Origin of the sequence: Paenibacillus dokdonensis (assembly GCF_004916975.1) — a bacterium.
Classification (GTDB): Bacteria; Bacillota; Bacilli; order Paenibacillales; family Paenibacillaceae; genus Paenibacillus_AQ; species Paenibacillus_AQ dokdonensis.
In genome coordinates this window covers 2,446,296-2,503,966 of record NZ_STGQ01000001.1, presented here as the reverse complement: position 1 = coordinate 2,503,966, position 57,671 = coordinate 2,446,296, and the positions used below count along the sequence as shown (strand labels likewise).

The 57,671-nt window shown below is 44.0% G+C and carries 51 protein-coding genes and 4 pseudogenes (1 of these 55 only partly in view); 10 read left to right on the top strand and 45 right to left on the bottom strand.

All coding sequences use genetic code 11. The features are described 5' to 3' along the window. From E6W40_RS11575 to E6W40_RS11540, 6 genes are all read right to left on the bottom strand, one after another. Window positions 1–1,756 carry the 5' portion of a winged helix-turn-helix domain-containing protein gene (locus E6W40_RS11575; RefSeq protein WP_136605603.1) on the bottom strand. It extends 839 nt beyond the left edge of the window, so 1,756 of the gene's 2,595 nt are visible here — the first part of the coding sequence; its start codon is at window positions 1,754–1,756; its stop codon lies off the left edge, out of view. Window positions 1,757–2,322: 566 nt separating this feature from the next. Next, entirely contained in the window at window positions 2,323–2,754 is a 432-nt protein-coding gene (locus E6W40_RS11565) for a universal stress protein (protein WP_136605601.1), read from the bottom strand. Window positions 2,755–2,759: 5 nt separating this feature from the next. Then, window positions 2,760–4,055: a CynX/NimT family MFS transporter gene (locus E6W40_RS11560; RefSeq protein ID WP_246072966.1), complete on the bottom strand. Its 1,296-nt coding sequence runs from the start codon at window positions 4,053–4,055 to the stop codon at window positions 2,760–2,762. Window positions 4,056–4,199: 144 nt separating this feature from the next. Then, window positions 4,200–4,766, bottom strand: a complete 567-nt coding sequence (locus E6W40_RS11555; protein WP_136605599.1) for a helix-turn-helix domain-containing protein — start codon at window positions 4,764–4,766, stop codon at window positions 4,200–4,202. 405 nt (window positions 4,767–5,171) lie between these two features. Continuing rightward, window positions 5,172–5,357, bottom strand: a complete 186-nt coding sequence (locus E6W40_RS30020) for a nucleotidyltransferase domain-containing protein (RefSeq protein ID WP_246072965.1) — start codon at window positions 5,355–5,357, stop codon at window positions 5,172–5,174. A 735-nt stretch (window positions 5,358–6,092) separates the two neighbouring features. Continuing rightward, window positions 6,093–7,187: a BUD32 family EKC/KEOPS complex subunit gene (locus E6W40_RS11540; RefSeq protein ID WP_136605598.1), complete on the bottom strand. Its 1,095-nt coding sequence runs from the start codon at window positions 7,185–7,187 to the stop codon at window positions 6,093–6,095. An 824-nt stretch (window positions 7,188–8,011) separates the two neighbouring features. Between E6W40_RS11540 and E6W40_RS11535 the strand changes: the two genes are divergently transcribed. Both E6W40_RS11535 and E6W40_RS11530 read left to right on the top strand, forming a co-directional pair. Beyond that, window positions 8,012–8,521: a tetratricopeptide repeat protein gene (locus tag E6W40_RS11535; RefSeq protein WP_136605597.1), complete on the top strand. Its 510-nt coding sequence runs from the start codon at window positions 8,012–8,014 to the stop codon at window positions 8,519–8,521. Window positions 8,522–9,123: 602 nt separating this feature from the next. Then, on the top strand, window positions 9,124–9,777 hold the full coding sequence (locus tag E6W40_RS11530) for a cell wall hydrolase (protein ID WP_136605596.1): 654 nt from the start codon (window positions 9,124–9,126) through the stop codon (window positions 9,775–9,777). Window positions 9,778–10,164: 387 nt separating this feature from the next. On the opposite strand, the pseudogene E6W40_RS30015 reads toward E6W40_RS11530, so the two are convergent. The 13 genes and pseudogenes from E6W40_RS30015 to E6W40_RS11460 all read right to left on the bottom strand — a co-directional run. Beyond that, window positions 10,165–10,359: pseudogene (locus tag E6W40_RS30015) on the bottom strand (double zinc ribbon domain-containing protein); the annotation flags it as partial. 243 nt (window positions 10,360–10,602) lie between these two features. Then, a complete protein-coding gene (locus tag E6W40_RS11520; RefSeq protein ID WP_136605594.1) occupies window positions 10,603–11,103 on the bottom strand; it encodes a nitroreductase family protein in 501 nt (166 codons plus the stop codon). 68 nt (window positions 11,104–11,171) lie between these two features. After that, window positions 11,172–11,744: a nitroreductase family protein gene (locus tag E6W40_RS11515; RefSeq protein ID WP_136605593.1), complete on the bottom strand. Its 573-nt coding sequence runs from the start codon at window positions 11,742–11,744 to the stop codon at window positions 11,172–11,174. A 156-nt stretch (window positions 11,745–11,900) separates the two neighbouring features. Continuing rightward, a complete protein-coding gene (locus tag E6W40_RS11510; RefSeq protein WP_136605592.1) occupies window positions 11,901–12,779 on the bottom strand; it encodes an AraC family transcriptional regulator in 879 nt (292 codons plus the stop codon). A 76-nt stretch (window positions 12,780–12,855) separates the two neighbouring features. Then, on the bottom strand, window positions 12,856–13,341 hold the full coding sequence (locus tag E6W40_RS11505) for a MarR family transcriptional regulator (protein ID WP_136605591.1): 486 nt from the start codon (window positions 13,339–13,341) through the stop codon (window positions 12,856–12,858). A 539-nt stretch (window positions 13,342–13,880) separates the two neighbouring features. After that, on the bottom strand, window positions 13,881–15,380 hold the full coding sequence (locus tag E6W40_RS11500) for a monooxygenase (protein ID WP_136605590.1): 1,500 nt from the start codon (window positions 15,378–15,380) through the stop codon (window positions 13,881–13,883). Between the two features lie 590 nt (window positions 15,381–15,970). After that, entirely contained in the window at window positions 15,971–17,041 is a 1,071-nt protein-coding gene (locus tag E6W40_RS11490; RefSeq protein ID WP_136605589.1) for a hypothetical protein, read from the bottom strand. Beyond that, window positions 17,031–17,603 carry a sigma-70 family RNA polymerase sigma factor gene (locus tag E6W40_RS11485; protein WP_136605588.1) on the bottom strand — a complete coding sequence of 191 codons (573 nt, stop codon included), beginning with the start codon at window positions 17,601–17,603 and terminating at the stop codon, window positions 17,031–17,033. Before E6W40_RS11485 ends, E6W40_RS11490 begins: the two co-directional genes overlap by 11 nt. Window positions 17,604–18,205: 602 nt before the next feature. Next, window positions 18,206–18,307, bottom strand: coding sequence for a GNAT family N-acetyltransferase (locus E6W40_RS30465; protein ID WP_136605587.1), 102 nt, complete (start codon window positions 18,305–18,307; stop codon window positions 18,206–18,208). A gap of 14 nt (window positions 18,308–18,321) precedes the next feature. Next, entirely contained in the window at window positions 18,322–18,627 is a 306-nt protein-coding gene (locus E6W40_RS11475) for a GNAT family N-acetyltransferase (RefSeq protein ID WP_281281478.1), read from the bottom strand. A gap of 161 nt (window positions 18,628–18,788) precedes the next feature. After that, a pseudogene (locus E6W40_RS30005) lies at window positions 18,789–18,890 on the bottom strand (alpha/beta hydrolase); the annotation flags it as partial. A 105-nt stretch (window positions 18,891–18,995) separates the two neighbouring features. After that, complete coding sequence (locus E6W40_RS11465; RefSeq protein WP_168928892.1) at window positions 18,996–19,802, bottom strand: CPBP family intramembrane glutamic endopeptidase; 807 nt, start codon at window positions 19,800–19,802, stop codon at window positions 18,996–18,998. A gap of 234 nt (window positions 19,803–20,036) precedes the next feature. Continuing rightward, complete coding sequence (locus E6W40_RS11460) at window positions 20,037–20,615, bottom strand: TetR/AcrR family transcriptional regulator (RefSeq protein ID WP_136605584.1); 579 nt, start codon at window positions 20,613–20,615, stop codon at window positions 20,037–20,039. Between the two features lie 723 nt (window positions 20,616–21,338). On the opposite strand from E6W40_RS11460, the gene E6W40_RS11450 reads away from it, so the two are divergent. Continuing rightward, window positions 21,339–22,265, top strand: a complete 927-nt coding sequence (locus E6W40_RS11450) for a S66 peptidase family protein (protein ID WP_136605583.1) — start codon at window positions 21,339–21,341, stop codon at window positions 22,263–22,265. 539 nt (window positions 22,266–22,804) lie between these two features. Here the strand turns inward: E6W40_RS11450 and E6W40_RS11445 are convergent. Beyond that, window positions 22,805–23,326 carry a DinB family protein gene (locus E6W40_RS11445; protein ID WP_246072964.1) on the bottom strand — a complete coding sequence of 174 codons (522 nt, stop codon included), beginning with the start codon at window positions 23,324–23,326 and terminating at the stop codon, window positions 22,805–22,807. A 715-nt stretch (window positions 23,327–24,041) separates the two neighbouring features. Next, window positions 24,042–24,866, bottom strand: coding sequence for a phytanoyl-CoA dioxygenase family protein (locus tag E6W40_RS11440; protein ID WP_136605581.1), 825 nt, complete (start codon window positions 24,864–24,866; stop codon window positions 24,042–24,044). 130 nt (window positions 24,867–24,996) lie between these two features. Here E6W40_RS11440 and E6W40_RS11435 point away from each other — a divergent pair, with 130 nt between their 5' ends. Then, complete coding sequence (locus tag E6W40_RS11435) at window positions 24,997–25,896, top strand: AraC family transcriptional regulator (protein ID WP_136605580.1); 900 nt, start codon at window positions 24,997–24,999, stop codon at window positions 25,894–25,896. A gap of 188 nt (window positions 25,897–26,084) precedes the next feature. On the opposite strand, the gene E6W40_RS11430 is transcribed toward E6W40_RS11435, so the two are convergent. The 3 genes from E6W40_RS11430 to E6W40_RS11420 form a co-directional block, all read right to left on the bottom strand. Further along, entirely contained in the window at window positions 26,085–26,843 is a 759-nt protein-coding gene (locus E6W40_RS11430; RefSeq protein ID WP_136605579.1) for an SDR family oxidoreductase, read from the bottom strand. Window positions 26,844–26,847: 4 nt separating this feature from the next. Continuing rightward, window positions 26,848–27,246: a MerR family transcriptional regulator gene (locus E6W40_RS11425; RefSeq protein ID WP_211146997.1), complete on the bottom strand. Its 399-nt coding sequence runs from the start codon at window positions 27,244–27,246 to the stop codon at window positions 26,848–26,850. Window positions 27,247–27,895: 649 nt separating this feature from the next. Next, entirely contained in the window at window positions 27,896–29,284 is a 1,389-nt protein-coding gene (locus E6W40_RS11420) for an ABC transporter substrate-binding protein (protein WP_136605578.1), read from the bottom strand. Between the two features lie 505 nt (window positions 29,285–29,789). On the opposite strand from E6W40_RS11420, the gene E6W40_RS11415 reads away from it, so the two are divergent. Further along, window positions 29,790–30,392 (top strand): hypothetical protein, encoded by a 603-nt coding sequence (locus E6W40_RS11415; RefSeq protein WP_136605577.1) that lies wholly within the window; start codon window positions 29,790–29,792, stop codon window positions 30,390–30,392. A gap of 391 nt (window positions 30,393–30,783) precedes the next feature. Here the strand turns inward: E6W40_RS11415 and E6W40_RS29455 are convergent, their stop codons facing one another. The 14 genes and pseudogenes from E6W40_RS29455 to E6W40_RS11355 all read right to left on the bottom strand — a co-directional run bounded on the left by E6W40_RS29455 (window position 30,784) and on the right by E6W40_RS11355 (window position 42,003). Continuing rightward, window positions 30,784–30,954 carry a hypothetical protein gene (locus tag E6W40_RS29455; RefSeq protein ID WP_168928891.1) on the bottom strand — a complete coding sequence of 57 codons (171 nt, stop codon included), beginning with the start codon at window positions 30,952–30,954 and terminating at the stop codon, window positions 30,784–30,786. A 23-nt stretch (window positions 30,955–30,977) separates the two neighbouring features. Then, entirely contained in the window at window positions 30,978–31,169 is a 192-nt protein-coding gene (locus E6W40_RS11410) for an H-type small acid-soluble spore protein (protein ID WP_136605576.1), read from the bottom strand. Between the two features lie 250 nt (window positions 31,170–31,419). After that, a complete protein-coding gene (locus E6W40_RS11405) occupies window positions 31,420–31,983 on the bottom strand; it encodes a phosphoglycerate mutase family protein (protein WP_136605575.1) in 564 nt (187 codons plus the stop codon). Between the two features lie 507 nt (window positions 31,984–32,490). Continuing rightward, window positions 32,491–33,351 carry an alpha/beta hydrolase gene (locus E6W40_RS11400; RefSeq protein ID WP_136605574.1) on the bottom strand — a complete coding sequence of 287 codons (861 nt, stop codon included), beginning with the start codon at window positions 33,349–33,351 and terminating at the stop codon, window positions 32,491–32,493. Window positions 33,352–33,411: 60 nt separating this feature from the next. Continuing rightward, window positions 33,412–34,377, bottom strand: a complete 966-nt coding sequence (locus tag E6W40_RS11395) for an ABC transporter substrate-binding protein (protein WP_342774693.1) — start codon at window positions 34,375–34,377, stop codon at window positions 33,412–33,414. Between the two features lie 50 nt (window positions 34,378–34,427). After that, complete coding sequence (locus tag E6W40_RS30355; RefSeq protein ID WP_342774692.1) at window positions 34,428–34,718, bottom strand: substrate-binding domain-containing protein; 291 nt, start codon at window positions 34,716–34,718, stop codon at window positions 34,428–34,430. Window positions 34,719–34,733: 15 nt separating this feature from the next. After that, window positions 34,734–35,645, bottom strand: a complete 912-nt coding sequence (locus tag E6W40_RS11390; protein ID WP_342774691.1) for a helix-turn-helix domain-containing protein — start codon at window positions 35,643–35,645, stop codon at window positions 34,734–34,736. Between the two features lie 185 nt (window positions 35,646–35,830). Further along, complete coding sequence (locus E6W40_RS11385) at window positions 35,831–36,430, bottom strand: hypothetical protein (RefSeq protein WP_136605573.1); 600 nt, start codon at window positions 36,428–36,430, stop codon at window positions 35,831–35,833. Between the two features lie 415 nt (window positions 36,431–36,845). Further along, complete coding sequence (locus E6W40_RS29730; protein ID WP_246073074.1) at window positions 36,846–37,778, bottom strand: DUF4822 domain-containing protein; 933 nt, start codon at window positions 37,776–37,778, stop codon at window positions 36,846–36,848. A gap of 231 nt (window positions 37,779–38,009) precedes the next feature. After that, window positions 38,010–38,186, bottom strand: a pseudogene (locus E6W40_RS30280) (S-layer homology domain-containing protein); the annotation flags it as partial. A gap of 167 nt (window positions 38,187–38,353) precedes the next feature. Then, window positions 38,354–39,049 carry a response regulator transcription factor gene (locus tag E6W40_RS11370; protein ID WP_136605572.1) on the bottom strand — a complete coding sequence of 232 codons (696 nt, stop codon included), beginning with the start codon at window positions 39,047–39,049 and terminating at the stop codon, window positions 38,354–38,356. Window positions 39,050–39,065: 16 nt separating this feature from the next. After that, on the bottom strand, window positions 39,066–40,529 hold the full coding sequence (locus E6W40_RS11365) for a sensor histidine kinase (RefSeq protein ID WP_136605571.1): 1,464 nt from the start codon (window positions 40,527–40,529) through the stop codon (window positions 39,066–39,068). A gap of 456 nt (window positions 40,530–40,985) precedes the next feature. Next, a pseudogene (locus tag E6W40_RS11360) lies at window positions 40,986–41,228 on the bottom strand (HTH domain-containing protein); the annotation flags it as partial. Between the two features lie 385 nt (window positions 41,229–41,613). Further along, window positions 41,614–42,003, bottom strand: a complete 390-nt coding sequence (locus E6W40_RS11355) for a MarR family winged helix-turn-helix transcriptional regulator (protein ID WP_136605569.1) — start codon at window positions 42,001–42,003, stop codon at window positions 41,614–41,616. A 103-nt stretch (window positions 42,004–42,106) separates the two neighbouring features. On the opposite strand from E6W40_RS11355, the gene E6W40_RS11350 reads away from it, so the two are divergent. The 4 genes from E6W40_RS11350 (at window position 42,107) to E6W40_RS11335 (ending at window position 46,691) form a co-directional block, all read left to right on the top strand. Then, the gene (locus tag E6W40_RS11350) at window positions 42,107–42,325 is read left to right on the top strand and encodes a hypothetical protein (protein ID WP_136605568.1); all 219 of its coding nucleotides are present in this window, start codon (window positions 42,107–42,109) and stop codon (window positions 42,323–42,325) included. A 709-nt stretch (window positions 42,326–43,034) separates the two neighbouring features. Continuing rightward, on the top strand, window positions 43,035–44,207 hold the full coding sequence (locus tag E6W40_RS11345; protein ID WP_136605567.1) for an ROK family transcriptional regulator: 1,173 nt from the start codon (window positions 43,035–43,037) through the stop codon (window positions 44,205–44,207). A gap of 19 nt (window positions 44,208–44,226) precedes the next feature. Next, window positions 44,227–45,522, top strand: coding sequence for a hypothetical protein (locus tag E6W40_RS11340; protein WP_136605566.1), 1,296 nt, complete (start codon window positions 44,227–44,229; stop codon window positions 45,520–45,522). Then, window positions 45,510–46,691: an MFS transporter gene (locus E6W40_RS11335; RefSeq protein ID WP_136605565.1), complete on the top strand. Its 1,182-nt coding sequence runs from the start codon at window positions 45,510–45,512 to the stop codon at window positions 46,689–46,691. The genes E6W40_RS11340 and E6W40_RS11335 overlap by 13 nt, the downstream gene beginning before the upstream one ends. Before the next feature lie 832 nt (window positions 46,692–47,523). Here E6W40_RS11335 and E6W40_RS11330 read toward each other — a convergent pair. From E6W40_RS11330 to E6W40_RS11320, 3 genes are read right to left on the bottom strand one after another with little or no spacing between them, the layout of a single operon-like run. Then, a complete protein-coding gene (locus tag E6W40_RS11330; RefSeq protein ID WP_136605564.1) occupies window positions 47,524–48,543 on the bottom strand; it encodes an ABC transporter substrate-binding protein in 1,020 nt (339 codons plus the stop codon). A 17-nt stretch (window positions 48,544–48,560) separates the two neighbouring features. Continuing rightward, window positions 48,561–49,322, bottom strand: a complete 762-nt coding sequence (locus E6W40_RS11325) for an ABC transporter ATP-binding protein (RefSeq protein ID WP_136605563.1) — start codon at window positions 49,320–49,322, stop codon at window positions 48,561–48,563. A 3-nt stretch (window positions 49,323–49,325) separates the two neighbouring features. Further along, complete coding sequence (locus E6W40_RS11320; protein ID WP_136605562.1) at window positions 49,326–50,405, bottom strand: FecCD family ABC transporter permease; 1,080 nt, start codon at window positions 50,403–50,405, stop codon at window positions 49,326–49,328. 322 nt (window positions 50,406–50,727) lie between these two features. Here E6W40_RS11320 and E6W40_RS11315 point away from each other — a divergent pair, with 322 nt between their 5' ends. Next, a complete protein-coding gene (locus E6W40_RS11315) occupies window positions 50,728–51,021 on the top strand; it encodes a cupin domain-containing protein (protein WP_136605561.1) in 294 nt (97 codons plus the stop codon). 38 nt (window positions 51,022–51,059) lie between these two features. On the opposite strand, the gene E6W40_RS11310 is transcribed toward E6W40_RS11315, so the two are convergent. From E6W40_RS11310 to E6W40_RS30460, 4 genes are all read right to left on the bottom strand, one after another. After that, window positions 51,060–52,652, bottom strand: a complete 1,593-nt coding sequence (locus tag E6W40_RS11310) for a SagB family peptide dehydrogenase (protein ID WP_136605560.1) — start codon at window positions 52,650–52,652, stop codon at window positions 51,060–51,062. 44 nt (window positions 52,653–52,696) lie between these two features. Next, window positions 52,697–54,646, bottom strand: coding sequence for a TOMM precursor leader peptide-binding protein (locus E6W40_RS11305; RefSeq protein WP_136605559.1), 1,950 nt, complete (start codon window positions 54,644–54,646; stop codon window positions 52,697–52,699). Beyond that, window positions 54,643–56,601 (bottom strand): putative thiazole-containing bacteriocin maturation protein, encoded by a 1,959-nt coding sequence (locus tag E6W40_RS11300; RefSeq protein WP_136605558.1) that lies wholly within the window; start codon window positions 56,599–56,601, stop codon window positions 54,643–54,645. The genes E6W40_RS11305 and E6W40_RS11300 overlap by 4 nt, the downstream gene beginning before the upstream one ends. A gap of 191 nt (window positions 56,602–56,792) precedes the next feature. After that, window positions 56,793–57,044, bottom strand: a complete 252-nt coding sequence (locus E6W40_RS30460; RefSeq protein ID WP_136605557.1) for a heterocycloanthracin/sonorensin family bacteriocin — start codon at window positions 57,042–57,044, stop codon at window positions 56,793–56,795. Between the last annotated feature and the right edge of the window lie 627 nt (window positions 57,045–57,671).

Below are 57,671 nucleotides of genomic sequence, written 5' to 3'. Positions count from 1 at the left end.
AAACCTTCTCCGGCTGATAAGCGATCCGAATACGTTCAGGGAGTCCTACCTGCAAATATTGCACCGCTTTGTCCAATTCGTTGCGTTCGTACAGCAATTCACCGTAGCATACAGTAACAGGCTCCTCTAAATCCATCGTTGCCATAAAGTCGATCATGTTAAGGAAGAATGGTTCCGCCAGATCCCTGGGCAGATGCCTGCCGCGTTTGCCGTTATAGGATCGGTAAATGGACGGAAGTAACGGCATCTGCGTAGAAGCGAAGATAAGATCCGTACCGGATGGATTGTGTTGCAGCGAAAGACGGATATATTCCAAACCTTTCACCACATCCATATCATACTGGGTAGCCTTGAAATTCCTCACATAATACAGGTTACCTAAATAATGCTGTTTGTCTTCCGGCTCCCAGTCGGCGGAAGACGACGCATAATATTGTTCCGCAAGCTGTAAATGTTTTTCGGCCTGATCGGGTTTATGGTCCCACAGCAACGAGTAGATGTAGGTAAAGAATAGGTAATGATGTTCTTGGAGAAGCGATTTAGGGATCACCGACAGCCATACCCTCAGCGTGGAAAATTCCCTGCGAATCATCAGGGCCCTCATCTGATCGAGCAAGCGTAGTGCTTCCGTATAATGCTGCCCAGCTAAGTAATAATCGATCGCGTCTTCGGCAAAATCCTGCGTCTCGTACCACAAAGCCGCGGCACGATACAAATCCTTCGTTCGGCTTGGAACGTGGCGCTTCTGCTGCTTTTTCAAAAAATCTCCAAACAACGGGTGGAGCCGATACCAATCCCCCTGTTCATCCAGGGGAACAAGAAAAAGATTGGCGTCCGCCAACTCCGCCAATTTCCTCGCGCTGTCCGTTTCCCCTGATAACACTTCGCATAGCGGCCCATTCATTTTTTTTAGAATAGAGACATTCATCAGAAATTTCCGGGTGGCGTCGTCCAGAGCAGAAAAAACTTCCTCCAGCAAATATTGTTCGACCTTGCCGCTTTCTCCTGACAGTTTGGCGTAGAAATCCGGTTCCTTCTCGCGATACCGCATGGACAAAGCAGCAAGCCTTAATCCCGTTACCCATCCTTCCGTTTGATCCCAAATTCGTTCCACCTGGTCTCTGGGCATTTCGCGCTCCGTGCATATTTGAAAAAAATCCATCGTCTCAGAAAGATCGAAACGCAAGTGATCGATTTGGAATTCATTCGTCCAGTCCCGGCTGCTCCATCTCGCTTTGGCCCATTGTGGACGCGTCCGGCTTACAAAACAAATATGTACAAGCGGAGGCAAATACTCCAGAAAAAAAGAGACAGACGAGAGAATATGGTTGTCCAAAATCTCATGCCAATCGTCAAACACCAGTACGAGCTGCTTCTTTAGACCATTCAAATCATTAATCAAAGCAGCAAGAAATGTCTCGTAATGCCCAGGCCCCAGAGTCGCGGCTGCAGACTGGCTTGCAGCAGATAAGCCACCAAGAGCTTGTTCTATGGCTTTACTTACATAATGCCAAAATCGAACCGCATCGTTATCTTTCGCGTCGAGCGACAGCCACGCTACCGGTACCGTTAACAGTCTTGCCCAAGCAGTGGCCAGGGTTGTTTTGCCATATCCGGCTGGCGCCGTGATAAATGTCGCCCTCCGCTGCAAGCCCTCGTTCATTTGGGCAATCAAGCGGTCACGTGGCACGGTTTGCAAGATAGGCACCGGAATATTCAATTTGGATAAAATAATAGTATGGTTTTCATGATACATCTGGTTCATCCTTCGCAAAAAACTCTTTTTTTTTACCTTCTACACAAAGGTAATTGGAACCTCCCCTACAAACAAAGGAATGCCGTTCATCTTCCTCGATTAAAAACGTAGGTACTCGTTTATCCATTTTATGTACTTGTTGCTTTAGGGACAAGTACAATATGTAAGACTCTTCATTTTTCATTTGAAATCCACCGATTCCTTCATACATCATAAGTAGATCTATACTTCATAATCATTGTTTCCCACAATAATCCTAAAGGTGAAATTATCATAACTTTTACTGCCGTTTCTGCTTTTTTTACTCTCTGATTGAAGACTGACCTCCGGCGTTTATCTTATCAATATTTATTTTACAAATATAGATCTGTTTAGATCATCATCAAATCGGTTATCGGACCATGTTGTTGTTCATTTCAGCAATCGGTACAAGTTCTTGTCCCTCGGCATCCCCCGCCTTAAGTTGAGAAAAGGCAACCGATAAGAAACCGGCTGCCTTCACCTTTTTATTGAGCTCTCGTTTCCCCTAGTATAACGATGCTTCATCTCTGCAGTTCCCGAAGGAGTTAATGTACAATGAGGACTGGGCAGCTCGATAGCTGTGAAACCTTGTGGCTGACACTTCCAAGCATCAGTTCTTTTATGCCCCTTAATCCACGGTTTCCGATAATAATAAGTTGCTGCTCGGTATCCCTTGCATAATTTAATATTTCATGTGCAGGATCTCCCTTAAGATGAACTGTTTCCGGGTTAATCCCCGCAGATTTTAATATTGATTTGGCTTGTTGCAGCTTTTCCAAACTCGCTTTCTCCATTTCGATCAATATTTCTTCCAAGAAATTCTCTGGTACATATGTCATGCCATTCGATACATTTTCCTGGCTGACATTAACTAAGGTAACTTGAGTTTGTTTGTTTTGGGCTATTTCAATGGTTGCATCGAGGAGTTTGTTCGTAATTTCAGCTTTATCAATGGCCACTATAATTTTGTCAAACATATTTATCATCCTTTCCGTGGCAGCTCGTAACTATTTCGTCCACCTACAATACGGTTTCTTGCTGCTCCCATACCGACTAAAAAAAGTAAGACCGAAGCGCCAAGCAAAATGAAAAGTGGCAAGTTCCAACTATTTGTCGCATCATGCAGATATCCAATAAGGGCAGGACCGACTGCGGCAAGAAGATATCCGATCGATTGCGCCATGCCAGACAGTTCCGCTGCTTGATGCGCATTTTCAGTACGTAACCCGAAAAACATCATGGACAAACTAAAGGCGAAGCCTCCACCAATTCCGAGCATGATGATCCACAACAGAATGATATGGGAGCTTCCGTAAAGAAGTCCGATTGTTCCCGTCAAAAGCAACATGGTTGTGATGACCACTAACAACCGTTGGCTAGACATGCGCCCAGCAATAACGGGGACAATAAAGGTAAATGGAAGCATAGCTAACTGCATGATCGAGAGGTACCATCCGGATTGGTTTGAGTCAATTCCTTGCTGCTTTAGAATTTCAGGCAACCATGCGATCAACACATAGAAAACCATGGACTGTATACCCATAAACATGGTTACTTGCCAGGCAAGCGGGGATCGCCAAACATTCACATCGTTGCTAGCCATTTGTTGACTCGTCGTGGCTGTATGCTTCGTATGATTTATTAATTGGGGTAACCAACAGAGGATCGATACAAAGCTTAGAATCCCCCATATTCCCAATGCCCCCTGCCATTTAAGACCTGCATTCACGGCTAGAGGCACACTAATTCCCGATGCGATTGCTCCACATAAACTCATTGAAATGGAGTACAATCCTGTCATGGAGCCAATTTTATTTGGGAAATCCCTTTTGATTATACTTGGCAATAATACATTACATACGGAAATTGCGAATCCAAGAATTGCTGTCCCAATAAACAGATTAGCTGCGCCAGATAAAGAACGTATCACAATACCAACAGTCAGAAAGATTAGGGCGATCATGATGATACGTTCAACTCCATACTTTCGTCCCAATCTTGGTACTAGAGGCGATAATAAAGCAAAGGCAAGCAAGGGTACTGTTGTGATCATTCCTGCTAATGTATTTGAAATATTAACGTCATCCCTTATAAAACTCACTAAAGGACCGACTGAGGTTAAGGGAGTACGTAAATTAGCTGCAATAAAAATAATGCCGAGAATGATCAGTCCTATAGAGGATGATACGGCTTTTTTATTTTGTTTATTCGGCATTCTCCATTTCTCCTTCCTGAAATCTTTTTTAATATTGCTTTCTGAAAAAACGATGCATAACATCCGCGCGAACAAAAATAGTATAGTATAATATATTGTAATAAACAATAAGTATCTTAAAATATACTGAATCGATTCTAAAAAAATACAACCCTGAATTCCCGTCATGGAATTCGGAGTTGTATTTAATAAGTGAGTTTTTCGATTTTAGAAACCATACTTTAAGGATATATGGAGCACTGTTTCGCTATTCGTATGATTGGTATAAGAGTGAGGACAATCTGCACGAAAACTTATCGTATCATATTGATTCAAGGTGTAAATCTCTCCATTGACTTGAATTTCAATGGAACCAGTCATAACTGTCGCAATTTCAGTTGTATTCACATGATGACCTTCTGGGTGATACGAGCTATTTGGCTGTAAGTAAGCCCGGCACATTTCAATATCGTTGCTTGCGTTTTTAAAGGTTGGTTCAATGATCCAATTTTTTTGATCATTAGAAAACCGCAGTCCTTCGCCTGCTCGATACAAACTAATAGGGTCTTCTGATTTGAACAAAGCCATTAGCGGTAAAGATATGCCTTTTGAAATTTTCCATATAATCGCCAAAGTTGGATTTGTCTCGCCACGTTCGATATTCCCCAGAGTAAGTTTGCTTACACCCGTTAATTCCGCTAAGTCGTCTAAGCTCAGATTTTTTTCTTTTCTGTACTTTTTCAAGGCACCGCCGATTTGTAATACAATTTGTTTTGATTCATCGATTTCATCCATTTGATATTCACCTCAACAAAAAAACAGTTAAAGCTAGTATACTGTTTATTTAAACTCTTTTCCATACAGTTAGAATTGGATGTTAGCTTAACGGACTTCCGAGCACGATTCCCCATGGTGCTATCTTTGAGGAATTTTCTTCCTTCATCTCCATATAGCGTAATCCATTTATTTGCTCGATTAAGACAAGCTTCTCCTATCGGATCCGCAAGCGCATCAAGAGCTTTTTGCCTGAAGTCGTTCAATTTCTCCAAATCTCCAGGCTTTGCATAATAGAGAATTTTGAGCTCGGTTAGGCTCGATATGTTGGGACTCTCTAAAGTGGATTACGCGTGTATCCCAAGGCGTGCAATAGATGTCATATCCAACGTCATTTAAGATGAAGCAATCGGATATTCCCCATCCCTATTCCGTATTATTAATGATAAATAAATCAAGATCGCTCTTCACGTGAAAGTCCCCGATGCTAAACGAACCCGTAAGCCCAATAATTGCGATATCGTCTAGAAAATCTCTTCTTGCGCGTTCGATCACCATGTTGATCAGCAGTTCATTTTTGTCCAGCAGTTTCTTCTGTATGATTTCGTTCATTCGTTACACCCCTTCGTATGAGCCGGCCGTCCTTCATCACAACACCCTCAACAAGAGTCTTTCGATTTAGAGATGTGGTTGCTATGTATAAGTTGAATTAATTCATCTTTGCACAAAATCCGCTAAACTGTCGATATGAACTGATACCAATGAAGACGGCTGAATCATTAAGAAATTATCATACAAAACGATTTTCCACTCTGATTTTTCACCAAAGTGTTAAACTATCCTGCCCGTTAGCGCAACGCGGCTGCCGATCCATGCCGGCAGCCGCGTTTTAATTAAGTTATAGTGATAGTTTAATGCCAAATGGTACCTATCCCACCATGCTGGAATTCCTTTTTAACAGCAAGAGCTTGAATATGTAAATAACCAATCGGAAGCCCTACGGATAATGCCTGAACTATAGTTACAAAACCACCAACTACCTCATTTTCAAATAACAACAAATGTTCTGTAATTCCCGTCCTTATTCATTTTTTCCATAGTTACTCGAAAGTTTTCATCATTAACATTGCGAATTCCAAGTACATCGTTCCATAAAAAAAACAACTTCAGTATAATCATTTGCTACAACTTCTCGTATCTTAATTCCCATACCCTACCTCCCGTTAATAAAAATATTCGAACAAAGGATTCGATAAAGCAATCCTGCCCATTACTTTAATGAAAACCGTAGTCCCGCAAACAATCGGTTTTAATAGTATCCTCCACAAGCTTTATTCCCGGTTTCCCCTATGATTTGATTGGTTCGAACCCATTTACTGCAGAAATCTGTTTAATCTCCTTAAATGGAAACGACGTCGCTCTACTTTCCAATACGAGTTTCGTATAGAAATCGTTCATCACGACGGCAATCGGAGCGTACTTTTTGATCATCTGCGCCGCCGAATCCATGACATCCGGTGTCGTCGTCCCCGCAGCACAACTGCGTATAAAATCTATACGTTCCGAACGATCCTTCTTATTGCCCAAGGAGGTCACAAGCCAGTTTACAAGCTCCGTGACCACATAGCACCCATCGTGAGTCTTGTTCAATGCGAGAAAATCTATTTCGTAATCAGTCAAATCAAACCGAGAAGATGTCGCAAGACCGAAGTCCGTAATATAAAGTCGGTGTCCGTCGGTTAAAATGTTCCGGAAGTGAGCATCGAAATGTAGTAATCCGTTTGCGTTCATAAACCAGACAGAAGACCGCAGCTCGGAATCGACCATAGCAATCGCCGCAGCGGCTGTATCCTCGCCAATATCTACTTGTTTGGTTAACCAATCATGAAGGTTATAGGGAACGTATTCGCAGAACAGTACAACACTATCCTCTGAGTTTTCAAGCGACTCGATGCGAGTCCGTACATCCTTCGAGCCCCAAAACTCAACCATTTTGGAAACATCGCTCAGTTCCGCGGAGATCGGTCTTTTCAAACCGCTTAGCACCCGCCATTGATACATCAACGGAAAGCTCTCGCACTGTTTCGCCAACACCCAGTTGGTGGTCATAGTGTGGGAGGCTACTTCGCGCCAAATGCCGCCACCTGGCGCTCCTATGCCATAGTGACAATACGGGGGAAGTTCGAAAATGTTCTTAGTGGACATGAAATTCTCTGTGCGTTTTTCAATTTCAGAGAGTGGTATAATTTTCACAAAGATTGGGGTGTCATCTAGATGAATTAATGCTGTTGTACCACCGATACCAGCACCAAGAACCATGGCTTCTTCCAATCGGTCATGGAGCTGTTCATTACTAAGCAACGATAATGCAGTGGACACATTAGCATATCGGGCAAGTCGAGTTTCGTAAGTTACATAATTCACTGTAGGTGTTGATTCCATACGATCCCCGTCCTTTCGCTCTGTTTAACAGTTGGTTTTATTTGCTTAAGCTTTGTACGTAATATACTGGGGATAGTTCCATTCTCAACTAAACAACCCGTTACTTCAATAGAAAAAAGCAGCTGCTGCGTAACCTGTTCCACGCTATCGTTCTCCGTTTTTGCAATAGTAATAAACTAAAATGAATAGTAAACTTCTCTGCCTTCAATAATATCATGACAAAGCGTACTGCATATCTTTGCAGCTTCTTCTTTAATCCAGCCATTTTTTATCAGGATCGTTAATAATGTTGATGCATTCAGTTAGCCTCTTGTTGCTTAATTGGCTACCGACTGGCAGCCATTCGTAATTGTGTTATTGTTCTCCGCTTGCTTAATATAAAAAACGTTGGTTATAACATTAAAACTGCCCAAAACAATTACCACTCGGGTCAAACCCTTGTTTAAAATTGAAGAAGACACATTGGTTTTTGTTCTATTCTAAACACATTTTGTACTGATTCAAATTATGTATTATTAGATAATCTAGCTAAGCCAAGACGGATTAGTGTTTTAATGTCTACTGCCCCCATAATTAGAGAAGAAAACTCAGCTACATCCATGCTAATTTCCACATCGTAATCAGTGTTCTCAGTTATAGTTGGAAATCCATTACATGTTCTATATTGTTGAGCAGGCTACCACAGCCTACTCATTTTTGGATAGTACGTTCAACTATAACTATTCATTCATGTATTATTCAACTATCGTATCCTGATAGCGTAATGAGAGTCATTTTTATGTTAAGATTGTCTCATCTAATACTACCGACCTTGGGGTGAAAATATGGAAAGAGACGAATTGTGCAAATTAATTGAACGGCGTGAAGAAGGAAGAGCCAAGCAAGATCAAGCAATATTAGATGAGGTTAGAAATCACTTATTAGAACTACTTTCCTATTATCCTGATGATGCGGAGATCAATTACCAAACCGGAATAGCCCATGATAATTCGGGCCTTGGAAGTGAGGCTATTCCATATTATGAGCGAGCTCTTGAGTTGGGTCTTTATGGGCCTGATCTTGAAAGATGCCTAATGGGATTGGGGAGTACATACCGCTACTGGGGACACTACCAAAAAGCCGTTGAGACGTTACGCAGAGGAATGAGCGAATTTCCAGAGAACCGGGCAATTAAAGTGTTTCTCGCTATGGCCCTGTACAATAGCCAAAGTTACAAAGAAAGCGTTGAGTTGCTGATTATAAATTTAATGGAATCTACCTCAGACGAAACACTTCAATACTTTAAACGCGGAATATTGGCTTACAACGAGGACCTTGATGAAGTAGCCGAATAAGTATAAATTAAAAAGCAACTATCACGGTTGCTTTTTAATTTATACTGTTTTTTGCCTCCAGTTACTAGATTTACTATCGTTCCTCGTTAGTTCAATAACCCAACTGCCTATTTTCTCATTATCTTCAATATATAATATGTTTCTTTTCAAGTAGCATCCTTCTCTCTACATGTATTAATAAAAGCAGAATTAGAACCAACCGCATTGATAAACGTCTGGATTTGTTCATCTTCAAGCCAATTATCCCACTCATTCCTCTCTTGTTTATCTCAAAAAAGCGAAGCCAAATCTTCCGTCAATGCCATATCGTTCACTTCCTCGGTCCATACTTTTTCATATATTATCATAATTTGTGAAGTATGACGCGGCTCGTCAAATTCTGCAAAGCGGGCACAGTTGTGTCATTAGACACAGTTGTGTCATTAGACACAGTATGGCTTGATACGTATAACGAAAAAAAGCCCCTGATCAGCGCAACGCTTCATATTTCCCTTTCTCAAATTTCGCTTAGAGCCGCAAGGTTTTACCACTTATTTTCCAGTTTATGACTTTGCCTAGTTTGCCTTTCTCCCGTTATAATGCCTCGTGAAGGAGATGATTCGATGATAACCAAAAAATGGGCAGTTACCTCGTTCCTCGTCGTCCTATTAATCATTCAAAGCTTCGCATGGAAGGCAGATCATGCCGAAGCGGCTCCCGTCCTTACATTAGGGAGCGAGGATCCCAAAGTTTCTGATTTACAGTACCGGCTGCAGGTGCTTGGTCTCTATGCCAGCCCGCTTGACGGAAAGTACGGCCCCGGCACGGAGGCCAGCGTCAAACAGTTCCAGAAGGAACACGGCGCGGTGGTAGATGGTACGGTCGGTGCCGCCACATGGAGGAAGCTCCGAATGTACACCCTAAGCAAAAACGATATGGAAATTATGGCTAAAATAATCTATAGCGAAGCCCGCGGCGAGTCCTATAAAGGACAGGTAGCCGTTGGTGCCGTCGTCATGAACCGGATCCAGTCGGACGAGTTCCCGGACACGATTCAAGGCGTCGTCTTTCAGAAAAACGCATTCACCGCCGTCAGCGACGGCCAGTACGGCATGAAGCCGAACCGAACCGCCTACCGTGCCGCCATCGATGCCGTACGCGGATGGGATCCGACCCATAATTCTCTCTACTACTATAATCCGAAAACGGCAACGAATAAGTGGATTTGGACACGCGCCCGTACCGTAAATATCGGACGTCATGTATTTGCCATTTGATTTCAACATACATAGGCCCAAGGGATCTTGCCCTTGGGCCTTTTCTTAAAACGGCTGAATCGTGTCCGTGTGAAATTCGTCGTGAGGTTGTATGTTTCTATGCTAGTTAAGGGAAACAATCTTATCTCATTATTTGCTTTTCTTTGAAGCCATCCAGAAGACGAAAATCACAATTGGAATAAATATGAACCACGGAATATTTATCGTACTCCGGGTAATGAAAGCGATCAGCAACAATCCTAATGTTCCAAGAATGAGCCACAGGCAGCCTCTTCCAAACGTCTCCATAGGTGTGGATCCTCCGCTTTCCCCCTCATCCGAGGAAATATGATCATTATAATAACGAGAACCTTTTACTGTCTTAGATACTACGGTTCCACAATATTTGCATGTTACTGAGCTTTGCGCCAAACGTTCATTGCAGTGCTGGCATATTGTAGTTGTTGAGTTTCCTGAATAATCTTTAACTACGTTTGAAGTGCCTTCAATTCGTGCATCTTTAAGCGAATTACCACAAACAACACATATTATCGATCCTTCGACGTTTGATTCCCCACAATGTGTACATATTTTAACTGCCATTATGCAAGACCATCCTTCTTTGCAACTATAATCAGTTGCTTAGATTCCATTTACTGTTAAAACGGTATGAAGTAGGATAAAGTTGCATTAACCAGTTCGTTAACTTAATTAAATGAGCAGGCTGTTTTGGCCTGCTCAATGTTAATTTGATCATGAATACCATTCCTTCCAAAATAGATTGGCGAAGCAGCTTAAGCATCTCCTTCTCCTACAGTTCAGATTGGTTCTCCCCCTGAAAAATGTTTACTTGAGTAAGCTCCAGTTTACTTCACGATCCATTCGTTGTTGAACTTTCAGAACTCGTTTTACTTTTTCCGCCTTTACGTAGCCCAGTTCTAATACCGCAACGATATGTTCCTTGTTTGTCACGTTCATTTTGTCGCATACATTGGGATCATATCTCCACTCGGGGTAAGTAATGTTTACAGCTAACAATTGTTCCCAAGCAAGGATTTGAAAATTTTGAATTAAACAAAATGTAGCAGCCGTATCTTCAGCCTGTCTGTAAGGCAACGAGTTAAGTACATTTACTATAACTAGATGTGCAGCTGGTTCATCGCGGAACCATTCCATTTTCCTACCCAGTTCCTGATCTATATATACAAATCGCCAAGGCTCCCTTAATCCGTGATTTGGAGCCCATACCGCAAGATTGAGTAGTTCTAGGAGAAAGTCTTGAAGCACTGGTCGGGGCTCCTGTTCAAATCGGTTTAAAGGCATTATAGGCATATTCTGCAGTGACATTTTATACTTCCTCCTAAATGAATACTTTTACGCTATTTATTTCATTTGATATTAAGTTGTAGGCATAATCAATTCAAACCTTCTAAGACATCCCAACGTTTCTCAGCAAGCGTGCGTGACCTTCCTTTTGGAACTTTTTCGGGATAACCAATGTTTAACATGCCCATAAACTTTTCGCCTTCCTTGATTCCAATATTTTTAAAAAACGCTTCTTTCATAAGGAGCGGATCAGTCATCCAAAGCATACCCATCCCCTCTTCCCACGCAAGAAGTTGAAAACTCTGTATGATTCGGCACGTGGTTCCAAATATCATTTCATCTTGTATTCGATCACCACTTTGCTGTGCAACAACAATAATTATGGCTGGGACTTGTCGAAAATGCTTATGATAGCTTTTTAGAATCGGTGACAACGCTACCTTAACAATAGAATTCTCTACGGCCTTCTCCATCAAATAATCGGCAAGACGTAGCTTTTCATCGGGACTTAATGCAAAAATATATCGCGTGCGTACCGGCTCCTCATCTGAGTACAGCCGCTCAGCTTCAGATAGTAGTTCTAATAATCGCTGTGACTGTACAGAACGGTCGCTGAATCTACGAATCGTTCGTCTTTCTTTGATTAATTGTTTTGATTCCATATATCTTCACTCCTTTTTCAACTCATCTTAATTGATAATGATTCTCAGATTCAATATATACAAAGCAAATACCGTTATAAGTCCGGTTTATTTCCCCATTTGTCAGAAAAAAACGCATCATCACCACAAGGATGAAGAAGCGTTTAAATGGGAGAACTAATTCAGCTTACGAAATGTCGTTGGAGACATTCCCATGTTCTTTTTAAACCAACGTCCAAAGTAGGATGAATCGCGAAAACCAATGTGTGATGCAATCTCATCCACCTGGGCTTTGGAATGACTGAGGAGGCGCTTAGCTTCCAGTAACTGCCGATCCCTCAGAACATCACTGGCAGAAATACCTAGCGTTTTTTTAATCGAATCGTTCAGATGGTTAGAAGTAACATACAGCATGGAAGCATACTCCGACACAATTGTTGTAGAACGGAAATGCATCTCAACAGCAAGTAAATACTGCCGGCTCAATTTAAAGCCCGCTTCTTCTCTATGGCTCTGCTGCCAATGATCCTCGATTCTACTCATTTCGATCAGTAGCAGCTCAATATAGCTACGTACGGCAATCGTCTGATCCTTCTGAACCTTGGCTTGCTCGCGCGCAAGCAATCGAAAAAGCTCATTAAAAATGAAAGCCTGTTCTTCATTCAATAGCTGAAATGAATTGCCGCCCATCATTTCAAATAACATGGTTGGTGACCAACCTGCTAGTTCCGGTTTTTGTCTGGCCATTAGTTCAGAAGAGAAAATAAGCATGTAACCTTCAACCTCTTGGACCGGATTTTCATCCACCCAGCCATGAATCTGACCAGGAGAGATCAGCACGAGTGTATTGGGTGACAGCGTGTAACTTTGAAAATCAATTCGTACTGTCCCTTGCCCTTTCGTTACCCAAAACATCTCGAAACAATCATGCCGGTGTAGCCCTTGATATACTAATTCCAAATTCTCCTCTTCTTTACTAAGTGAAAAGACTTTGAAATCACTTATTTGGAGCATATCGCCTGGAATGATTGGTATCCTATTTGTAATCATTGACATTAAAGTAATCCTTCCAGAATTTCATGTTTACGTTCTATTAGAAGTGTATTTTATCGACGATTCAAGCGTACATCCTTCAGTAATCCCACTCCGTTAAATCCTGGATGAACTTGCTCGCAAAAACAAGCTCATCAGCAGTATACTTATCAAGAAAATTCATGAATCGTTCTTCAATTTCTAGATGGATTCGATGATGGATAACATAAACTTTTTGGCCTTTTGCAGTCAAACTATAATAGACTTCTTTTTTATTGTCATTAATCTGCTGTCTTTTAATCAAGGCCAGTTTTAGAAGTTTTTTGCTAATTCTTGTGATGGACCCTTTGGTTAATCCGGTTTTTTCTGAAATGGAGGTGACATTGATCGGTGAGAAATCTCCGATACATGCGATGAGGTGAATCTCCGACAAGGTCAAATTCCCCTTTTCGCCAAATTCCTTTTCGAATATATGTAGTTCCTCACTCATTCTGACGGATAACTTGCTTTCCCTTATGTCCTGTTGACTCATAAGATGGATAAAGCTTTTAAAAATCCATTGTTTAGAAAGATCCGTTGGCTGCATTTTCTTTGGTCTCCTCTATTCGCGTATCTTTCCTCATTATACATAATTGTTTCGCAAAAAACATTTGATACGCTTATTTTTGGAACCTTGTAGACCAAAATATCCCTGTAATAGTCATAAGAGCCCCAATACACTTCGCCATCCCTATACTTTCTCCCGATAAGGCAGATATCACCATCGTCAAAAGTGAACAGGAAAATATTCATCATAAAGATTCCAGAGAACTCCATTATTAAATAGATCCCTACATAAGGTCTAATCGACGACCAGGTCGGGCGTTCTTTGACCCAATACAAAGCAAAAATGAATATACCTCAAGGACGAACCTCCAAGCTGCTACTTGCATTGGACTCATCACGACTAAGACAGTTTTCCCCGCGTTGAAATTAGCACACCAAAACGTGGATGACATCGCGAGTGTTAGGTACAAACGGAAACTTTTTCATCCCAACGCCTCCAATAAGAAAGCCCGGAAAGCGATGAATCAGAGGCTTCCGAGCTTTCTTATTGTTTCTCTCAAAACAATAAGATTAAAAAAATTACTCTTTGCTGATACTCTTAACTCCTTCCTCAATGCATTGTTCCAATTCATTTTCTTGATCGGAAATTGCCCATGCGATATATCCATCCGGTCGAATCATTGCTGTGTGTACATTGTTCCAGTCAAGAGCTGGTTCCACCAGCGTCGCGCTAACAAAAGTGAAATGCTGAATTGGCAGACGACGAATGATGCCTTCTACGATAGGATCATTAACGAGGCTTAACAATACATATTTACCTTCTCGGAAGAGTTCGTAACTGCTGAAGAGATCGCCGTTTTCCTTACGCAATTTGATCTCTGCAAGCCTGCGACCATTTAACGGATGTGCAGAAACTGAGTCAAGCGTTTTATAGCCAACATCCACGGCTGCAATTTGACTCGCTAAGTGGTAGTTTGCTTCCGGATATTCCAATAAATCTGATATCATTTTTCGCAGATGGATCGTAGTAGATGAAAAATCGGTACCTAATAGTAGGGTTTGAACACGTGTATTACTAAGCAATGCTGAATTGACGGGAAAACGCTCTTCATGGTAACTATCGAGCAACCCCTCGGGCGCCCATCCTTTTACTTGCGCAGCCAGTTTCCACCCAAGGTTCATAGCTTCTTGTAGTCCCACATTCATACCTTGACCTCCGGCAGGGAAATGAATATGAGCAGCATCTCCTGCAAGGAAAAGTCTCCCCTCTCTGTAACGGTCAGCTTGTCGTGTAGCATTGCCAAAGCGAGTCATCCAGTACGGATCCGAAATCCCGAAGTCATCCCCTAACATGCGGAACATTGCCGAGCGTATTTCTTCAAGTGTGACGGGTGTATCCTTGGGAATAGATTTTCTATCCGGATCGATAAAGACTACTCGGTGCAACTCTTTAGACACAGGAACGATCATGATCATCCCGTTCTCGTTAAAGCTGGACACGACACTCGTTGCAGGCGGGCGTTTAAACACAACATCGCCTTGAACCGAGGTAAGTGTTGCATCCGTTCCATTAAAGGGAATGTTCGCCTGTTTACGTACAATACTTCCGGCTCCGTCTGCACCAACCACATATGCTGCTGTTAATGTCATTTCGCCTTCAGTTCCAGTGGCTATCACTTCTACATAATCTGAATTTGGGGAGATGGACGATACTTTCGTTCCTCGTCGTATTTCTGCACCTAACTCTCTGGCTCTGCGCTCCAGTACCTTCTCGGTTTCCGATTGGGCGATAAACAATGAATAATTGGATGAAGAGTCAATGACCGTAAAGTCCAACCGAGTTTCCAAGCCTGCAAAATGCCCGGTCGGCAGCGGTTTACCAATCTTCAACAATTCCGTTTTTAAACCGCGCAAGTCCAGAATTTCTAATGTACGAGGATGGATGCTAAGTGCCCTAGAGTATGGGGTGGTATCTTCTAACTTCTCCAAAACACAAACCTTGACATCCGCCAAAGCGAGTTCCCCTGCCAACATCATGCCGACAGGTCCCCCGCCGATGATAATCACATCATAATTCATTTTCATATTTCTCCTCTCTTAGTTAGAAATCGATGCAATTGCATCCACTTCAATTAACCATTCCTCAAAGGCAAGCGCCTGAACACTTTATAAAGGTACTACTGTTTGTGTGAGGGTACTCGGATTTATTCTTTTCATGCGCTACCTCCCCAGATTTTGTTTTGATCGAAACAAAAATAGTATAATGTTTTTCGGGAAACAAAATTATAGTATCATAGATATTAAATCAAAACAATATAAAATATTTAAATTGTTTTGGTAAAAACAATAAAATAAGTCTTATGAAGAAGCTTTGACTTGCGTTTGAAGCCCCAAAAAAGCAGCCGATCAAGAAGCCAGCTGCCTTCAAATATCTTTATTGAGCTATCGTGTCCCGTTAGTTGAATGTCTCAATTGTATTAAATGCAAACATTATTTCTGTTTCACAAACCAATTCATTGTTTACCATGGCGAAGCCTCCTCCTTTGACTATCTGTCCCTTGGTTCGGGTCACTTTGAATTCATGATGGATAAGCATTTCGAATGACATCATGAAATAATATCTTAAAAATAAAATACAGGCGCCATTTCTGGCGCCTGTATTGCTTTCTCTACCAAGGCGTTTCTGTTTTGTGTTCAATCACTTGCGATACTTTGGGTTCAAGAATCCGTTTCAATTGTTCCAGTGTACGATCGTCATCAGTAGTTCCTCCATGCGGATCGGCTTGGATTTGTTTTTTGGCCTGCGTACTTGCGATCACGTCCATGACTTGCTGTTGGGAAATCTTCTTAGATGCTGCGATCTCGACGACAGATGTACCCTTTGCTAATTCTTGTTTCAATGCTGCTGGACTCATGTGAAGTAATGAAAAGAGCTTTTCATCGTTTAAAAAGTCATCCGCAGTATAGTCAGGCTTGCCGTTTGTCGTGAAAAATCCTTCTACGGATGGAGCAGGGCCGCCTCCGATTAGAGAAACGCTGATCGTATTCCCTTGAACCAATGCCTGATAGAACGGTGTTGTTGATCCCTTTTCGGTGTAGTTCAATATAAACGTTTTTTGGTCCGCATTCTGTATCGGCTCCATGCTGTATTCGTACTTACCGGTGCCGCTGTACAGTTTGTTAATGAGAGCATCTACCTTCGATTTGATTTCTTGATCGGTTAAGGAGATGACCGGCTTCTCCTGAGGCTCCCAATTCTCTTGGTTCACATGTTCAATTTCGCCCGTAATACCGTTCAAGTCAAGTCGGATCTTTTTTCCGGAATCTCCCTTTTCCTGCAGCACGATGCTTGTTTGAATGGCTTTCCCCTGACTTACATTCGCTGGGTCTCCTCCAAGCTTACTGGCGTCGATAATTTCAAACGACTTGGTTTCCGGATAAGAGCGATACAGCTTTTCAAGCGCTGCTTGGCCAACCGCATCCGTCTTGACTTGTTCAGCCGTCATCGGTGTTCTCGTTACCATTTCAATGAGGGGAGGCGCCGCGAATGCCGCGGTTGGAATCATAATTACTGCAGCAATGATGCCGCCGATTAATCGTTTTTTCATCGTTTTTTTGCTCCTTTGTCGTTGTACGTATTGAGAATAGGATTGTTCGATTCGTTTGGAAACGGCCCGGGGGCATTCCATGGTCTCTGCCTCTCTGTGCAAGTACTCGCGGATTTCGCTTTCAATAGGCATTGTTCTTGTCCATCCTTTCCAGGGGGAGACTTCCCAAGTGTTTTCGAAACGACTGCAGGCCGGCATGATATCTGGACTTGACTGTACCCAGCGGAATAGCGAGTAATGTGGCAATCTCCTCCAGCGTATAGTCGTGGTAAAAGCGGAGGATGATCACCGTTCGCTGTTTATCGGTCAGCTTGTGCATGGCCTTCGATATCTCGGGGTCTGTCCCATCCGTCGACATCGGCTGATCCCAATGGTGCTCTTCCCGAGAAAAGACACGGATACGTTCGAAAATTCGAAATCTCCTCCAGCTTTTCACCCGGAACCTCTGCACTTGCCTAATGACCAAGCCGTGCAGCCAGAAGTGGAAAGGACGATTCGGATCGTAGTTAGGAAGCGAGGTCCACATTTGCATGTATATCTCATTCATGATATCTTCGCGATCCTGTGGATGGTCTACTAGAAAAGAAACAGTCCGGTAGACATCCCGATAGGTGGCATCATACAACGTGTGAAACGCCTGCTGATCTCCTTCGATCATTTTTGTGAGCATGTGGTACATCGATTCGTTTTGCATTCAGAGGGCCCTCCTGAGTAAGCAGCTTACACCCTATATTGTCGCTCAGTGAAAAAAAGGTTCGGTTTTTTATGTCTTCGATTTAAAGTCTATGAATTGCGCGAAGGCGAGCAGCGGCAGAAAGCGTGGAAGAAAAGTTGTTCTGTCCTGTCAGATCGCACGGTGAGCTCAAGGAATTGGGCCAGCTGCCAAACGATTATAAGATGTCTGGAGCATCGAAGCGCTGAATTATAACCTGGCCTTGGAGGGATTAGCTCAAACTTCAACCGTTAACATATGAAATGGGTCACGATTAATCATTGTTATCATTTTTGCTGTTTCTGACCGTCTATGTAGTCGAATTACCAAATCATCATCCGAATGTTTCATTAATATTTTCTTCCAATGAATATTAATGATGTATAACATCTTAACACTTTCATCGGGAGAGAGGCTTAAAACTATCTCCTGGCAGAACCAAAAAAAGCCAAGAAGATCACGTCCCCCTTCTGGCTTTATCCCATATCTCTTCCTGACAGATGAATGTTCAGTGACATTAAAGTTGGTAGCTGCATCGACTTTTAACTAACGTTTCCCTTTAGTTTTATGAATAATATGAATGATTAGATAGAATATACTTCGTATTCTCTTTCCAATTGGTATCCCAACTTTTCAGCAAGCGAAACAGATTCTAAATTGGCTGCATCCCAGTTTGGATTGCACAAGCTAGTGCTAGACCTTAACGCCTATACTGAGCATGTGTCCCAATAGTAACTTCAATACATCCTTCATGGAATGTATAAGAAGAAGCACCTGCAACAAGTTGGTTATCCTTTATGATTACGAATCCAATTCCATGCTCCATAAACTCCTCTATGGAAGAGAAGAATGAACAACAATCTGCCATAAAAGGATCTTGCATTACCATATGATAAATATGTTCATCTATTTTTGTAACCTGAAAATCAGGTTCTATCTTCTTTATATTTTCTTTCAAATTTTCCATCCGGAAAACTTGCCTTTCCTTTTTGAAGGAATATCGAATGAATCTTCTTCAAACGATATGGTTTTGTTGCGCTAAACTGTATAGTAGCTTAACAACTTACCGATAAAACAAAAAAGCCGCTAGAATAGCGACTTTCAATGGGACTATGTTTTGTCCCTCGACAACTAATGACACAAATGTGTTCGTAAGTAACAACCGTGATCAGCAAGATCATTGGCGAAGTAGAGGAACTTGTCGGCAACTCCCCCTCCTTCACGGATCAAAAGAAGTAAAGGGTCCGATCCACGTACCTCGTAGTAAATGCTCGCTCTTGGTCATTGAATTGTTCCATTTTTCACTACGCACGCACATTTTTTGAACGCGCTTCTCTCTTTTTCAAAACTCTTGATTATTTTCATTAAAATACTTTAGCTAGCGTGTTTGAATCTATAACGAGTCAACGTTTTAGAACCCCATAAAAATGTAATGATTATAGCTGCCAATGCCGTCATGATAAAGAGGGAGAATGTAACGTAACTGGAATCGTAATTGGGAAGCAAAAAGGAACAAACATTATTCATAGCATGAAATATAGCACCCGCCAGTACACTTTTGCCCATATTTTTATAAAACCAAACAATCAGTATCCGCAATAAAACGGAACCCGCGCACTGCCAAAGGATCCATGCAGGCGAATGATGGTTTTGAACATGGGGAACGACATGCCACAACTGCCAAGTAACCCCAAGAACGATGCTAGCCCCCAATGCGGGCGACCGTTTTTCCAGCATGTCGTAAACATAGCCCTGCCAACCGATCTCCTCACATATGGCTGCAATGAAAAACACCACAAAGAAAGTCAGTGCCGTCAGGATGGAAAAGTGCAAGTTAGGGAGCGGTTCTCCCATTAATTTCATGAATCCATATGTACAGATCGTAATGACAGGCATCAGGAGGAAGAGTGGGACAAACCAAATCTTGTACTTCATTCTCAGATGAAATGACTTCTTCAATAGTTTTTTGATGCCATCTGATCCATGAGTCCTAAAGACGAGGATGAAAGCCGCGATCATAGGGCAAACAAACATAAGTGCACTAAAAGGAAGATTTATCGGAATTTTTTGTTGCCAATGTTCAGCTGCCATTCCGATTAACCAGAAAGGAATCGCAAGGATGAAAACCAACATGAAAAAGTTCCAAGGATTATGATTTGAGGATTTACTATTTATGTTCAAAGTCTTTGTACTCCTATTTGTATTATTTAACATCTTCATATCTCTGATGGTCGTCCCGGTACAGCATGAGCTATAATTTTCACCTCTTATAAGAAGAACATGATTTGTCCCCCCTAATCCTTTCCTTTATAACCTCAATTCAAGTAATCCGAGGCAACAGAATTGTAGAAGTTTTTTTCATTTTCATTTTTGAACTAATATTTCCGTTCTACGAACCTGAAAAAGTAAATGGTACTATTCGATCGAAGTAAACAGGCTCATGGTAATCATCGTAAAAACTTGACGTTCCAAATCATCGCGGGAATATTCATTCTGATGGCTAAGATAGTACTTTGAAGTGCTCTCCAGCGTACCTATTATGCCGACTGCAGCCAAATTCGAGTCAAGATCACGGAGATAATTTTCATCGCACTTTCCTTCTTCCAGAATCTTTGCTAAGAAGTTGAGATGCTCCTGTCTGAGCAGCTTTAATTCATCCAGAACGTCTTCCTCAAACCCGGTGGAAATATCATTAAAAACAATATGTGACAAATGGCGCGATTCCAGAAACAAATCAAGATGGTGACGAATCGTTTGTTGAATTTTATCCTTGAGCGGGATGGAAGATTGTAGATCAGCCTCAATCCGCTGAATAAATTGTTCAAAAGTTCTCTTGACAACCAGTTTAAACAACTGGGACTTACCAGGGAAATTATAGTAGAGGGTGCCTTTGGCTACCTGCGCACGCAGGGCAATTTCATCCATGTTTGCAAGGTGATATTCATTCTCAGAAAACACCTCAATGGCAGCTTTAATAATTCTATCTTTACTCAAATAGGATCAACCTTTCACTGCAAATTAGAATAAAACAAATCACAGAAAAAACTGACTTGCAAGTCTAAAAATATCCTAGCGCTCAGAGGGGAATCTGTCAAGCTGTAATTGTTGAAAGGAAATGCCATCTCATGGCTAATTAACGGTAAAAGACCCTCAACATGTCTATGATTGACTCTTGACAAATCAATATCAAAAATCCAGATTATCTTGTCGGCGGATTGCCAGAAGATATTAAATTTAGGCTCGTTGAGCCGCTTATTAAGCAAAAGGGAAAGACAGCTTAATAAAGAAGTACCTTTATTTGACTCTCTAAAAAATTCAAAGAAGTCATAGCCACTTTCTGTGGTTATGACTTCTAACTTTGCTGCTTCTTATACTTCCTTACGTGCCGAACCGCGTGCTAAAAGGACATTACGAAACAGCTTTCTTCGTTACTATTGATGTACAAGATGGGCTATCTTGAATTTTGTGCGCGGCGGAAAAGGACGTTTGCCTATTGGAAAATTACCTTAAAACAGAAGGTGTATCTTTTAACCAGCTCGACTCTGTTGCTGAATTCGAGTCACTTTATAAAAACAGTGCCTGATGTTATGTGAACTGATCAGTTTCTTATATTACATAACTGTTCCCCAACGAGGAATGTTAATAAAATTCATTAATATACTCTAAAGATATGGTATCACAATGGCTTCTTCTATTTTCAGGAAGGAAGATAAGCATATGCCGATAAGTCCGCCAATCTTGCAGAGGGGTGATACCGTTGGAGTCGTTACCTTGGGCAGCCCACTCGCTGCAGACGTAATTAATGCACGTATCGAAATTTTGAGGGCAATGGAGTTCAATGTTGTATTGGGTCAATATGTATATGCGCAAAACGGGTTTCTTGCCGGAACAGACGAGCAGCGGGCTTCTGATTTGATGATGATGTTTCAAGACGAGCGGGTTAAAATGATACTACCTACTAGAGGCGGTACAGGAGTGGCCGGAATTCTTCCTTACATTGATTTTACTGTGATCCGAAATAATCCAAAAATCGTTACAGGTTACAGCGATATGACGGTACTATTAAACGCACTGCATCAATATGTGGATTTAATAACATTCCATAGTCTGCTGCTTATTGACTTCAAATCCGAAACGCCTGCTTATAATTTCGATCAGTTTTTTTTCGCGACATCCGTATATTCATTAACCCGGACAATCTTGAATCCGCCAGGGATGCCGCTGATAAGCCGTGTTCCGGGCAACGTTACTGGACAACTCGTGGGTGGTAATCTGACATCCTTTGTTGATACGTTGGGCACGCCTTTCGAAATCGATACAAGGGGTAAAATTCTCGTTCTTGAAGAAACACATGAACCTACCAATACCATCTACAGGTACTTGAATCATTTGAAGCTTGCCGGAAAATTTCGTGACTGCATCGGCATAATTATGGGGGAGTGCTCAGGCTGCCAGGCGGCTTATGGTAAATCCTATGAGGATTTAATCAACGAATTTGTTGTACCTCTCGGTAAACCGATGATAATGAACCTTGCCACAGGTCATGGATTTTATAAAGCCGCTTTGCCGATTGGCGCAACCGTTAATCTCGATTCAGTCAATAATAGAATAACTATAGTTGAACCTACCATCAGCGTTAGCTGATCGTTATGACCAACAATCAGCTTGTCTTTATTGTGCTAACGTGTCCCGTTAGTTCAATTAATCCTTGCTAATCTCCATCCATGGCTGAGCCTCGCTCCTCGACCTTTCCTTTTACAAAAATACAAAACATCAAACACCTTTATGTTTGCTTGGATTGCTTTGAATTAACAAGAGCCAGAATGCAGAAAGAACCTGACGTAATTCATGATTTCGTCAGGTTCACATATCGATCTGGTGTAATATATGGTTTTTGGTGGTGCATTTTATGATATTCAGTGGTGCAATCTGGTGATAATATTCAATTATCGTCCCTATAATTTTTAATTTAGTAATTTGTAAATTATATACCCTATAACCAATACCAGTATCCTACACCGTTAGCGCAGCACGGCAGCCGATCCATGCCGGCAGCCGCGTTTTAGTTTATAAGCGATTGTTCTTCGTTAATTCAATGAATGACTAACAGCATGAAACCCACTCACTTTGTATCCGTCATAGTTAGCTTTAAAAGTAATTTGAACTATACATCTAGCAACGATCTAATGGCTTAAGTTATACAAATAATAGGCATAGTCTGTGGGTGTTCCGGCATACCCTAATTGCCTGAGCATCGCAGTTACGTTGCCACGATGATAAGTTCCGTGGTTCACCATATGTTGGATATAGTCCACGCATCTGGCATTAAATGTTCCTGAGGGATATACAACTTCGATGTCCTCATGTTGCCCGATGAATGACTGGAATCTAACAGCCAACTCATCTTGCATATGACCCAGTTCTTCAATACTCTTACCATGGGTTTCTGCCACTATGATCTCAATGGTGTTCTTCAAGTTATCAATGTACTCTTCTGACATCTCGGAGATGCCGCCTCCAGTTAAGAAAGACAACCAGCCTCGATCGATAACATAAATATGGACTATAGTGTCGTAGATGGTTGGAAAAACGCTAGCGATTTTCTTTCGGCATACCTCATCAGGAAGATTCTGTAAATGGTTGCAAACCTGCCGGTTTGCCCATACATGATAATCAAACTGCTGTAAAGCATATTTTTTCAACATAGTTCCCCGTTTCAAGTAGGGAAGTCCGCAGTTTAAGGGCAATTATGCGTCTAATCCCTCAATAGTTTGCCCAAGATTGAAAGTTGTTTTCATTACAAAACGCCTCCTTGTGGAAATATGATCTAGGAAACCATAAAGGGAAAAGTTAAATGACATCCCCGTTTCCCCTATTGCTTCAATAGTATCAAAATAATCAAAAGGTAACCTGAGAATATTTTATTATAATCGAACTATACTGTCCTTTAGTTTAATACCTGAGGTCAGTCTACAACTTTATTTTCACGGTCTAATACTTTATTGTATGATTCCAAAAGAAATGGCTGCAGAAGCTAGCCGAATGGACAAATTCTTTATTCTCAATGTTAGCTCTACCTCGGGACAAGAACTTGTACCGATAAAACAAATAGCGACTTTCAACGGGACTATGTACTTGTCCCTCGATATCTGACTAATGACACAAACGTGCCTACATAAATGACACAAACCTTCCCGCTTTTAGTTTATTGTAAGCTTTAGAATACTTTTACCTTTTAGGAAATCAAAAAACAACTCCCAGTAATAAGAAGCTGTTTTTGTATGTTGTTTTTTATTTAATTATCGAGAGTGTCTTTAATTCCCTGAGATATTGTTCTGCTGCCATTTTATCATTTTCGTCGCAATTAGTCATAGCCAGTCTCACCGTATGGGCAATTCTACTTTTCCACAATTGGAGCGTTTATTTGCAGTACAGCAATGGGAAGTATTGATTATTAAAGGGCTGGCCGTCATGAGGTTGCGGGCCTAGCAACCGGACATTATCGTGTCTTCCTCTACCCTTTTTATACACGGTATCGCCAGGCATCAAATGCGCGACAATGGAAAGCCGCGGATGCTCGGACAGATTAGGACCCGAGCCATGGAACGTCAGACTATGGTGGAAACTTGCCTGGCCTGCTTTCAGAATACACGGCTCATCTTTCCATTCTCCTTTGGTGAATTTCTGTTTAAGACCATCCAAATCCTGATCAAAAAAAGTATCGCTGCCTTCAACAACGCCCCACTTGTGAGAACCTAGTATTGTTCTCATTCCTCCGTTTCCCAGATCGGTATCCTGCAAGGCAATCCAGACCGTTACCATATTGGTTGTGCTGCTGCATCTCCAAAAACCATAATCTTGATGCCAGCCTACATTTCCCAGCATGGTTTCCTGACCGGCAGCGCTTGGTTTGTAAATAACCTGATCATGCCACAGCCTGATGGACGATTCTCCAATCAACTCTGCAGACATACAGCCCAGTTCCGGGCTGGTTACAATTTTGCAGACCTCATCATTAATCCACCAGCCGTTATCAAGCTTGCGCAGAGCCAATTTATTCTCCGGAATACGAATGTCATACATTGGATAGCCATCACCGTCGAAATCGGATGACCAAATCCGTTCATGCGCCTGTCTAAGCTTTTCAATGGTCTCGTCATCGATAAGCTTAGGACTGATCCAATAGCCATCACGTTCAAAATCCTGTTTATCTTGTTCGGTTACTTCATAAGGAATAAAACCCATTATAATTCCACCTCATCAATTGTAATTGTTCCGCCTCTTTAAGATACCAGTTGTATTAGGCTTTGACTTTCCGAAAACTATCGAATAGGATTTTATACATCCGAATGATTTGATACAAGGAGATTGGTCAATGACAACCAGGAAAAACAGAATGGGAAGATGGGAATACGAAGCAGAAACAGGTCGCCCATTAACAAATGTCATTCAAGTTCCCGAACTCCTTATGCTTGGCTATGATCATTTTACGGAGGCATTGAAATTGTCTCATCATGAGCATGACGGAGCCTATGAATTTGTGCTGACAGAAAGCGGGAAAGTCACTTGGGAGGTTAATGGACAATATTATGAAACAAGGGCCGGCGAGATGTTTCATACCCTTCCGAATGAAACTCACCGGGCACGTATGGATTATATGGAGCCCTCCTCGATCTGGTGGATGATTATCAGGAAGCCTTTGGCGAACTCCTCTTGGCTTGGTCTATGCGAGAGTGAGACCGATGCTGTCTTAGATAAATTAAGGAGCCTGCCAAGAATCCTGCGGACCAATGCCCAGCTGAAACTAAGCTTCCGAAGGCTGCAGCAGGCTATTCAAATGGAAGAGCAGCCATGGCTTAAGCTGAAGGTCAGGCACCTTGTGCTTGATCTTATTCTTAATATGACCGAGCCTTCTCCTGATCTGCATATTCCTGAAGACTTGCATGCTGCCTTGCATTCCATTACGGAGAACATTCAAAGAAACCCTGAGAAGCATTGGAACAACCGGGACATCGCTTCGGCGATTGGTGTAAGCGAATCTCATTTCTACCGATTGTTCCGTCAGACCTTTGGCCAATCGCCTTCATCATTCGTGGAGCGTACACGCGTCGAATACGCTGCTCAGCTGTTAACCCATACCGATATTCCCATTACCCGCCTTGCTATAGATCTTGAGTTTAAGACGAGCCAATATTTCAGTACGGTATTCAAAAAGGTGACCGGCATAACGCCAAGTCAGTGGAGAGCTTTACACCGCAAGCTTACCGATAATTAAACAGATGATCGGAACAGGGAAAACCCCGCAGTATCGTATAACTGCGGGGTTTTGTACTATTCTTTCACGGAACCCAGTATGATTCCTTTTACAAAATACTTTTGAAGGAATGGATACTCGAGGTCCAATTGTCCAGATCTCCGGTGTTGAACTTTTGACTCCATTGCTTCAATATAATTTAAACGCTTCTACCAATTGGCAGGCTTACGATCTCGAAAGAACCCCCCATTGGGACCCTCTTCATCCAGAGTAGCCAACCAGACAGCCGTATCTGCTCCTTCAGCAACCGTTACTGGAGCAGGGACTCCTTCTACAACTGATTTGGAAGCAGTTGCTCTTCCCATATCCGTTTGAACTCTACCAGGACAGGCGGCGTTAACTTTTATACCCATTTCAGCAACATCTTGTGCTACTAAACATGTCAAGGCATTGAGCATAGTCTTAGAGATACGATAAGCAGGTGATGATCCTTTAAGTTTTAATAATCCCTTAAGTACTTCAAAAGCTCCTAATCCTGATGAGAGATTGACGATGCGTCCATATCTATTTTCTTTCATCAAGGGAACAGTGGCTTGAATCATTCGTAATGCCCCAAAATAATTCGTTTCAAATGTCTCTTTTATTACGTTCTCTTCAATATCCAACACAGAAACCCCGTGATCAAGTAGAACACCCGCATTGTTTACCAATATATCTAGACGACCATATTGATTTTTTACTGACTCTGCCATTTTTCTGACGCTTTCTGTATCATTTACATCAACAACTTGTAACTCAACTGCTAATCCTTCTTGGCGCAAGTCATCAACAATATGTCGCCCTTTATCTTCGTCTCTGCAACCAATCAATACTTTTAACCCTTTTAAAGCCAACTGATATGCAATTTCCCTTCCTATACCGCGGTTGGCTCCTGTGACTAATGCAATTCGGGGATTTCCTTGATCCATTAGACTATTCGTTTTGTTCCTCTCCTTTGCGTAAAACATCTCTCCAACTTGATAGACTCTCTTCCAAATGAGATTCTGCTTTTCTTAAAGTCTCTATTTGTTTTTTGATTTCTTCAAGCTTCCTTTCACCGACATCTATGGCAATCGGTAAGCACTGACGTTGAATTTCTCGACTAATCGTACAGTGAAAGAAATCGGCAATCTCCTTAATAGTGAGACCAAGACTAAAATACAGTTTAATAATTCTTACTTGCTCAATTTGGGATTCATCATATTCACGATAACCATTTTCTAGACGAGCAGGTTTCAATAGGGATTTTTCTTCATAATATCGTAAAGAACGAAGACTTGCTCCTGTCTTACGGGATAATTCACTAATATGAATAAGACCCTCTCCTTCCATGTCTAATAACTGATATTCTAATCCATTACATCATGTTAAGGTCAAGCCAATTCTGAAATAACTGAACCAAGTGGCCCCGCTAAATTTTAGAACAACACTCAATACGCACAAGCGCGTGTAAAGCCGGAGTTTTCAGCCATTTCTTCTTCATTAATATCCTTCATTATCGTATGTTTTGGGTTGCCCATTTTTCGTTCAGTCAAGAACGGGCATTAAATGATAGCGGTTCCACAAAATGCTCTTATCAGCCGTCGCCTGCTGCGCACCTCCTTGTAAGGGCATGAAAAAAATACAAACATCCCCGATTTCTCCAAGGGAGATACCGGGGATGTTTTACCGGGCATCGGCTTAAAAAGCATGGCCCTCAAGTTTTGTAATTGTCTTCCATTCGCATTTTATATGCAAATTATTTTCGTTGTCGACCATCAAATGAGTTTCGCTCTCTTCCGCTGGAATTCCGGCGATTCCCGATGAAATTCTTCCGATTGGCAGCACATGCTCCATGCGGAGGGTCAATCAGCTTTAACGGACGGGGCAGATTATTCCCCTTTTGGGCTGCCACCGCTGCAAGCGGTTAAAGTGAAGGCTATAAAATAGCTAACCAATAATCCTGACCCGATTTTCTTCATATACGATTCTCCTCATCGATTCATTCGTTGAGATATAGATTGATCTTGTTCTGAACTTGTTTAGCGACATTGTCCGCTGATTTCTGTCCGCTGAAGAAAGACTTTGAATCATTGGAAATGATCTCATCAATCTTGGACAGTTTCTCGGTGGAATGAACGGCTCCCGTAATATAGGCGTCCAATTGGTCCAGCGATGCATTGTCAACCTTGACCGCGGGAAGATCAGCCTCGTGAATCGTTCCTTCGTCTTTAAGCTGCTTCAGCTGTTTTTCGTAGGCGATTCTGTTAATTGGAAAACCAGGGCTTTGATCATACACATCGGTATAAGACTGCGCCTCATCCTCTATCAGAAATTTGATAAAATCCCAGGCTTCTTTCTTATGAGGCGAGCTTGTGTTAATCCCGATCATTCCGAAGTTTTTAAAATAACCTCCAGCCCCCACATCTTGCGGATGCGGTTTGGTATACAGCTTGGTATGCTCGGCGAAGTTGTTCAAGAGATACTCTCGGAGAGAACCGATGGTTTCTTCGTTAAAATAAGCTTTCACATTCCTGGCAGCTTCGCTGCCTCTGCCACCGCCATCCGTAACCAAGTCGTAAAGCAAGCCGTCATCAAACATCGTTTTGATCTGCTGCATTAACCCGGCAAAGCGCGCTGAATCGAAATTAGCTTTCCCGTTTTCTACTGTGACGAGCTGGGGGTAGTTTTCAGCGACCATCTCGCTCAGCATATAATTCGGTTCGCTAATGAGCACATTCTTGTACTTGCCTTTCTGTGTCAATTGCTTGGCAATATCCGCAAAATCGCTCCATGTCCAACTGCTATCATTGATCTTGACTCCGCTTTTTTCGAGGGCATCCTCATCGCCGATCAAACCGGCAAGGGAGAAATAAAGTGGCATCCCGTAAAGTCCCCCGCCAATCTTAGAGTTGTCCAAGATGTTGGTGAAATAATCTTTTGTCTGAATCGATGAATCCTTCTCCATCATGTCGCTTAGATTCACAAGCAGATGACGGTTTACATATTTATTTGCCGGGAGCATATCAAGCTCAATCAGGTCGGGACCTTTGCCGGCCAAGATGGCTGTATTGGAGGAGGTAACGAATTTTTCAATATTTGCATATACCTCATCGAGATCCTTACCTTCAGATGGTGTAGCGTGCAGCTCAATCTCGATATTGGGATGCAGCTTTTCATACTTCTTCACAGCCGTCTGCATGTGATTGCTCAGATAAAAAGTCGAGAACACGAGCTTCACATGTCCTTTTGAATCCACATTTTCTTTCTTATTTCCGTCTTGCTCAGCTGTCGCTCCTTTCATTGCCATTTCGCCTTTGTTTCCCTGAGCTCCGCTGCAGGCGGAGAGACAGAGAATTAGACAAATCCATATCCAGCCTATTTTCTTCATCAACGACTCACCTTTCTTTACCTTTAACTTCCTTACGCAGCGTGGGCAGCCAATAGAAATATGAAAAAGGTCTATCGACGTACTTTCTCAGAAGACAGACCGCATTTAGCGGAAGTTTATCTTGCGAGATAAGGATGTTAAGTCTCTGAAGTTTACACTTGCTTATCTCTTGGAATTGTCTTCAACCCTCCGGGAAGCCCTCTTGCCAATCCTTGTAAAAAGAATTGAAACGATTATCGCTGACTTTTCCAAATATAAAGTAAAGATGTCTCCAAAGCTTCACCTAATTGCAAACAAATTGTCTCCAAAAAAAGACGGCAAACCGAACGTTATTTCGTTCAGTCAGCTGCAAATAAGACTATTAGGAGTGGGCTGTATATTTCGAACGAATTAATGGTGTTCCATATCAATGAATGGAACCGAACCAAATAAAAAACTAGACAATAAGGAGGAAGGATGGTTAGATAAATAAAAATATAAAATTCGATATAGGAGTCTGGAAATAATGAGTATAGTAAAATTACCGAAAGCTGCTGTCTTTGGTGCTGCAAATGGTGTGATGTTCATGACTTTTTTTGGGGCTCTTTGGGCTTCCATTGGTATTATTGGTTCACATGGACTTGGAGATCCTTGGTTACTTGTTCTTTCAGGCATTGTGACAATAATCTTACTTAGCGGAGCGATATCACTTTTTGGTAAAGCTCGTAATATGAACCATGCTGCTACACCAGAAGAGAGGGAACAGAGGAGAAACATAAATCGAAAATTTGGTTTGGTCTTTGGTCTGGAAGGGCTTGCTATCTTCATCGCAAGTATAATTTGTAACATGATTAATTATTTTGAAATCTTTTTTCCTATCATGGCAATTATTGTTGGTATCCACTTTTTTCCTTTAGCTCGATTGTTTCGAGAAAATTTTTATTATGGTACAGGTATAACTCTCTGTATTTTAGGCGTTATTACTTTCTTTTTACCAATGAATGCTACTGTTAACAATGTATCTCTGATTGCGACATCTACTTTTATCGGGTTCAGTTCTGCTCTGACGCTGTGGGTGACCGGTCTAAGAATTTGGACTGTCATGCTTAAACAATTGAAACAATCATAAAAAAAGAGCGATGATGAACTGCACTCCCGATCGTAATTATACATAACAAAAACTTGATTTTTTCTTTTCAGTGTGCTCTTCTCCCTCGAAGAAAAAAAGTTTTGTGCCTCTCGACTTCGCAGTGTCTACTTAGCTTTATACAGGTTGAGGGCGCAGCCTAGTAAGCTCGGCCTGTACAAAGGCCTTGCACTCGTTACCATTCGGAAGGCAATAGAAAAAAAGTGCCTTCTAATCAAAAAGAAAAGAAACCGGCCACCGCCGGTTTCTTGATTTCACCCTGAATCGCAACCATGTTTTTTATATTTTGGGGTTGAAGCATGATAGTATGACGTCATCATTCTTCACATGTGAAAAGCACGCAGCAGGTTAATCTGTGCGCGCTTCCCTTTTATTACTTTTCCTCTAACTCATCCGGGACGTCGTATTTATTGATATGTGAGGTCATCGCAGCGACGGCATCGTCGACATTCGTCGTGGCAGGTTCCCGTCCGACCACGTCATCGGTCTCGTCATGAAAATTCAAACGATCCGCCTCGATTTCTTTCTGTTTATTTTTTTCCATTCTGGGCTTCTCCTCCCTTCTTATTACAATGTCAGTTCTTCTTCTGTTAACGAGTACAGTGGAACTTCCCACTCTTCTTCAGGTTTATTCAGCGCATAGATGCGCACCGTCTCACTCTGCTCATGCACATGCTGTATATAGATCGGTATCCCATCACACAGCACATTCGCCATTACGGGAGAGGACGCAATTTCTTGTGCTCTTTGAACATTCATGTAGAATGACATCCCTTTCTGAGTAGAGTTCGTCTTTACTATGCTCGAAGTAAATATCTGCTATTCATGCTTCTTACCAGCACAGTATATAAAAAACGGCTGCCTTACAGTAAGGATTGGTCCGGTATTATTTTTGAGTATGATTCCATTATTATGCCCCTTAGCTAAATAAACTGAGCAGGCTGTGACAGACTGCTCAACAATGTGTAGTATTCAACTATCGTTTCCCGTTAGCTTAGCGACCAACAGACTACAACTTCATTCGATATACCCCAGCCTCACCGAGAAAATCTTTTCGGGTCAATCCTTTTTCTCCAAGCAATATCCGATAATTCGTTATCGTGCCATCATGTGAAATAAAGAATATTTTATTATAGCTTTCCCCGATCCAATCTAATAACCGCTTAGCATATCCTTCAAAAATATCTTGTTCGATCCTATTAATCCCTTCTTTCCAGCAATCCAATTTGAAATCAAGAATTTCAGTATCTCCATACAGATTTGTGATTTCAGTATTAGAAAGGATGTGATCACATGCTAAAAAAGGAAGTTCGGGGTTCTGAGGAAACATTCTCGGACCAACAAATGGAGAAATAATGAAGTCCATACTATTTTTTATAATCGTTGCCGTCTCAATTGTACGTTTAGTTGGACTCACAAGAACTAAATCATCAGGATCAATATTAATTTCATTACGTAGCTGTGTTACTTGAAATTTGCCGTACTCTGTAAGACTGGGATGCGGGGTATTCAACTGATTTGGATAATCGTTGAGATGTTCTCCATGACCGTGCCGAATAAATATGAATTCCATTTTCCACCCTCCTAACATTAAATCCGATATTAGGTATTCTGTGATTGTATTGAGCAATCCTGCCCGTTAGGTGAATGATTAAATGCCCAATGCCACTCAGTCCCGTCACCAACAAAAGTATCGATGGTCGCTTCTTCCGAAAGATAAAGACGATACCCGCATTGCTCTGATCCAGGTGAGTGCAAATAGTATTCTGTGTAAGTTCGAAGAGCTTTTTTACTATTATACTTTTCATTTGAGTACCCTCCTGTTCTCGGACAAAAAAAGAGACCTATGATGCACACCTATCTAGTGTGTATTGGTCTCCTTGATCAAGTCCTGTGTTTATAAGCTAATGTTCTCAGCACTCTCCATCTTTGCTGATTTCTGCGAACAGCAAAGATAATAAATGTGATTCATAATGAGCTCATTATTTCGCTAATTGAAAGGGTCGCCTCCCCTATGCCATAGGCCGCACCTGTGATGAGGGCGACTTCTCCTCGATCCCCAAATATTTCATCACTACATTCAGTCTTGATGATCTGGATTCAGAACAAATCTCAGCGCACGGCTGACCAGAATCGGAAGTACAGACACATGGCCTTCATTCTCGAATTCTTTGTATTCCGCCTTCACGCCAATGTCCACCGGGATATCTGTCAATCGTTCCGTCAACGACCGCGCACGATCACTATTGCGGCATTCATGTGATTTTTCCAGTTCTCCTACGCCGAAGAGCACCCTCGCATGAACAGGTTTCTCTTTGGCCTGGGCGACAAAATTCCGCTCCAGCTCCAACATATATTCTTGATTCCAGTGCAGGGACGGGCTGCCCGCAATGTAATACTGAAAGGATTCAGGCTTGCTGAAAAGCGCATACAAAGTAAACAGACCGCCAAGAGAATGCCCGAACAGCGTCTGCCGCCTGCGGTCAATCGGGAATTCGCTTTCGATTTGCGGCTTCAGTTCTTTTTCGATAAATTGTAGGAAAGCCTCCGCTCCGCCTTGCTCGGGTTCCGGCACTCCAGCGGAGAGCTTCCGGAATTCCTTGGACGGTATAGGTGTGAGGTCGTAAAATCGTTCCGGTGGATACGGATCGTTCGTCTCATATCCAATCCCGACGACAATCGCAGGCATGACCCCCGACTTATCCGGCCTGCGGCACTGCAATCGCAGCGCTTCAACCATCGTGCCGAACACGGAATTGCCGTCCAGCAAATAGATAACCGGATAGCCGTCTGGCGGGGGATCTCCTACAGGACGTGCAGCCATGATCCGATAGGTGCGCCGCTCGAGGTGTGATTGAATTGTCCATTGCTCTGTATTCGGAATATCCACCTTGCGGCGCGAATAGTAGGTAAGCGTTTGAGTTGGTATCGTCTGTTCCATAAATAACCTCCTAATTCGTCAAAAACCGTACTACATCGTCGATGATTTTTTCATAAGCAATCAAACCGCTTCCAAGCCAATAGCCGTTGTCGACTTCATAAACATGTCCCTGCTGACGGCAGGCATGCTTTTCCAAATCGGACTATCCATCATCACACGGTCTCCCCCTTGATTGATGGCGAATATATAGTCGGCATCTATTTGAGGAAGAATCTCCAACGAAAGATTTGCACTGTTCGCATCCCCGATCAGTGTTGTTTTGCCTAGTCCCAGTTCCTTATGAAGCAGATACCCGGCCAAATAGTTCCCACCCATCAAATTGACCCCTTTGGGAGCGAAGCGTATAATCGCAACCTTTTTATTCTCTGTAATCTTACTCAGCTTCACCTTGGCGTCCTTAATTTTTTCTCGATAGGCCTGCAATGCCGTATCAGCTTCGGCAGACTTGCCTAGCAGTTCCCCAATCGTCTTAAGCGACTTCTCGGTATTCCCGGAAGCATTTTTGAAAACGTAGGTCGGCGCAATCTTCGCATAACTTTCATAGGCTCCGTTTGCAGCGAAAGTCTCCGTATGCAAAATAATAATGTCAGGTTCATATGACATGACCGCCTCTGGCGAAGGCATGCCTGATGCAAAATCAAGAACCGGTACATCGTCCAGTTCGCTCAGCCAGTCAACATGTCCATCATGAACGTTGGAATATCGCGCAACAGGAACTATACCCAACTTCAACAGAGATTCTTCCAAATATGGGGCAATTACGTTCTTAGGTGTAGCGGGTAGCTTGACCTTGTGACCAAGCTCATCCGTTACGATCCGCTCTTCGATCGCTTCAACGCTGTTCCCTTTGGTGCCTTCGGCAGATGCTTTGTCTTCTCCAATCGGATTTTTCTGTTCGGACGCGGCATACCCCTCCTCAGTCTTGGAGCCGCATCCGGCCAGCAAGCCCCCTAGTATTACACAACTCAATAGAATCGAAAACAGAGTCTTCAATCCTTTATCCCTTTTGGCCCAAAGTCTTAACATGATATATCCTCCTTGAATGATAATGATTCTCAATCGACTTTGAGTATAACTTATTTAGTCAAAGATTCACCATAGCCATAATCCAGATATTCATTTGGACAATATCCTGTAAATAAAAGCAAGGCTTCGTCCAGCATCCGTGCAATCGCTACAGATGAATACTCAAACCAAGGATCGGCGCTGATCATATATACATGACCGTTCTGCACGGCCTGAAGCTGCTTCCACCCGGCAGAATGCTGCAATGTCAGCCAGTATTTACGCGTTGTAGCCTCCGGGCATACAATCAACATAATCCGATCTGCGTTTAGCTCCTGCAGTTCTTGTAGTGTAATAGACAATTGGCTTTGCAGCTCTCAGCTGCAAGCTGCTTGGAGATTCAAATCCTCGTACAATACCTCCTCCAAACCTCGATTCTGATATACGAACAGTTGTGTCTGGTAAATCCTTAATACCATAATACGATCGTCGCCCAGCACATTTTCAATTTGATTCCTCGCAAATTGAACTTTGCTTTCATAATTGCGAATCCATTGCCTTGCGTTGTTTTCTTTGTCTAAATAATTAGCAATATCAAGCAGTTGATCTCTCCAACCTTTTTTGACTGACATGCAATGAACCGGAGCAATCGAATTCAGCCTGCTGATCTCTCCGATCTGAAGGTGATCCGACCCGATGATAACATCGGGTCGCGCTTGGCTAAGCTTGTTCAGATTGATGTCAAACGCTATTTTGTGATAAGGGTTAGTGAGAGTAAGATGTGATTTAATTTTATTGCTGTAGAGGTTGTAATAATACGGACTCCATTTAGGATCAAGAGGTGCGGCCTCCGGAATGATGTTAAGCGCAAGCAAATGGCCGATGGCAGGGGAGGAACATGCTGCGAGGCGTTTCGTAGTATTTTTCGCAAAATCGGTAGGGGACATACCCACTTCCTTTTTGAATTTGCGGCTAAAATAAAACTCATCCTTGTATCCTACCTTCTTCGCAATATCCCTCAGTCGCTCATCTGATTCGGCCAAATACCGCTTGGCGTGACGAATGCGCACGTCCGTTAAATATTCCATCGCGCTTTGACCGAATGTTTTTTTGAATAAATCCACGAAATATTTGGGGCTAATATTGACCATCTTCGCTAATTGTCCAATGGATACCGGTTCATCATAATGGCTTTCCATAAATGCTTTGATATCCTGTAAATCAGTCTTATGCATGCGACCCGCGGAAATTGAGCCGTTGTTTTTATGTAGTGGTTCTATTGCATTCACAGTAACCATCTCCCTTTGTATGTATGAATAACAAAACAAAATGCTGATAACGATTATCATTATCAGCATTTTGTTAAAACTAGTATACTTTTATAGTAAGATCAAGTCCAATTATATTTATGATATCCGCTTGTCTTTTTCCTTCCATAATGAATGACATTTCACTGGCGATGATATTTGAATAACTATTTTGAATTTCCTGGTGGTATCTTCAACTCTAAATAGTTCATGTTATAATCTTCTCCTGAAAAATTCATCACGCCAGAAAATCCATTTAATTCCCACTTTCCATTTTTGTTTGGAGTAAAAATGTATTCTCTTTTCCAATCCTTTAACTTCTCGTCATCACCAACATATTCTTCCTTAATGCTTAATCTGGTTTGATTAAAAAACTCATTCTCGAAGTAACTTTTATAAATGACCGCATTTGTTATACTTATTCCTTTATGAAAGACAGTTGGGTAGAGTGTATTCTGTTGTACATACATATCTGACTCGGGATCGGAATCCATATTATTGATAAATAATATAGATAGAATATCCTTAACATGGTCCCCAAACTCTTCGGTAAAAGATTTCTCTAATTCCCCATACTCCAGTTTTGACACCTTTTCTCTCAACGCTAAATCAATGATCATTTTTTCTTTCTTCTCAACCATTTCAATGGCAGTGTTTATGTCGAAATCAATTGTTTCTTCTTTTATTGGCTTTAATTGTTCTGAAGATTGACAAGCCGATAAAAACAAAATAATCATAATAAGTACAAATGAGTAGAATCTCCTCATAATTAGCTACTCTCCCCTATAAATACACTCTTTTTCTAATGTATATAAATTATTATCAAACATGAAACCAAAAAGCCGTTCCTCATGCAGCTCCTATTGTCGGTCCATAAGCCATGTCTTTGTTTTATGTTCCTCTTCTGCGCTTAGGTTCCCCCCTCACCAATTAATTTCCGTAAAATACTAATTCCATAATAACCCATTTTTCATGATACACTGCCCATTCGTTTAAAAAAGACAGCCGGTCTTTTTGATCGGCTGTCTTTAAATGTCTGTTATGAACCATCGTTACCCATTAGCGTAATCTTTTTTCGGTAATTTTTTTGTTGTTTGTTAATAGGATAGAAAAAAACAGCCTAGAACATTCCAGGCTGTTTTCGTCTTGTCACGATCTACAAGTTCATCGTAATCGATGTTTTTAAAAAGTGAATGTTGGATTGAAATTACCTTCATAAGGCTCATGTTCAACGAATACGGTTATATCTTTGCCGTCTTTGTCTTTACCCGTTCTTTTATACGTAAATTTATTATGATTAAGCTCTGTAAGTTCAACGGCGATACCATACTTGTTTTTTCCAATGGAAACATGGGCTCTTATTTTATTTTCGTGTACAATATCGAAGTAACCATAATCACCACGGCTTTCGCCTGTTTTAACATTGAAAAACTCATATTTATTAGACTTGTCGTCAAATTTTGCCAGACTTATAAAATTGGAATTATACTCTGTTACATCATTGCCTTTCTCATCCAATACCTTTGTTCCGTGCCAAAGGGTGCTGCCTAAAATTTGATCTCCATCAACGGTTTTATTAATATCTCCTGTAGTAGCATTCAACTGCTTGTCCGAATCAGTAAAAGCAAGCTTTTTTCCTTGATATGGAACATGTTCGACAAATACCTCTACATCGTTGCCCTGAGCATCTTTCCCCATTCTTTTATATGTGAAAACATTTTTATTTAGTATTGTCATGTCAACAACAGCTTGATAATTCATTGATTCTGAAATTAATATTCTCTTTTCCCCGTCATTCGTAATAAAGAATGTCCCTCTATCGCCACGACTTTCACCAGTTTTAGCATCGAAGAATTCATATCTTCCTGATTTTACATCATATTTCGCCAGACCGATGAAGTTTGCATTTTCATTGGTCAAGTCGTTGTTATCTTTGTCGTATACTCTTGTACCTTGCCAATCTGTGCTGCTAAGAATGTCAGCCATTTCCTGACCTTGTGTGATCCTAACATTTGGTGAAAGAATCGCTTGATATGCCGTGTTCAGCAGATATGCCACTTGACCGCGTGTTGCTTTGCCTCCTTCGACATAAAAGTGTTCCGCCCAGGAATTCACGGATTTTACGTCGAGATGAAGCGCTTTGGCTGTGATTTGTACCAGCTCGGCATCCGACACCGTGCCACGCGGATCAAAACGTCCGTCTTTTGCCTGCATAATATCTTGTCCTACCACCTCGGCGGCGTAATGATAATACCATGCCTGCGGATGAATATCGGTGATGCTTGCAGTCGTTTGGGCTTTGCCCTGTAGGTTGAAGGTCGTAACGATCATTTTTGCCAATTCTGCACGGGTAATCTGATTTTGAACGGCCATCGAGCCGTTTTCATAACCTTGCATGACATGAAGCTGAGTGAGCGAGCTTACCGCCTGCTGGATCTCTTCTGCAGAAAGTTTTACGGAAGCAGCCTCCGCATGCAGCGCATTAAATGGAAGGGCCGTTGCTCCCAGCGCCGCCACAAGCATGAATGCTGCCAATTTCGTAGAATATTTATTCATAGGTGTTATCCTCCTTAATGATCAACGAGCAAGTTCGTTGTTTGTCATAACTCTATAATAAAGGAGACTCCTAAACTCCCAAGAAACAAGGGATAAAAAGATTCGAAAAATTATATTAACAATTCCTAAAAATATCAGACGGTGAAGCGGTAGCCTGCACCCCATACTGTCTCGATGTACTGCGGATTGGAGGGATCAATTTCGATTTTTTCCCGCAGCTTGCGGACATGAACGGTGACCGTCGCGATATCTCCGCTCGAATCCATGCCCCAGATCCGCTCGAAAAGTTCGTTTTTGCTGAAGACGCGGTTCGGATGGCTTGCCAAAAATTTCAGCAGATTGAATTCTCGTGTCGTAAAGATCACCTCTTGATTGCGTACATGCACCCTCCGGGCAGTTTGATCAATGACCAGGCCGCGGATCTGGATCTCGGATTTCTGTGCATGCTGCTGCCTTGCCAAAAGCCGTTCGTATCTCGTCAGATGAGCTTTGGCCCGGGCAACCAGTTCGCTGGGACTAAAGGGCTTCGTAATGTAATCGTCAGCGCCAAGATTAAATGCACGGATTTTATCGATTTCTTCTTTTTTTGCCGAAACGATCAGAATCGGAACTTCCTTGGCCTGTCTGATTTGGCTGCATAAGTCAAAGCCGTTCATGCCGGGAAGCTGCAGGTCGATGATCACAAGATCGTAGTCGCTGTGAAGAGCAAGCTCCAACCCTTCAGTTCCTGAATGGCATAAATCAACACTAAAACTGTTCAGTTCAAAATAATCCCGCTCCAGCTGGGCAATTGTCGTTTCGTCTTCAATGATGAGAATGCGCGTCGTCATGCTTATTATCCCTCCTTTATAGGCTTGTTGTTCGTTTCAGGGTGAAAAATAGGCTCGTACCGGCTCCCGGTTCACTTTCCGCCCAAATACGACCGCCATGTTCTGCGATGATCTGACTGGCGATCGCAAGTCCCAGCCCGCTCCCGCCCGTCGCTGAATTGCGAGACCGTTCTGCACGGTATAAACGTTCGAAAATATGCGGCATATCCTCACGTGAGATTCCCATTCCATTGTCCTTGATTTCGACTGTGACCCATGTTGCGGTAGTTTGCACAGAGACATGAATGAATTTGTACTGTTTATCCATAAAATTTTGGGCATTTTCAATGATATTGAGTACGGTACGTTTTAATTTTTCAAGATCAGCAATGACCTGGAGGCTTTGATGAGGGCGTTTGTCCCACTTAAGCTCAATAGCCTTTTCCTCCATGACATAGTGCAATTCGTCAATGCAATCGTCCAGGAAATTAACAATATCGACATGCTCATACATAAACGGAACCTGTCTTAGATCAAGTTTCGAATAAAGGAACAGCTCGTCAACGAGTTTATCCAAATCGGCGGCTTTGGAATAAATAATGTTTACATACTTGTCCATCTTCTCCGGCGTGTCTGCGACCCCATCACGTATGCCTTCAATGTAACCTTTGATGTTCGTGATTGGCGTTCGCAAATCATGTGAGATGTTCGAAATCAATTCCTTCCGATTCTCTTCATCCTGCAGTCTGAGCTGGACAGACTCCTGAAGCCTTTGCCGCATATTCTCGAATGCCTCGTTCAGTTGACCGATTTCGTCCCTGGAATCCAGATCAAGCGAGAACTGAAGGTTGCCCTCCTGAATATGCTCAGCTGAGTTTCGCAGCAAATGAAGCGGTTTAACGACGCTCCTGGTGATCCAACGGTATAAAAGCATATTCGCAATGACGATTAGACCGATGAGAACAAGAATAATAATCGGAAACAATCTGCGCGTTACTTCGCCAAATGGACTTCGTTCGCGAATGACAAAGACGCTCCCTTTCTCACCATCGGAATACAGGAAATCGAACTTGGCATAAGCATAAAACCTCTCCCCGATATTAAACGTGCTGCGGATCTGATTGTTGTTCAAATCATAAAGAGGCAGATGCTGCCTGAGTTCGGGCTGGTTAAACGTATGCGACTCGAATACCTGGGAGTCTTCACGGCGCACATATAGACCGGCACGGACCGTTTTAAGCTTGAAGTCGTAGTCCTGCAAAAGTTGGTTATTCTGAAGCTGATCCGGCTCGTTTTTTGCAAGATATTTGAGTTCCAGAAATATGGACTCTTCCTGCTCGGTCAACGGATTGAGCTGATAATGGACATTATAGAAATCCCGAAAGCTGTGAATATCGCCCGTAGCCGCGATGGTGAACAGACTGGCGGTCAGGATAAATACGAGCAAGCTGATGACCAGCATCCCCGTATAAGACAGCAATAATTTAATCCGTATAGACACCGTATACTCACTCCTGAGATTGAAAATAGGTTTGAATTCGTTCCATGAAAATTTTGGCGGCTTGGCTCAAATATCGGTCCGAGCGGTAGATGATCTCCAGGCTGCGGCTTAGCGAGGCGCTGTTGATTCTTGAGCTATAGAGGGGAGCTCATCCCCCCTCCCAAACGTTTAGTTTCGAGAAAGTTGATATTTGGAAAAGGTGGGTGATGGATGCATTGCGGAGTATGCAGGTAATCGGGGTTTTCGTTTGCCTGAAGGAAAACTTATAAATTAATGAATGAAATGGCACTTGAAGCTTTATTACAAGTAACAAATGGGGAATCACAAGGAATTGGGGTGATTTTCACAACTTCATAGAAGAAGGGCAGCACCAAAGCCAAATGGCAAAACAGCTGCTTGAAAAAGTTTTATGGCTGCTTCTCGAGCTCAAAACATTTATAATACCGACTTCGTCTTCTTCCAACGGCCCGCACTTTGCTTTACCCGATTTATACCAATGATGTTCACATCAAAACCATGCGTCTCGAAAATCTCTTTAGGTGTTTTCCCCATCATATACTGATCGATAAACAGCCGCTTGAACTCATCTGAGTACGTGATTGATTTTTCGCTAATTCGAATAACGTATCTGTTCTTTGAAAGTTTTTCACACTCTTCTTTGCTGATTAGCTTTTCGGTCACGCCTGATGATCCCTCCATTTCTAAATACCATTTACATATTAAAAAAGTGCCCGCGGCAGCTTCTCAACTTTTCTCCCCCTCTGTCAATATCATTATCCAATTTTCAGCATGAACGGCGATAGATCGATTTCCTACTATCGATTCAGTATTGATATACTATCATGAATGATTACTATCTGGAAAATATATAAACAATAAGTTATACTAAGGATTTTCATATATAAAAATATCCAATTATTTGAAAACCAATACATCAAACCTCTTTCTACACAAAAGCACCCTCAAGCAATTGAAAACTTGAGGGTGCTTTTGTGTACCGATGATCAATGATGAATAACGATATTTTCCTATTTTCCGGTAGATACGCTGTGTTGCTCCTTTTGTAGGGTTGCATTTCTCTGTATTAAGGGAACTTGAAATCAAGACTCTCCAGCTGCATCAGATGCACAGCAGACAGTTTCCTGAGAAAATCCATTCCTTTCTCTGTTAAGGCAATGTGAATACTGCGAGCATCTTCCAAGTTCACCCGGCGGATAATCAATCCTACATGGACACACCGAGAGACAAGGCCGACACAGGCATGGTGCGTGATTTGCAGTTTTTCAGCCGCCTCGGCGATCGTCACAAAATCCCGGCCCGGGAACCCCTGTATCGTAAGCATCAGCTGATGTTGCTGAGGGGTCAGCCCGATGTTCCTAGCGGCATTTTCGCTGAAATGGATAAACTTGCGTAATCTGTACCTGAATTCAGCTAACTGCTCGTACACGGCTTTCGGCAGATTTTCATGAGTCATGAATAGGACCTCCTTCACATATTTATATCGCAATACGATATGATTGGGATCGTCGTTCCCGATTGTCGGGCATCCCATTCGTCATGAAAGCGAGGCGAAAACGTTGATCAAATCCGGATCGATCTGGAAATCCTTAATGTTTGGACTGTTATATGCCGTGTTGGCCATCGGCCTACTCCCATTTATCGTTGTCTACAATCTAACCGAACTGTCTGGGGTATCCGAATCATATGAATGGGTGGGAATCGCACCGCTTTATATTTTCTCCCGGCGCAAAAAACGAACCGAAACGGTGACCCCACTTCATAACGAAGTGGAGTAGACCTGTTGTATCCGCCACATACTAATCAGATATCTCATCCTTATACCGAAGTGTCCTTGTTTCGAACCCTACCACACCAAGCAGATGTTCTATTTCCCAGTTGGTAATAATAACTGCGTTGTTCTTATATATGAGCCTGTCTATGTCAGAATACCGGTAAAGTATAAATTTGGTTTTTATTGAGGTAATTGTTGTTTTTAATTATTATTTTGCGGGGAATTCTTATGACTTCTCTGTACTCATGAACTCTCAATGGCTTAAGGCCCGTACGCGCCGGGTCGTACGGACTTAGCCAGTGCAGGGTTGTCTGCCTGATTCCACTTTCCCGAAATTCCTCTGGCGATCAAGGGTTGACGAAGTCGGACCGCCGCATGAATGCTGTGTTATACGACGATCTACGCTTCAAAGAATTTGCATTCAATTATCTATCTAGTTGCTCTTCTTAGTTCATCTTCGTACATTATTAAATTGTCCTGCACCAAACCGCTTCATTGTATTCAAAGCTTATTATCCAATTATTGTGTATGCTTTTATGTTGACATCGCTTTCATTAAGGATATAATATAAACCTATAAACAAATTATTTCAGTTTTATAATCATGTATTTGGAATTAAAACTTTTATTTTTATCATTTAAGTATAGTTTATAAACTTAAATGAAAACAATGATGCGCTATTGAATACCGAATGAAAGAAGTGATCAAGCAGCATGGAGGCACATTTACCAAGCACGATCCGCAAGCTGAACAAAGAGATGGTGCTGAATATCATCAAGGACAGTGGCCCCCTTTCCCGCACGGAGATTGCCAAACAAACAGGGATTACGAAAGCAACGGTATCTGATATCGTCAAAACACTCATCGATGAAAAGCTTGTTTTTGATGAGAAGGAAGATGACGATTTAAGCCGACGAGGAACAAGGCTGCATTTCGCCAAACAGTCGGCATACGGGGTTGCCATCGACTTGGGTGGGACCACCATTCATTTTGGACAGTTTAATCTGGCAGGTGAATGCATCGCGAAGGATACGATTGCCACATATCACCATCAGACCAGCGGGGATTTCCTACATCAGATGGCAGCAGATTTACGCTCATTCATTGAGCAATCGGGACAACCGCCGGAGAGGCTGGCCTTTATCAGTATTGCCACCCCCGGAGTAGTAGATCCGCTGACAGGCGTGGTATTGGAGGGTTCACCTAACCTCCCAGAGTGGAAAAATATCGGACTCGCCCAGTTTTTCAAAGATACGTTTCATGTTCCGGTCACCGTGGAGAATGATGTTCGTGCTGCGCTCGTCGGTGAGATGTATTCGGGAGCGCTGCAGGATCTGAGTTCCGCCGTATTGATCGGTATCGGCACCGGGCTTGGCTCCGCTGTACTGGTTGACGGGAAAGTGGTTCGCGGAGCGCGCAATGCCGCAGGCGAGATCGGATATATGATGTTTCATCATCAACAATTGTATGCCCCTTCTTCCAAGGGACATTTTGAAATTGTTTGTTCCGGCTCAGGTCTGGAGGCTGCCGCTTCCTCACTCTTTAAGAAGACGGTTACCGCTGAACAGATATTTATGATGGCCGAAGCAGGAAATCTGCAGGCGCGGTATTTAATAGAGCAATTCGAGGACCAGCTTGCTATTGGAATCATGAATATCATTGCCCTGTTGAATCCTCAAAAAATACTGCTTATGGGCGGAGTCACCAAATCGCTGTCTTTGCAGCAGCTTCAGGCCAAGGTTGGTCTGCATACAACCGATGTAACGGAGGTATCCATTGAAATTTCGAATTTACAGCACCGTTCCGCATTGCAGGGTATTGCGATATTAGGTCTTTACCAAGCCTTTCCGGCTTTGCAATATATGCAAGGCAAACAACTTTACTAACTTAGGAGCGTGAGAAAGCATGACAGGAATCCAAGTACACCCGCATGACATCGTAGATGAGGGCATGCCCCAGATTATAGCTTACATTCGTAAGCTTAAGGACATCCGGTATGTTTTTCCCGAGGTCAATACGATTTTTGAACGAAATCCAAATCCGGTCGGCAAGCTTCCGCGCAATCCCGTTCATGAGGTCGTGCACGGAACGGGCACCATGCATGCCGTGCTGCCTGCATACGAAGGATCCGGACTCGATCAGCGCAGAGAGCCGTCAGTTACCCCGGATCACGATCCACTTATGATGATTAAACATGCAATGCAGGATGAAGAATTTGAAGTGATTCCATGGCTGAATATACTCAACGGACATTTCGAAGGGGATGCGCTCGAAAATAACCTGGTCACCGATGTATACGGCAATTTCATTGACCACTGGCTGTGTCCGAATGCACCGGATGTCATTGATTTCTGGGAGAAAACCTTTGTCGGCCTGTACGAACGGTATGGCTTTACCACCTATATGATCGACCGCATCCGCTTTCCAGACTGGGGAGGACAGGAAGTCAATCCGAAAGGGTTGTTGACCTGCTTCTGCCCGCACTGCCAGCAGAAAATGGCTGAACAAAACCTCGATATTAATGAAGTCAAAAAGGCACTGGAAACCTGGGCAGCGCAATTAATGGACAAACAGTTTGAAATCGCTGTCGGCTTTGCCGCAGGCAACGAGCACATTCAATCATGGATTAAATTTCGCCAGCGCAGCGTCACCGGCTTTGTCGAGCGTCTAATTCAGCGTGTGCGAAAAGTAAACGACAGCTTTAATATCTGGTTGGATCTGTGGCCGCCTGCTTATGGCTGGATGCTTGGACAGGATTATGCCAGCTTGACCAAGCTGTCTCCGGCCTTGAAGCATTTTCCGTATCACAAGCTTGGCGGCGGTGCCGATGTTCAGGGCTTGATTCATTACTTGGCTGACACACCGGAGGAACAGGAACGGGCTTTCCAGGCATTTAAGCTCTTCTTCCGCCTTCCGTATGAATTAACCTACGAAGATTTTAAGAAAGATGGCTTCCCGATTCAGTTTGTTGCGGATCAGAACAATACGGTCCGTGAAAAGTCCGCACCGGGAACGCGTATATTCAGCGGCATACAAATGTGGAATATTTCGCCGGGGAATCTCATCGAGGCAGTGCAGGCCGGAGAAAGCAGCGCGGCGGATGATCTTCTGTATTACTGCTATGGCTGGGCAGGAGACGAACTGTTCGAAGCTATTCAATCCTACAGGGAGAAGGGAACGAATTCATCATGGAAAGAGTAAAACGTCCGGTCCTGTTTTTTCTGATCTTTGCAACCATGTTCCTGCTGGGCGGTATCCAAAACACCAAGGGTCTGATTTTGGAAAAGGTGCAAAATGACATCAATTTGAATATCAGCCAAGTCGGTATAATGGTAACCGTATTCCAGGTTGGATTTCTGCTGGCCAGCCTTGTTGCCGGTATCCTCGCGGACCGCAAAGGCATTAAATATGTCATGGGTATCGGCACTATCGTTATGATCATTGGACTTATCGGGACGGGGTTTTCCTACATCGTGGCTTTCTTCCTCGGATTTTATTTAGTCGTAGGTGTAGGTATCGGTTCGATGACTGTTTCTGTCGCTACATTAATTCCAACCTTTTTTAAGGAAAAATCAGCCGTCGTTTTTAATTTGGCGAATGCGTTGTTCGGGGTCGGGATGATTGTGACGCCACTAATTCTTAATCTCATCTTCTCCAACCATATCAGCTGGCGCTATTTTTACTTCGGTGTGGCGGTTATCATTGCGATTGTTTTCATCGTCCTTCAGTCCTTTAAACCAGGACAAGCCGCTGCAGCGGACGGGCAAGATCGCGTAACGCTCAAATCGGTGCTGCAGCTGTTCAAGGACCGGCAGATTCTCTTCGTCATTCTATATATTTTGTTCTATGTGGCGGCCGAAGCCGGGTTCCTGAATTTCTTCCCGATCTTCTACACTTCACTCAACATTGCAGGAATGTCTGCTGATCAAAAAGCATCAACGGCAGCTTATATTATTGCCAGCTTCGCGTTTCTCTTTACGATCGGCCGCTTTCTTGGAGGCTTCATCATCCTCAAGCTTGGTGACCGCCGTACATTGGTCACGTTCTCGCTGTTTGCCCTGCTGTCATTGATCCTGGGACGTATTCTGGTCACCAATACCAGCTACCTGATGATGCTTTTCGGACTTGCCATGTCGGTATTGTTCCCAACCGCGCAGGGTATTGCTTCCAAGTTAACGAAGCAGACAGGCTCCCTGCAAGGCGTCATCTATGTCGCATCCGGTCTGGGCGGCGCAGTCGTTGGACTATTGATCGGCCAGGTATCCGATGCTTTTGGCATACAAAACGGGTTTAACATGCTCTTTGTCTTCACAGCGATCATTACCGTTTTGGCCCTCCTGATCAAAACGCCTAAACAGGAACAGGCCTGAAGTTAAGGACGTTCTGAATTCATTACGCAATAAAGCATACTAAAAACAGCATGTCTCCCTCATCAGGAGATATGCTGTTTTGATACTATCCACCATTAAGAGAATGTATTTTTGGATTATGCTATCCTGCCCGTTAGCGTAACGAACAAGTATGTCATCCTAGTTAAGCCCATCATCTGAATAAGAAAACTATCGTACCGAATAGTGCTGGGGAATGTACTTATATCCACGTTAGAAACGATTTATTAACCATCTTTACATTGTTCATTTTTGCCCAATTCGTTAAATCCGAGGCACCTCTATCATCATCCTTTAAATACCTAAATGTCATATCCATTGGGACGATTCTCCTCCTGTAAGGTAATATCCCGATAACAGGTTTAAAGTACCCCATAGTCATTATCACTTTAATATCGCTCGAATTAATCATATGCCCATTTAATATGATTTGCTCATTGGATAGGCATAACTCGGTTGGTTTCTTGAAAAATGTTCTGTACAATGCGAGTAACAGTACAACTAAACATAAAAGAATCGCCGTTAACGAAAAGTAGAATACATTTCCCATATCCCATGATCTAAATACAAGAATAGATTGACTCAATATAATAGCAATCATTCCTATAATGGTTCTAATCCTTTTAGGACTCTTAATTGGATGCTTTATTTCACTCAACATTGTCCCCCCCCCTTGTTCAAATCCTAATCCTAACATACCATATATTGGAACTGAATTGCCCGTTAGTTGAGAAAAGGCAGCCGATACAAACCCGGCTGCCTTCACCTTTTTATTAGAGATTGGAGAAGTGCTCTAAAAGGCTATGTTATGAAGCTATTTAAACAGGTCGGGATACATTTCTTTGGCGAGCTTTTCCATCCCGTCGATCGTACTGTAGCCATAACTAAACAAATAATTGTAGTCTACCGCATAGATTTGCTTGTTTTTGATCGCCTTCATGCTGGACAATTTGGGATTTGCGTAAAGGGCCTCTTTGAGTTTATCTTGGCTCGTCCCGCCAGTCGTAATCCAGTCCGGAATGATGAGTACGTCCGGGTCTGCCTGAATCAGCATTTCAACGCTGACCTCGCCCGGTTCATTTTTAAAGACGTTGTCCAATTTGACCATTTTGAACGCATCGTTGAAAAACGTCTCTTTTTGGGCCGCGTATACGCTCACTTCCTTGGGATCGCTCATATGCAGATAGGCGAATGTTTTCTCGGCTTGTATACCCGCTAATTTAGTTGCAATGCCTTCCTGTTTTCCTTTTAGTTCTTGTATGAACGACTCAGCCTTATCTTGCACGTTGAATATTTGGCCAACATTTTTAATATCCTTGTAAATCGAGTCATAGTTCCCTCCGGTCACTGACGATTCCAAGACATAGGTTTTGATTCCCATGCCGTTCAAGGTGTCCACCGTGCCTACTCCCCAATCGGCGTTATCGAACAAGCCGCCTCGTCCGTATACGAGGTCCGGATTCGTACCCAGCGTCACTTCCTTCCCGACATACTCGTCGCTAAGGATATTCAGTTTGTTATATTCTGTTTCTACCGCTGGATCAGGTGCTCCGAAATTTGCTCCGACTCCGACGATTTTGTCGCCTAACCCCAAATGGAGCAGCATTTCTGCCGCAGGTCTGGTATTGGCCATGATGCGTTCAGGAGCTTTAGCAAATTCCTGCTCCTTCTTCTCCCAAGTCGTTCCCCCTTCAGCCTTCGAAAAATTTTCAATTGTTATCGGATAATGACTGGCAGCCTGGGCCTCCGGTTCATTGGTTTTCTCCGCATTTCCGCAAGCGGAAAGCGCCAGCATGGCCGCAATCCCGGCAGCGAGCAACAGATGCTTTTTCAATTTTCTTCCTCCTCTTTTTATAGACCGTAAGCAAATCCCAATCCGTTCGTTACCGGATTTACATATGTACGACACTTGATCTGATACAGCTCCTCAATGTTCTCCGGCGTCAGCACCTCTTCAGGCGTGCCATGCGCATATACCTCACCATGCTTCATGGCATAGAGATAATCGCAATAATGCGCGGCCATTTCCAAATCGTGAAGAGCGGCCAGTACCCCGATGTTTAATCCCTTCACGCAGGATAAAATTTCGAGCTGATAGCGAATGTCGAGATGATTCGTCGGTTCATCCAAAATCATGAATTTCGGCTGCTGCGCGATCGTTCTCGCCAAAATGACCCTCTGTTTTTCTCCCCCGGACAGCGACAAATAACTGCGCTCCTTATAATCAAGCAAATTCGTTCTTGCCAGCGCTTCCTCCACAATCGCTACGTCTTCCACTTTGTCGGATTCCAGCAGTTTCTTGTGCGGCGTTCTGCCAAGCATGACCATCTGCAATACCGTTAAATCAAAATTCATTTCATTGAACTGACCCACGACGCCAAGCCGCTGCGAAACTTTCTTTTCGGAAGTTTTCAGCACATCCAGGTCGCCTAAATAAACAGACCCTTTCAGTGGAATCAGGCTCTTGTATATGCTTTTCAGCAGCGTGGATTTGCCGCATCCATTCGGTCCGATCAAACCTACGAATTGCCGGTTTTTGACCTGAATCGAAGCATTCTTCACGATATTTTTTTTGCCGATCCTGAATTCCATTTCCTTTGCGGTCAATTCCATGTCTCATCCTCCGAAATTGTAGCCTTTTTTCACGATCATGTAGATAAACAGCGGTGAGCCGATCACTGACGTAATGATCCCGATGGGAAGTTCCACATTATGAATGAGCGTTCTGGATAAAATATCCGACCATATCAGGAACAATCCGCCGAGCAGCAGCGTTCCGGCTGTCAACTGCTTATGATCCGCACCAAAAATCCCCCGTCCGATATGAGGAATGATCAATCCGACAAAACCGATCATCCCTGCATAAGCGACCATCGTGCCTGTAATAAGCGCCGCTGCGATCATATATAATTTGCGGTAGGCACTTAAGTTAATGCCGAGCGTGATCGCAGACTCGTCGCCGAGCAGCATTGTATTCAGCACCCGGTGCTGGAAAAGAAATAATGCGCAGCCTAGCAAAACGACCACCGCCATGATCGGCGTTTTATCCCAACTGGAGGAAGCAAGGCTTCCCATGGACCAGAACGTGACGGTCTTGATGCCTTCCGCGTTGTTGGCGAAATAAATGACCAGGCTGGAAAAAGAACTGCATAAAGCCCCGATAACGACGCCCGATAATACAAGCTTTACAGATGTCGCTTTGCCTCCGATGCTGGATAACACCAGCACGGCAATTGATGTGACCATAGCCCCGGCAAAGGCGCCGAAGGCGACGCCGAACTGGGACAGCAGCGCGCCGCTGCCGAATCCGACCAGGATCGCAAAGGTTGCCCCCAGGGACGCTCCGGAGGAAATCCCCAGGATGTACGGATCGGCGAGGGGATTTTGCACAACAGCCTGCATAATCGTACCGCATAAGGAAAGTCCCATGCCGATCAAAAGGGCAAATATGACACGCGGCATTCTGACTTGTAAAATGATGTTTACAAATGAGTCGCTTTCGACATGGCTCATCGATCCCCACTTGCCATGGGTCAAAGCATGTATCATAATCTCCATCGCCTGCCGGAAAGGAATATGTACCTGTCCAATCGATACGGAAAAGACAGCGGATATCGCGATCAGAATAATCAATAACAATATCACCGTATAATAGCTGATTCCTATTCTTCTTGTTGTCCCTTCCTTCGTATTCAAGAATTCACCTCCTAATGATGAAGTAATCAAAGTATGATAAGTATGATAATGATTATCATTATCATCGTTTATATTAAGTCATTTTCTTCTTCATTACAATTCCTATTGAATTATTTCTTTTTGTTAAAACAAAACATGGGTAATGATTTAAATTAAAAAAGCTTTTCAACATAGTCAAATCTCAGGAAAGTTCTCTCCTTCACAAGCAATATTTTTGCATTCATAAGTTTGGACTATTGGTTCCGGATGTACCTTATATAGCCTACGTCTCTTCCTTTAACGACCTATTCAAAGAGAGCAAAACCGGGTATTGTGAAGGAATATGAATATATGGCTGGCTGCTGATATTTTGCAGAACATAATTATGCCAACAAAAAAAACGGCAAATATGCCGTTTTTTTGTTATTCCCATGTAATGCCTTCATGGCTTCCTGATCATCCAGCAGCCAATCACCAGCATCTCGAAAGGCAAGAAATCGTGTTGATTGTGACGGGCAGCGCGGAGATTCTAATGGAAGATAGACAATATAAGCTGCAGGCGGGCGATGTTTTACAATTTCCGGCTCTGGTAAGAGAAGCCCGTTTAAAGAGCGGGTTTTCATCGCTAACGATATGACCGTTCGCGTCAATGTCGTCAGCGATGATTTTTTTATTTTAACGGCTCAAACTACCCGCCAACCGCAATCGTTGACGATAGGGACCGACCGGTATAAAAATCAGCCCGGTTTCATCCCGAGAATCCGTCCGATATAGCGCATCGCTGGAATTGGCGTCAAACCCGAGTAGCGGACGTCCTCCCATCCCGAGGGCGGATGCTGCCAGCAATAATCGGTGCACGAGCATTCCGGCCTCCATTTGCTGTATGCGGTATCCCCGCTTGCCGAGCTGCGATTGAAAGAAACTCCTCTTCCCTGCCACATGAAAGCTGAGCGGCACTTGAAACAAATTGATATTGGGAAGCGACATTCCCTCCTGCATCCGCTGTCGGTGATCTCCAAGACAAACCGACTGCAGCGCATGCGCGGTGCCATCATACCAATAAGCGCCATCCGGAACGTTTTCGACCCCGTAGAAGCAGCCATAAAGGAATACACGGGGTTCCGGCCGCTCCTGTGGTCCATCCAGGTCATTGCGATACGAGAAGGAAGCCGTCGCTTCCCGAAGCAGAGCTGCAAGTCGGGAGAGACCGATCGGCTTCCAGATAAATTCCGTCTCGGGCGAGAACCGGTTGCGGCAAACCGTCGCCAAATCATAGGACAAGCGGTCTACCGGCGGCAGAGGCAGTGCGAGCGTTTGATTCGGGATTGCTTGATCATCCTTCCGGATCTGTCGAAACAATTGTGTCGAATCCAGTCGGGACGCATAGCTCATCCGAAGCAGCATCGGATAATCTGCGATCCTCCGCGATCTGACATAGTGATCATGAATGACTGGCGACAACTCCCGGCACAGCTCGGAGGCAGAAACAGTGTCCTCATCCTCTTTCCCGCTTTCCATCCACCGAACCGCCGGCTCTGTCGATAACGGGATAACCGCATACACGCTCTCCTCTTGTTCCGATAGTCCGAGCAGATGATTGACGGCTTGGTCGAGAAATTGAAAATGTACACTAGACGAAAATCCGAATCGTTTCGCGATTTCGAGCAGCTGTCCGATCAAAATGCCAGCATCTAGTCCCTGCAGCCGATAGGCAAAATTATTGTATTTGTAAAAATTTTTCCAGTAAACCGTAGATACGATCGCGGCTCCGAAGCAACCGTTAGCGTCGTGGCGATTCCCGAGCGACCTGGCTAAATAATCGTCGAAATTCCCTTCGCGCAGCAACACCAACCGGTGATGCGCCGCATCGTAATGGTATACGCCGGCAGGCAATTCACCAAGCTTCAGATAGAGATACAATTCGCTCGGATATAGCCCTCCTCCGGAAGGAACGAAGCGCCGGCACATCTGCAAGACGCCTCCCGATTCTTCCGATGTATCCCGCTCCATGACGGATTGGGTCAATTGCGTAAGCCCGAATACATAGTAAAGGAAATGACCGATATCGCGAAGGGTAGGCACACCAGTCGTATCCCTGCCTTCGAGCGTTGCTGGCACTTCCCTGGATAGCGGAATCATTGGCAAGCCGCGATAAAGCTTGTAAGGAAGCGGCGCGTCATCCCAGTCCGTCTCCCAATCCAAGGGCTTGACCTTATCCGGATCATATTGCAATCGGTGAAGAAAAACGTCCAAATTCATATGACTCATCGCTTTCCTCCTTGTCTTCCAACCCCGCCGCCTCATAGCCGTATTTATGGGAACGGGTGCGGATACTGATTAAGCTGCTCGGGCGATAAGGGCTCCAGCGAATAAGATAGCTCCGCAGGGACCCTGAGCACTCTATCCAGTCCCGTCAAACGGATGAGATGCTGCCCGAACGTCATCGGCAGCATGCCGGGAATGAGCACTTTCACGCAATGCAGTCCGTTGCGACGCGTCTCCGGAGTCGTCTGGTCAACCACGATTACTTCAAGATTCAATTGGCGAAAAACATGCAGCATGGCCTTCAGATCATCGGTCAGATCGGCGTTCCAGCCCCTTGGTTTAAACGCTTCGGCGAACGTTTGCATCGGACGATCGTTATTCAGCAGAAAATCGAGCCGTTCCTCCGCCTGTTTCAACCCGTACAGCATGGAGTGGTCCTCCATCTGAACGACCTGGTACGGATCGAGAAGCATCCGTTTATACTGCTGACGGTTTTCCTCGAATTTCTCGCTGACGGTGAGCAGCATGCCCGCCACTTCGTGGATCGCGCTTTTTGCCGCGCGGATCGGATCCGGATGGGCGCCCGCTGCGCAGATGAGGTTCACGCCCCGCTCTTTCTTGTTTTTCGCGAGCGCCCACACGCTCGGTATGCCGTGCTCCATTGTCGATTTATACAAATGCACGTCATAGCCCGCCACGGCCTCCAAACGATCCGTCATCCATCTCAATTCCCGGTCCTGGACCGAACGATGGTCTAGTCGCGGCAGGGGCAGTCGCGCATACCAGGTCATGAGGAAGGAGTCGCGCTCCACCACTTCCAGCATCCCGTAGAAGATCGCTTCCTCTAGACTGCCGCCCAGCGCGCAGCCATTGGACGTTTCATAGACAAATCCGTGACCGCAGCCCGAACTGTAATAAGCCAGCAGCTCCGGTACGAGAATCGGACGCTGCTCCAGGAACGAATAACCCCATACCCAATCGATTGGCCGCTCGGGATCGAATGGCTTGAACGGGAAGTCTGCACGTTCATACTGTTCCTTCGCATGGACGCCTACGCGGAGAGGATCGAGGGCTTGGTCCTGCACATTGCTGAAACTGGCATGAACGACGGATCGTTTGCCGCGGGGCGACAGACCGCAATAACGCTCCAGTCCCTCCAGGATGGCCGTCATCTCGCTATCCGCATAGGAGTGGGTCCGACCTGCGCATGCCTCATCTCCGCCAAACAAGGGCAAATTTATGCTCGCATCGGCAAAAGGAGACACAAGGTCAACCATTTTTCCATTCAGAAAACCGGTCCTGGCATCCAGATATTCTTTGGCCAAAACACCCTTTAGCTCATCCATCGAACGGCTGCGATACGTTTCGGTGCTGATTTTCAGGCTTGGCTGCAGCGCAACGCGAGCCGTCTCCGCATCGTCTTCAGGCAATCGGCCGCAGATCGGACATAGCGGATCGGGCAGGAAGAAGTGCAACGAGCTTTTCATCGTACGCAGATTGATCAGGTATATCCGGCTTTCCGTCTCCGGCTTTCCGCCCTCCAGCATCTTAACGCCTTCTGCCGCAACAAGGCGCGCTACCTGCAATATCCCCGTTCGAGACGCCCAAGTGTCCCGGGCGATCCCCCCATGCGATGCCAGCATCTGCTGTAGGTCCCACGATTCCCTGCGGTCACTTCCCGCCAGCAGGAGCCGGGTATCCGCGCATTGCGAGCATCCTAGCCCCTCCGGACGAACCAACGGACCGACAATCCCCTCTCCAAATGCAACAAAGCCGCGCAGCCAGGGCGTTCCCGACTGACGGAACCGTTCCTCCGCCGCAAGATGAACGGAAGGATCCCAAGCATCGTTCAATACGAGCGCCAAGTCTCCTATTGCCGCCTCTCCAGATTCAATGCTCTTCTGCCGGATCAGCCGATAGCGGTCATCCGCAGACAATAACTTGCTTACCATATCCGCGAGCTGTCCTTCCCCGATGACCGTCACGATCGCGCTCAAAGCGTCTCCTCCTCTCGCAGCGACACGCCAAACACGCCTGCCAGCTCTTCTTGCATAAACGGTTCTGTCGACAAATCAACAACCACGATCCGCTTACGGTTCGATTGCAGGATCTCCCGGACGGACTGCAGCGTCATGCCATATTCAGACTCATCAAAGCTGGGAATCGTCAAGCTCTGCGTCAAGGCATCTTCCATTTTGACCGAAGAACGCTCCAGGATTTGGCCTTGGATGTCCGCAGCATCGTTTTGGATTTTCATCAGCGCCTGTCGGAGCGCTTCTCGCAGCGCCATCGTGCGGTTGACTCCGACTCCGCCGTACCAGTACCCGTTCGTACCGACCCAGACGACCGGGAAACCCAAGGCTTCTTGCCCTAGTCCGATTACAGGGGCGTCCCGCATCGTAGTCAATACGCGCAAGCAATAGAGGCAAAAATCGTCCTCAACCTTGCTTAGATTGATTTGATAAACGGAGGGCAGGCTGGATTCGGAACGACTTTTCAGCTCCTCGAACAGATATTTCCGCAGTCCGCGGAAGACCGCTTCCGCTACCGTCTCTCCTGCACCGATCCCTACATATTCATGTGGCTGCGACTCGAGCGAGCTGGCAGAATCCGGCTGCGCAGGTCTGGCCGCCTTCAGAACCCCGGCCAGTCGCGACACGTATGCCTCGATGCCGGCCAAGCCCGCTTCCTTCCTTGCTTCATGGTGTGTCATTCCCGAACAGACGATTTGCGGCAGCAGCTCGGCGGGGCCTTCCGATAGCGGGTCGACTGCCTGGACGCGACACTGCGAGAGCGGAAGCTGCTTCGAGTCCCCTTCCTCCCAACAGTGAAGAATGCCGGTCTCTGCCGAAGTCAAGCGATTGAAATAGGAGAGGAGACGGTCTGCCTCCTGCCCCTCTGTACGCTGATCGATTGGAAGGTCGAATAGATCCGTAGGCTCCGCCGGACGAAGACCCCTGACCAGCGGATGGGGAAGTAACGGATGCCACTCTCCTTCTAATGTCTCCGAATTCAGCAGGAACAGCTTTCCGTTCAATTCCGAAGCCGTCGTCTCCGAAAAGGTCTTAAGCCATTCGAATACGACCACATTCGCGAGCATAGCTTCCGACGTAGTTGAGAAGGTGGTCGGTTTATCCACATCACCAAGGGCGGTTCGGTGAATCCTGCGCCATGCGGATTCGAAGCAGACGTCCGAATCCGGGTGCACCAGCGGCCCTGCTATGCCCACCTGTCCCAAGTAGATGGCAGGCAGCAGCAGCTTCTTCGCGTCCCTGCAGGCAGCATGCAGCGCTCTAAGCTCTCCGGGATCGTCATTCTGAGCGACGTAGAGAACGGAATCCGCCAGCCGCACAACCTCAGACCAATCGAGGAAACCGTCATTCGACGGAAAGATCTCCTCGACCTCGATATCGAGATCCGATAGACGCGCGGTCGCCGTCAGCTCGGAGATCCGCTGGCGATCCGTGGTCGCCCGGTTCGTAATGAGCATACGAAACCGGGGCAATCCAGATTCCAACAAAGCCGCAACGAGCGAGACAAATATCGGACCGGAACCGACCGCAATCGGATTAGCCTGGCGATAGACTTGAAAGCAGTGAGCGCCCGAACCGCCAAAGCTGTCCAGAAATTCGATTTGTGCGGCATATTTCCGTTCGACAGCTTCTGGGAGGGCGTGCGGGCGGTCTTGACTGGTATCCCGGACAAAGCCGTTACCCAGCAGTACTTCCGCGATTTCATAAACCCGTACCCTGTGCGGTTCCGGCAGGCCGTCCGTCAGATCCGCCATGGAATAATCCCCACTCCACATGGGCATCAATTTTTCGATCCACAGATCGACCATGTCGCCTTCCATTCGGAACGAACCCGTATTGTTGCGAAAATAGACGCCTCCATTCGAATCGGGGAGAAAGAACGTATCCCCTTTCACTTTCAGACGCATAGAAGGGTTCAAGTTTTTATTCCTCCTTAAGGTTTTGCCAGAGGCAAAACCGCATTGTACGCACCTTCGGTTTTCCCTCATTTTTAAGTTATGTAGAGCGTTTTGTCCGTCATGCCTAAAACTAAAATAGGAACAGCCCCAGCAAGACGAGACATCTGCAGGGGCATACCGTATTGCGGATCGTCAAGCGAGCTTTTCGGTACTCAACGGCAGCGAGCGCAGCTTCCGCAACGTGCGCAGCTACTGCAGCGGGCGCAGTTGAAGCAGCTACTGCAGCGGAAACAGTTGCTGCATGAACAAAAACCGCCACAAAAACCGGCGCAAAAAAAGCAAATACCAGCACATAAGCGGGGATCCCCCGGACCGTTCTGATTTTGCCCCGACATAGGCGTCATCCCCGTCGGATTGAACTGGCCGACATTCAAGTTTTGCAGATCCTTCTGGAAATCGTTCATTTTATACCCTCCGTATCATTCATTTCACTGTCCTTGCTTGGGACAATCGTTATACGAGAATGTTTAGATCTGGTTCCGACCGGCATACAAGCCCATCCCCCCTTCTCGACTAGATAATTTATGAAATTGGATCCACTAGTGTTCCTATGACATCCGCCTACCAAAAAACGATTACGGTAGGGATCCCTAAAACCGAACTCAACCATGAGGTTTCGGGATTTCGCAGATATGGATATTCGGTTTTCATTAAATCAATCGTCTTGTTGGATCTAGAAATGGTGACGAGAACAGGAAGACCATCACAACCTTAAATCGAACCTTTTTATTTAATAAGTTAACAGCAACACGAAATGTTGAATATGAACAGAATGGAGTGAAAAACGCCAATTATGTGGGATCACTTATGTATTTTTCTTTGACACAAATGTTCCTATATAAAAAAAGAAAAGCCTGGTTTTACAAGCTTTTCTGGACTAAGATATGTAGGCAGATTTGTGTCAGTGGACAACTATCGCCGATGAGATAGGTTAGCCAAATAAACGATTTTGTACGGCGCTTAAGAGGATGTAATAGGAACTTTGGATGGATAGAAGAGAAGTACGATGTATGTATTCCTGTTTCAATTGT

What these genes read in the sequence shown, in the direction of transcription:
- E6W40_RS11490 (WP_136605589.1), bottom strand. Translation starts at nt 17,041, where the DNA reads ATGCCTATTGAAAGCGAAATCCGCGAGTACTTGCACAGAGAGGCAGAG.
- E6W40_RS11440 (WP_136605581.1), bottom strand. Translation starts at nt 24,866, where the DNA reads ATGGGTTTTATTCCTTATGAAGTAACCGAACAAGATAAACAGGATTTT.
- E6W40_RS11560 (WP_246072966.1), bottom strand. Translation starts at nt 4,055, where the DNA reads ATGTTATGCATCGTTTTTTCAGAAAGCAATATTAAAAAAGATTTCAGG.
- E6W40_RS11355 (WP_136605569.1), bottom strand. Translation starts at nt 42,003, where the DNA reads ATGACTCATGAAAATCTGCCGAAAGCCGTGTACGAGCAGTTAGCTGAA.
- E6W40_RS11445 (WP_246072964.1), bottom strand. Translation starts at nt 23,326, where the DNA reads ATGTTGAAAAAATATGCTTTACAGCAGTTTGATTATCATGTATGGGCA.
- E6W40_RS11370 (WP_136605572.1), bottom strand. Translation starts at nt 39,049, where the DNA reads ATGACGACGCGCATTCTCATCATTGAAGACGAAACGACAATTGCCCAG.
- E6W40_RS11540 (WP_136605598.1), bottom strand. Translation starts at nt 7,187, where the DNA reads ATGGAATCAACACCTACAGTGAATTATGTAACTTACGAAACTCGACTT.
- E6W40_RS11410 (WP_136605576.1), bottom strand. Translation starts at nt 31,169, where the DNA reads ATGAATGTTCAAAGAGCACAAGAAATTGCGTCCTCTCCCGTAATGGCG.
- E6W40_RS11405 (WP_136605575.1), bottom strand. Translation starts at nt 31,983, where the DNA reads ATGGAATTCATATTTATTCGGCACGGTCATGGAGAACATCTCAACGAT.
- E6W40_RS11565 (WP_136605601.1), bottom strand. Translation starts at nt 2,754, where the DNA reads ATGTTTGACAAAATTATAGTGGCCATTGATAAAGCTGAAATTACGAAC.
- E6W40_RS11530 (WP_136605596.1), top strand. Translation starts at nt 9,124, where the DNA reads ATGATAACCAAAAAATGGGCAGTTACCTCGTTCCTCGTCGTCCTATTA.
- E6W40_RS11450 (WP_136605583.1), top strand. Translation starts at nt 21,339, where the DNA reads ATGCCGATAAGTCCGCCAATCTTGCAGAGGGGTGATACCGTTGGAGTC.
- E6W40_RS11430 (WP_136605579.1), bottom strand. Translation starts at nt 26,843, where the DNA reads ATGGATCAAGGAAATCCCCGAATTGCATTAGTCACAGGAGCCAACCGC.
- E6W40_RS11555 (WP_136605599.1), bottom strand. Translation starts at nt 4,766, where the DNA reads ATGGATGAAATCGATGAATCAAAACAAATTGTATTACAAATCGGCGGT.
- E6W40_RS11345 (WP_136605567.1), top strand. Translation starts at nt 43,035, where the DNA reads ATGGAGGCACATTTACCAAGCACGATCCGCAAGCTGAACAAAGAGATG.
- E6W40_RS11520 (WP_136605594.1), bottom strand. Translation starts at nt 11,103, where the DNA reads ATGTCACTGCAGAATATGCCTATAATGCCTTTAAACCGATTTGAACAG.
- E6W40_RS11500 (WP_136605590.1), bottom strand. Translation starts at nt 15,380, where the DNA reads ATGAATTATGATGTGATTATCATCGGCGGGGGACCTGTCGGCATGATG.
- E6W40_RS11325 (WP_136605563.1), bottom strand. Translation starts at nt 49,322, where the DNA reads ATGGAATTGACCGCAAAGGAAATGGAATTCAGGATCGGCAAAAAAAAT.
- E6W40_RS11415 (WP_136605577.1), top strand. Translation starts at nt 29,790, where the DNA reads ATGAGTATAGTAAAATTACCGAAAGCTGCTGTCTTTGGTGCTGCAAAT.
- E6W40_RS11335 (WP_136605565.1), top strand. Translation starts at nt 45,510, where the DNA reads ATGGAAAGAGTAAAACGTCCGGTCCTGTTTTTTCTGATCTTTGCAACC.
- E6W40_RS11400 (WP_136605574.1), bottom strand. Translation starts at nt 33,351, where the DNA reads ATGGAACAGACGATACCAACTCAAACGCTTACCTACTATTCGCGCCGC.
- E6W40_RS30460 (WP_136605557.1), bottom strand. Translation starts at nt 57,044, where the DNA reads ATGAACGATTTCCAGAAGGATCTGCAAAACTTGAATGTCGGCCAGTTC.
- E6W40_RS11515 (WP_136605593.1), bottom strand. Translation starts at nt 11,744, where the DNA reads ATGGAATCAAAACAATTAATCAAAGAAAGACGAACGATTCGTAGATTC.
- E6W40_RS11485 (WP_136605588.1), bottom strand. Translation starts at nt 17,603, where the DNA reads ATGCAAAACGAATCGATGTACCACATGCTCACAAAAATGATCGAAGGA.
- E6W40_RS11420 (WP_136605578.1), bottom strand. Translation starts at nt 29,284, where the DNA reads ATGAAGAAAATAGGCTGGATATGGATTTGTCTAATTCTCTGTCTCTCC.
- E6W40_RS11395 (WP_342774693.1), bottom strand. Translation starts at nt 34,377, where the DNA reads ATGTTAAGACTTTGGGCCAAAAGGGATAAAGGATTGAAGACTCTGTTT.
- E6W40_RS11340 (WP_136605566.1), top strand. Translation starts at nt 44,227, where the DNA reads ATGACAGGAATCCAAGTACACCCGCATGACATCGTAGATGAGGGCATG.
- E6W40_RS11510 (WP_136605592.1), bottom strand. Translation starts at nt 12,779, where the DNA reads ATGTCAATGATTACAAATAGGATACCAATCATTCCAGGCGATATGCTC.
- E6W40_RS11310 (WP_136605560.1), bottom strand. Translation starts at nt 52,652, where the DNA reads ATGAGTCATATGAATTTGGACGTTTTTCTTCACCGATTGCAATATGAT.
- E6W40_RS11425 (WP_211146997.1), bottom strand. Translation starts at nt 27,246, where the DNA reads ATGGAAGGAGAGGGTCTTATTCATATTAGTGAATTATCCCGTAAGACA.
- E6W40_RS30020 (WP_246072965.1), bottom strand. Translation starts at nt 5,357, where the DNA reads ATGAACGAAATCATACAGAAGAAACTGCTGGACAAAAATGAACTGCTG.
- E6W40_RS11535 (WP_136605597.1), top strand. Translation starts at nt 8,012, where the DNA reads ATGGAAAGAGACGAATTGTGCAAATTAATTGAACGGCGTGAAGAAGGA.
- E6W40_RS11315 (WP_136605561.1), top strand. Translation starts at nt 50,728, where the DNA reads ATGAATATATGGCTGGCTGCTGATATTTTGCAGAACATAATTATGCCA.
- E6W40_RS11435 (WP_136605580.1), top strand. Translation starts at nt 24,997, where the DNA reads ATGACAACCAGGAAAAACAGAATGGGAAGATGGGAATACGAAGCAGAA.
- E6W40_RS11385 (WP_136605573.1), bottom strand. Translation starts at nt 36,430, where the DNA reads ATGAGGAGATTCTACTCATTTGTACTTATTATGATTATTTTGTTTTTA.
- E6W40_RS29455 (WP_168928891.1), bottom strand. Translation starts at nt 30,954, where the DNA reads ATGGAAAAAAATAAACAGAAAGAAATCGAGGCGGATCGTTTGAATTTT.
- E6W40_RS11505 (WP_136605591.1), bottom strand. Translation starts at nt 13,341, where the DNA reads ATGCAGCCAACGGATCTTTCTAAACAATGGATTTTTAAAAGCTTTATC.